Origin of the sequence: Thioclava sp. 'Guangxiensis' (genome assembly GCF_045348365.1) — a bacterium.
In the GTDB taxonomy this organism is placed as follows: domain Bacteria; phylum Pseudomonadota; class Alphaproteobacteria; order Rhodobacterales; family Rhodobacteraceae; genus Thioclava; species Thioclava kandeliae.
The window spans coordinates 732,434-787,451 of the sequence record NZ_CP155822.1; the positions used below are offsets into that span (position 1 = coordinate 732,434).

At 63.5% G+C, this 55,018-nt stretch carries 58 protein-coding genes and 2 riboswitches (2 of these 60 cut by a window edge); of the genes, 31 read left to right on the forward strand and 27 right to left on the reverse strand.

The window, feature by feature from the left end:
• The 5 genes from ABEB22_RS03590 to ABEB22_RS03610 form a co-directional block, all read left to right on the forward strand.
• Positions 1-130, forward strand: the 3' portion of a protein-coding gene (locus tag ABEB22_RS03590; RefSeq protein WP_406870836.1) for a TfoX/Sxy family protein. It extends 227 nt beyond the left edge of the window; only the last 130 of its 357 coding nucleotides appear in the window; the start codon falls outside the window, past its left edge; it ends in the stop codon at positions 128-130.
• 58 nt (positions 131-188) lie between these two features.
• A complete protein-coding gene (locus ABEB22_RS03595) occupies positions 189-854 on the forward strand; it encodes a glutathione S-transferase family protein (protein WP_339114222.1) in 666 nt (221 codons plus the stop codon).
• On the forward strand, positions 835-1,905 hold the full coding sequence (queG, locus tag ABEB22_RS03600; protein WP_406870837.1) for a tRNA epoxyqueuosine(34) reductase QueG: 1,071 nt from the start codon (positions 835-837) through the stop codon (positions 1,903-1,905). The genes ABEB22_RS03595 and queG overlap by 20 nt, the downstream gene beginning before the upstream one ends.
• Positions 1,906-1,934: 29 nt before the next feature.
• Positions 1,935-2,876 (forward strand): DMT family transporter, encoded by a 942-nt coding sequence (locus tag ABEB22_RS03605; RefSeq protein WP_406870838.1) that lies wholly within the window; start codon positions 1,935-1,937, stop codon positions 2,874-2,876.
• A gap of 105 nt (positions 2,877-2,981) precedes the next feature.
• A complete protein-coding gene (locus ABEB22_RS03610) occupies positions 2,982-3,176 on the forward strand; it encodes a hypothetical protein (RefSeq protein ID WP_406870839.1) in 195 nt (64 codons plus the stop codon).
• Between the two features lie 75 nt (positions 3,177-3,251).
• Here ABEB22_RS03610 and ABEB22_RS03615 read toward each other — a convergent pair whose 3' ends face one another.
• Positions 3,252-4,121, reverse strand: coding sequence for a branched-chain amino acid aminotransferase (locus ABEB22_RS03615; protein WP_406870840.1), 870 nt, complete (start codon positions 4,119-4,121; stop codon positions 3,252-3,254).
• Positions 4,122-4,271: 150 nt separating this feature from the next.
• Here ABEB22_RS03615 and ABEB22_RS03620 point away from each other — a divergent pair, with 150 nt between their 5' ends.
• The 6 genes from ABEB22_RS03620 (at position 4,272) to ABEB22_RS03645 (ending at position 9,259) form a co-directional block, all read left to right on the forward strand.
• Positions 4,272-4,772 (forward strand): MarR family transcriptional regulator, encoded by a 501-nt coding sequence (locus ABEB22_RS03620; protein ID WP_339114217.1) that lies wholly within the window; start codon positions 4,272-4,274, stop codon positions 4,770-4,772.
• The gene (locus ABEB22_RS03625; protein WP_339114216.1) at positions 4,772-5,485 is read left to right on the forward strand and encodes a response regulator; all 714 of its coding nucleotides are present in this window, start codon (positions 4,772-4,774) and stop codon (positions 5,483-5,485) included. The genes ABEB22_RS03620 and ABEB22_RS03625 overlap by 1 nt, the downstream gene beginning before the upstream one ends.
• A 248-nt stretch (positions 5,486-5,733) precedes the next feature.
• Positions 5,734-6,294 (forward strand): ubiquinol-cytochrome c reductase iron-sulfur subunit, encoded by a 561-nt coding sequence (gene petA / locus ABEB22_RS03630; RefSeq protein ID WP_406870841.1) that lies wholly within the window; start codon positions 5,734-5,736, stop codon positions 6,292-6,294.
• A gap of 11 nt (positions 6,295-6,305) precedes the next feature.
• Entirely contained in the window at positions 6,306-7,631 is a 1,326-nt protein-coding gene (gene petB / locus ABEB22_RS03635; protein ID WP_406870842.1) for a cytochrome b, read from the forward strand.
• On the forward strand, positions 7,628-8,440 hold the full coding sequence (locus tag ABEB22_RS03640; RefSeq protein WP_406870843.1) for a cytochrome c1: 813 nt from the start codon (positions 7,628-7,630) through the stop codon (positions 8,438-8,440). Before petB ends, ABEB22_RS03640 begins: the two co-directional genes overlap by 4 nt.
• A 72-nt stretch (positions 8,441-8,512) precedes the next feature.
• Positions 8,513-9,259: an NYN domain-containing protein gene (locus ABEB22_RS03645; RefSeq protein WP_339114212.1), complete on the forward strand. Its 747-nt coding sequence runs from the start codon at positions 8,513-8,515 to the stop codon at positions 9,257-9,259.
• On the opposite strand, the gene ABEB22_RS03650 is transcribed toward ABEB22_RS03645, so the two are convergent.
• The gene (locus tag ABEB22_RS03650; protein ID WP_339114211.1) at positions 9,260-9,919 is read right to left on the reverse strand and encodes a TetR/AcrR family transcriptional regulator; all 660 of its coding nucleotides are present in this window, start codon (positions 9,917-9,919) and stop codon (positions 9,260-9,262) included. It lies immediately after the preceding gene.
• A gap of 242 nt (positions 9,920-10,161) precedes the next feature.
• Positions 10,162-11,265, reverse strand: a complete 1,104-nt coding sequence (aroC, locus tag ABEB22_RS03655) for a chorismate synthase (RefSeq protein ID WP_406870844.1) — start codon at positions 11,263-11,265, stop codon at positions 10,162-10,164.
• 214 nt (positions 11,266-11,479) lie between these two features.
• Between aroC and ABEB22_RS03660 the strand changes: the two genes are divergently transcribed.
• The 4 genes from ABEB22_RS03660 (at position 11,480) to ABEB22_RS03675 (ending at position 16,198) form a co-directional block, all read left to right on the forward strand.
• Positions 11,480-12,811: a dicarboxylate/amino acid:cation symporter gene (locus ABEB22_RS03660; protein WP_406870845.1), complete on the forward strand. Its 1,332-nt coding sequence runs from the start codon at positions 11,480-11,482 to the stop codon at positions 12,809-12,811.
• 66 nt (positions 12,812-12,877) lie between these two features.
• Positions 12,878-12,979: riboswitch (TPP riboswitch) on the forward strand.
• Positions 12,980-13,018: 39 nt separating this feature from the next.
• On the forward strand, positions 13,019-14,005 hold the full coding sequence (gene thiB, locus ABEB22_RS03665; RefSeq protein ID WP_406870846.1) for a thiamine ABC transporter substrate binding subunit: 987 nt from the start codon (positions 13,019-13,021) through the stop codon (positions 14,003-14,005).
• A complete protein-coding gene (locus ABEB22_RS03670; protein WP_406870847.1) occupies positions 13,984-15,519 on the forward strand; it encodes a thiamine/thiamine pyrophosphate ABC transporter permease ThiP in 1,536 nt (511 codons plus the stop codon). Before thiB ends, ABEB22_RS03670 begins: the two co-directional genes overlap by 22 nt.
• A complete protein-coding gene (locus ABEB22_RS03675; protein ID WP_406870848.1) occupies positions 15,503-16,198 on the forward strand; it encodes an ATP-binding cassette domain-containing protein in 696 nt (231 codons plus the stop codon). Before ABEB22_RS03670 ends, ABEB22_RS03675 begins: the two co-directional genes overlap by 17 nt.
• A 99-nt stretch (positions 16,199-16,297) precedes the next feature.
• Here ABEB22_RS03675 and ABEB22_RS03680 read toward each other — a convergent pair whose 3' ends face one another.
• Positions 16,298-17,428, reverse strand: a complete 1,131-nt coding sequence (locus ABEB22_RS03680) for an S-(hydroxymethyl)glutathione dehydrogenase/class III alcohol dehydrogenase (RefSeq protein WP_339114205.1) — start codon at positions 17,426-17,428, stop codon at positions 16,298-16,300.
• Positions 17,429-17,501: 73 nt separating this feature from the next.
• Here ABEB22_RS03680 and ABEB22_RS03685 point away from each other — a divergent pair, with 73 nt between their 5' ends.
• Complete coding sequence (locus tag ABEB22_RS03685; RefSeq protein ID WP_339114204.1) at positions 17,502-17,849, forward strand: hypothetical protein; 348 nt, start codon at positions 17,502-17,504, stop codon at positions 17,847-17,849.
• Positions 17,849-18,136, forward strand: coding sequence for an I78 family peptidase inhibitor (locus ABEB22_RS03690; RefSeq protein ID WP_350936355.1), 288 nt, complete (start codon positions 17,849-17,851; stop codon positions 18,134-18,136). Before ABEB22_RS03685 ends, ABEB22_RS03690 begins: the two co-directional genes overlap by 1 nt.
• Before the next feature lie 36 nt (positions 18,137-18,172).
• Here the strand turns inward: ABEB22_RS03690 and ABEB22_RS03695 are convergent, their stop codons facing one another.
• Positions 18,173-18,607: a cytochrome c gene (locus ABEB22_RS03695; RefSeq protein WP_339114202.1), complete on the reverse strand. Its 435-nt coding sequence runs from the start codon at positions 18,605-18,607 to the stop codon at positions 18,173-18,175.
• 387 nt (positions 18,608-18,994) lie between these two features.
• Between ABEB22_RS03695 and ABEB22_RS03700 the strand changes: the two genes are divergently transcribed.
• Entirely contained in the window at positions 18,995-19,333 is a 339-nt protein-coding gene (locus tag ABEB22_RS03700; RefSeq protein ID WP_339114201.1) for a DUF2794 domain-containing protein, read from the forward strand.
• A 1-nt stretch (position 19,334) separates the two neighbouring features.
• Here the strand turns inward: ABEB22_RS03700 and ABEB22_RS03705 are convergent, their stop codons facing one another.
• The 3 genes from ABEB22_RS03705 to ABEB22_RS03715 all read right to left on the reverse strand — a co-directional run bounded on the left by ABEB22_RS03705 (position 19,335) and on the right by ABEB22_RS03715 (position 22,080).
• Positions 19,335-20,192, reverse strand: coding sequence for a C40 family peptidase (locus ABEB22_RS03705; RefSeq protein WP_406870849.1), 858 nt, complete (start codon positions 20,190-20,192; stop codon positions 19,335-19,337).
• Positions 20,189-21,589 carry a leucyl aminopeptidase family protein gene (locus tag ABEB22_RS03710; RefSeq protein ID WP_406870850.1) on the reverse strand — a complete coding sequence of 467 codons (1,401 nt, stop codon included), beginning with the start codon at positions 21,587-21,589 and terminating at the stop codon, positions 20,189-20,191. Before ABEB22_RS03710 ends, ABEB22_RS03705 begins: the two co-directional genes overlap by 4 nt.
• 110 nt (positions 21,590-21,699) lie before the next feature.
• Positions 21,700-22,080 carry a hypothetical protein gene (locus tag ABEB22_RS03715; RefSeq protein ID WP_339114198.1) on the reverse strand — a complete coding sequence of 127 codons (381 nt, stop codon included), beginning with the start codon at positions 22,078-22,080 and terminating at the stop codon, positions 21,700-21,702.
• A 245-nt stretch (positions 22,081-22,325) separates the two neighbouring features.
• Here ABEB22_RS03715 and ABEB22_RS03720 point away from each other — a divergent pair, with 245 nt between their 5' ends.
• Complete coding sequence (locus ABEB22_RS03720; protein ID WP_350936364.1) at positions 22,326-22,976, forward strand: carbonic anhydrase; 651 nt, start codon at positions 22,326-22,328, stop codon at positions 22,974-22,976.
• Positions 22,977-23,044: 68 nt separating this feature from the next.
• Positions 23,045-23,770 (forward strand): hypothetical protein, encoded by a 726-nt coding sequence (locus tag ABEB22_RS03725; protein WP_406870851.1) that lies wholly within the window; start codon positions 23,045-23,047, stop codon positions 23,768-23,770.
• Here ABEB22_RS03725 and ABEB22_RS03730 read toward each other — a convergent pair.
• The 4 genes from ABEB22_RS03730 to ABEB22_RS03745 form a co-directional block, all read right to left on the reverse strand.
• Positions 23,727-25,274: a DUF4139 domain-containing protein gene (locus tag ABEB22_RS03730; protein ID WP_350936369.1), complete on the reverse strand. Its 1,548-nt coding sequence runs from the start codon at positions 25,272-25,274 to the stop codon at positions 23,727-23,729. The genes ABEB22_RS03725 and ABEB22_RS03730 overlap by 44 nt on opposite strands.
• Positions 25,275-25,422: 148 nt before the next feature.
• Complete coding sequence (locus tag ABEB22_RS03735; protein ID WP_350936371.1) at positions 25,423-26,445, reverse strand: aspartate-semialdehyde dehydrogenase; 1,023 nt, start codon at positions 26,443-26,445, stop codon at positions 25,423-25,425.
• 75 nt (positions 26,446-26,520) lie between these two features.
• Positions 26,521-27,135 (reverse strand): glycosyltransferase family 29 protein, encoded by a 615-nt coding sequence (locus ABEB22_RS03740; RefSeq protein WP_406870852.1) that lies wholly within the window; start codon positions 27,133-27,135, stop codon positions 26,521-26,523.
• Entirely contained in the window at positions 27,132-28,157 is a 1,026-nt protein-coding gene (locus ABEB22_RS03745; protein ID WP_406870853.1) for a glycosyltransferase family 4 protein, read from the reverse strand. Before ABEB22_RS03745 ends, ABEB22_RS03740 begins: the two co-directional genes overlap by 4 nt.
• Positions 28,158-28,304: 147 nt before the next feature.
• Here ABEB22_RS03745 and ABEB22_RS03750 point away from each other — a divergent pair, with 147 nt between their 5' ends.
• The 4 genes from ABEB22_RS03750 (at position 28,305) to modC (ending at position 31,251) form a co-directional block, all read left to right on the forward strand.
• Positions 28,305-28,649 (forward strand): LysR family transcriptional regulator, encoded by a 345-nt coding sequence (locus tag ABEB22_RS03750; protein ID WP_350936378.1) that lies wholly within the window; start codon positions 28,305-28,307, stop codon positions 28,647-28,649.
• 65 nt (positions 28,650-28,714) lie between these two features.
• Positions 28,715-29,455 (forward strand): molybdate ABC transporter substrate-binding protein, encoded by a 741-nt coding sequence (gene modA / locus ABEB22_RS03755; RefSeq protein ID WP_350936380.1) that lies wholly within the window; start codon positions 28,715-28,717, stop codon positions 29,453-29,455.
• A gap of 4 nt (positions 29,456-29,459) precedes the next feature.
• Entirely contained in the window at positions 29,460-30,152 is a 693-nt protein-coding gene (gene modB, locus ABEB22_RS03760; RefSeq protein ID WP_339114189.1) for a molybdate ABC transporter permease subunit, read from the forward strand.
• A 1-nt stretch (position 30,153) separates the two neighbouring features.
• On the forward strand, positions 30,154-31,251 hold the full coding sequence (modC, locus tag ABEB22_RS03765; protein WP_406870854.1) for a molybdenum ABC transporter ATP-binding protein: 1,098 nt from the start codon (positions 30,154-30,156) through the stop codon (positions 31,249-31,251).
• Positions 31,252-31,302: 51 nt separating this feature from the next.
• On the opposite strand, the gene ABEB22_RS03770 is transcribed toward modC, so the two are convergent.
• Both ABEB22_RS03770 and ABEB22_RS03775 read right to left on the reverse strand, forming a co-directional pair.
• Complete coding sequence (locus ABEB22_RS03770) at positions 31,303-31,770, reverse strand: Hsp20 family protein (protein ID WP_339114187.1); 468 nt, start codon at positions 31,768-31,770, stop codon at positions 31,303-31,305.
• Positions 31,771-31,937: 167 nt separating this feature from the next.
• Complete coding sequence (locus tag ABEB22_RS03775) at positions 31,938-32,729, reverse strand: trypsin-like serine peptidase (RefSeq protein ID WP_406870855.1); 792 nt, start codon at positions 32,727-32,729, stop codon at positions 31,938-31,940.
• A gap of 177 nt (positions 32,730-32,906) precedes the next feature.
• On the opposite strand from ABEB22_RS03775, the gene ABEB22_RS03780 reads away from it, so the two are divergent.
• Positions 32,907-33,605 (forward strand): DUF599 domain-containing protein, encoded by a 699-nt coding sequence (locus ABEB22_RS03780; protein WP_406870856.1) that lies wholly within the window; start codon positions 32,907-32,909, stop codon positions 33,603-33,605.
• Between the two features lie 71 nt (positions 33,606-33,676).
• Here ABEB22_RS03780 and ABEB22_RS03785 read toward each other — a convergent pair whose 3' ends face one another.
• The 3 genes from ABEB22_RS03785 to ABEB22_RS03795 form a co-directional block, all read right to left on the reverse strand.
• Positions 33,677-35,047 (reverse strand): aspartate aminotransferase family protein, encoded by a 1,371-nt coding sequence (locus ABEB22_RS03785; RefSeq protein ID WP_406870857.1) that lies wholly within the window; start codon positions 35,045-35,047, stop codon positions 33,677-33,679.
• Between the two features lie 21 nt (positions 35,048-35,068).
• Positions 35,069-36,538, reverse strand: coding sequence for an NAD-dependent succinate-semialdehyde dehydrogenase (locus ABEB22_RS03790; RefSeq protein WP_406870858.1), 1,470 nt, complete (start codon positions 36,536-36,538; stop codon positions 35,069-35,071).
• 99 nt (positions 36,539-36,637) lie between these two features.
• A complete protein-coding gene (locus ABEB22_RS03795) occupies positions 36,638-37,117 on the reverse strand; it encodes an Lrp/AsnC family transcriptional regulator (RefSeq protein ID WP_350936538.1) in 480 nt (159 codons plus the stop codon).
• 131 nt (positions 37,118-37,248) lie between these two features.
• Between ABEB22_RS03795 and ABEB22_RS03800 the strand changes: the two genes are divergently transcribed.
• Together ABEB22_RS03800 and ABEB22_RS03805 are read left to right on the forward strand one after the other, a co-directional pair.
• Positions 37,249-38,058, forward strand: coding sequence for a glucose 1-dehydrogenase (locus ABEB22_RS03800; protein ID WP_339114182.1), 810 nt, complete (start codon positions 37,249-37,251; stop codon positions 38,056-38,058).
• 1 nt (position 38,059) lies between these two features.
• Positions 38,060-39,940 carry a glycoside hydrolase family 15 protein gene (locus ABEB22_RS03805; RefSeq protein WP_406870859.1) on the forward strand — a complete coding sequence of 627 codons (1,881 nt, stop codon included), beginning with the start codon at positions 38,060-38,062 and terminating at the stop codon, positions 39,938-39,940.
• Between the two features lie 47 nt (positions 39,941-39,987).
• On the opposite strand, the gene ABEB22_RS03810 is transcribed toward ABEB22_RS03805, so the two are convergent.
• Positions 39,988-41,433: a PLP-dependent aminotransferase family protein gene (locus tag ABEB22_RS03810; protein WP_339114180.1), complete on the reverse strand. Its 1,446-nt coding sequence runs from the start codon at positions 41,431-41,433 to the stop codon at positions 39,988-39,990.
• A 189-nt stretch (positions 41,434-41,622) separates the two neighbouring features.
• Between ABEB22_RS03810 and ABEB22_RS03815 the strand changes: the two genes are divergently transcribed.
• The 4 genes from ABEB22_RS03815 (at position 41,623) to metG (ending at position 45,981) form a co-directional block, all read left to right on the forward strand.
• Positions 41,623-42,996: an aspartate aminotransferase family protein gene (locus ABEB22_RS03815; RefSeq protein WP_406870860.1), complete on the forward strand. Its 1,374-nt coding sequence runs from the start codon at positions 41,623-41,625 to the stop codon at positions 42,994-42,996.
• Positions 42,997-43,093: 97 nt separating this feature from the next.
• Positions 43,094-43,726, forward strand: a complete 633-nt coding sequence (locus ABEB22_RS03820; RefSeq protein WP_406870861.1) for a LysE family translocator — start codon at positions 43,094-43,096, stop codon at positions 43,724-43,726.
• A 22-nt stretch (positions 43,727-43,748) separates the two neighbouring features.
• On the forward strand, positions 43,749-44,186 hold the full coding sequence (locus tag ABEB22_RS03825) for a GNAT family N-acetyltransferase (RefSeq protein ID WP_406870862.1): 438 nt from the start codon (positions 43,749-43,751) through the stop codon (positions 44,184-44,186).
• A gap of 85 nt (positions 44,187-44,271) precedes the next feature.
• Positions 44,272-45,981, forward strand: coding sequence for a methionine--tRNA ligase (gene metG / locus ABEB22_RS03830; RefSeq protein WP_350936408.1), 1,710 nt, complete (start codon positions 44,272-44,274; stop codon positions 45,979-45,981).
• Positions 45,982-46,052: 71 nt separating this feature from the next.
• Here metG and ABEB22_RS03835 read toward each other — a convergent pair whose 3' ends face one another.
• The 9 genes from ABEB22_RS03835 to ABEB22_RS03875 all read right to left on the reverse strand — a co-directional run.
• Positions 46,053-46,943 (reverse strand): LysR family transcriptional regulator, encoded by an 891-nt coding sequence (locus ABEB22_RS03835; RefSeq protein ID WP_339114175.1) that lies wholly within the window; start codon positions 46,941-46,943, stop codon positions 46,053-46,055.
• 93 nt (positions 46,944-47,036) lie between these two features.
• On the reverse strand, positions 47,037-48,518 hold the full coding sequence (locus ABEB22_RS03840) for an MATE family efflux transporter (RefSeq protein WP_339114174.1): 1,482 nt from the start codon (positions 48,516-48,518) through the stop codon (positions 47,037-47,039).
• A 27-nt stretch (positions 48,519-48,545) separates the two neighbouring features.
• Positions 48,546-49,568 (reverse strand): ThiF family adenylyltransferase, encoded by a 1,023-nt coding sequence (locus tag ABEB22_RS03845; protein WP_406870863.1) that lies wholly within the window; start codon positions 49,566-49,568, stop codon positions 48,546-48,548.
• Positions 49,565-50,158, reverse strand: coding sequence for a thiamine phosphate synthase (locus ABEB22_RS03850; RefSeq protein WP_339114172.1), 594 nt, complete (start codon positions 50,156-50,158; stop codon positions 49,565-49,567). The genes ABEB22_RS03845 and ABEB22_RS03850 overlap by 4 nt, the downstream gene beginning before the upstream one ends.
• The gene (locus tag ABEB22_RS03855) at positions 50,155-50,928 is read right to left on the reverse strand and encodes a thiazole synthase (RefSeq protein WP_406870864.1); all 774 of its coding nucleotides are present in this window, start codon (positions 50,926-50,928) and stop codon (positions 50,155-50,157) included. Before ABEB22_RS03855 ends, ABEB22_RS03850 begins: the two co-directional genes overlap by 4 nt.
• Position 50,929: 1 nt before the next feature.
• Positions 50,930-51,127: a sulfur carrier protein ThiS gene (gene thiS, locus ABEB22_RS03860; protein ID WP_350936420.1), complete on the reverse strand. Its 198-nt coding sequence runs from the start codon at positions 51,125-51,127 to the stop codon at positions 50,930-50,932.
• Positions 51,118-52,101, reverse strand: a complete 984-nt coding sequence (locus ABEB22_RS03865) for an FAD-dependent oxidoreductase (RefSeq protein WP_406870865.1) — start codon at positions 52,099-52,101, stop codon at positions 51,118-51,120. Before ABEB22_RS03865 ends, thiS begins: the two co-directional genes overlap by 10 nt.
• Positions 52,098-52,901, reverse strand: coding sequence for a bifunctional hydroxymethylpyrimidine kinase/phosphomethylpyrimidine kinase (gene thiD, locus ABEB22_RS03870; protein WP_406870866.1), 804 nt, complete (start codon positions 52,899-52,901; stop codon positions 52,098-52,100). The genes ABEB22_RS03865 and thiD overlap by 4 nt, the downstream gene beginning before the upstream one ends.
• Positions 52,902-52,968: 67 nt before the next feature.
• Positions 52,969-53,067: riboswitch (TPP riboswitch) on the reverse strand.
• Between the two features lie 64 nt (positions 53,068-53,131).
• A protein-coding gene (locus ABEB22_RS03875; protein WP_406870867.1) for an ABC transporter permease crosses the window boundary here: on the reverse strand, positions 53,132-55,018 show its 3' portion. It continues 621 nt past the right edge of the window; 1,887 of the gene's 2,508 nt are visible here — the last part of the coding sequence; its start codon lies off the right edge, out of view; it ends in the stop codon at positions 53,132-53,134.

Here is a 55,018-nt window from a genome sequence, read left to right on the forward strand (position 1 = left end):
TTACCGGATCGACCCCGATCTGTGGGAGGACGGGGACTGGCTGATGGGGCTGATCCGCACGGCCCATGAGGCGATCCCCGCCCCCAAACCGAAAAAACCGAAAAAACGCCGCGAATCAGGCAAGGATTGAACAGTCCCGCATTCCCGCGTATCACCGGATCTGCCCCCAACCGCCAGAAGAGGTGAAGATGAACCGGCTCTACCATATGACGCTGTCGCCCTATTGCCGTAAAGTGCGCCTGACGCTTGCGGAAAAGCGGATGGAAGTCGAGCTGGTCGAAGAGCGGTATTGGGAGAAATCCAACGATCTGATGCGCCGTAACCCTGCCGGAAAAGTGCCGATCCTGCGCTATGAGGGCATGCTGATGACCGAAAGCCAGGCCATCTGCGAGTTCCTCGACGAGATCGCCCCCGAGCCGCGCCTGCTTCCGCAAGATGCGATGGGCCGCTACGAGGTGCGCCGCCTGTGCAGCTGGTTCGATGACAAGTTCAACGCGGAGGTCTCCGGCCCCATCATGAACGAGCGCGTCTGGAAGAAGGTGCGCAAGGAGGGCTATCCCGACAGCCGCACGGTCAAGGGGGGCCTGGCCGCGATCAAATACCATATCGATTACATGGACTGGCTCCTCAACGAGCGCCGCTGGCTTGCGGGCGATATGATGTCTCTGGCCGATTTCACCGCCGCCGCGCATCTGAGCTGCCTCGATTACATCTCGGATGTGGACTGGAACCGCTCGCGCAATGTGAAGGACTGGTACGCCAAGATCAAATCGCGCCCCGCCTTCCGCTCGCTTCTGGCCGACCAGCTTCCGGGGATGCGGCCCAGCCCGCAATATGCCGAGCTTGACTTCTGATCCCTATGCCCGGCTGAAGGAGCGCCTGAACGCACAGGCGCTGGCCGAAGGGTTCTCCAAGATGGGCATCACCCGCCCCGATGCGATCCCCGAGGCGATGGAGCGCCTGCGCGCCTTTGTCGAGGCGGGCTATCACGGCGATATGGGCTGGATGGAAGAGCGCATGAACTGGCGCGGCGCGCCCGATGCGCTCTGGCCCGAGGCGCAATCAATCATCATGCTGGCCGAGACCTATACGCCGGACCACGACCCGATGGAGGTCCTGAACCACCCCGAACAGGGCGGGATCTCGGTCTATGCGCAGGGCAAGGATTACCATGATCTGGTGAAAAAGCGGCTCAAACGCGTGGGCCGCTGGCTGATGGACGAGGCAGCAACGCTGGGCGATGATCCGCAGATCAAGGTGTTTGTCGATACCGCCCCCGTGATGGAAAAGCCCTTGGCACAGGCGGCAGGGCTCGGCTGGCAGGGCAAACATACCAACCTTCTGGGGCGCGATCTGGGATCGTGGTTCTTTCTGGGGGCGATCTTCACGACGATCCCCTTGACGCCCGATGCGCCCGATACCGGCCATTGCGGCTCGTGCCGCGCCTGTCTGGATGCCTGCCCCACCAATGCCTTCCCCGCACCCTATCGACTGGATGCGCGTCGCTGCATCTCCTATCTGACGATCGAGCATAAGGGCCCCGTGCCCCATGATCTGCGCGCCATGATGGGCAATAGGATCTATGGTTGCGATGACTGTCTGGCCGCCTGTCCATGGAACAAGTTTGCCGCCGAGGCGCGCGAGATGCGCTATCACGGCCCCCACCGCGCGCCCGATCTGGCCGATCTGGCAGCCCTCAATGACACAGCCTTCCGCGAGCGGTTTTCCGGCTCGCCCATCAAGCGCATCGGGCGCAACCGGATGGTGCGCAATGTGCTTTACGCGATGGGCAATTCCGGCAGGCGCGACTTTATCGGGCAGGTGCAGGAGCTTACGCAGGATGCGGATGAAACTGTCAGCGATGCAGCGCATTGGGCCTTGGAACAGCTGAAGAAAGCGTGCTAGCCAAGCTTAGTATTCCAAGGACCGCGCCCATGCCCGACAGTTCCGACGCCCAGCTTTCTCCCCTAACAGGTATCGTCCTCAAGACCGTCTCCGTGTTGGCGTTTATCGTGATGTCCTCGCTGATCAAGGCCACGGCCGATACGGTCCCTGCGGGCGAGACGGTGTTCTTCCGGTCCTTCTTCGCCATTCCGGTGATCGTGGTCTGGCTGGCCATGCGCGGTCAGTTGCGGGTGGGCTTTCAGGTCGCCAGTCCCTTGGGCCATTTCTGGCGCGGGATCGCGGGCACAGCGGCGATGGCACTGAACTTCGCGGCCCTCGGTCTCCTGCCCCTGCCCGAGCTGACCGCGATTACCTATGCCACACCCCTTCTGGTGGTCATCCTTGCCTCGATGTTTCTGGGCGAGGAGGTAAGGGTGTTCCGTCTGACCACCGTGGCCATCGGTCTAGCGGGTGTGCTGATTGTGCTCTACCCCAATCTGGGTGATCTGGGCGAGACCTCGGATGCGCAGGCCTTCGGGGCGATGATGGCGCTGACCGGCGCGCTTTGTGCCGCACTGGCGCAGGTCTTCATCCGCAAGATCGTGGCCACCGAGCGGACCTCGGCCATCGTCTTCTGGTTCACCATCACCTCGACCGTGCTGTCGCTGGTCACCATTCCCTTCGGCTGGGTCCTGCCGAGCCTGCGGGACACAAGCTTCCTGATCCTCGCGGGGCTTCTGGGCGGTGTGGGGCAGATCCTGCTGACTTCGGCCTACCGTTTCGCGCCGGCCTCGATCGTCGCGCCCTTCGATTACGCCTCGATGATCTTCGCGCTTATCATCGGCTTCGTCTTCTTCTCCGAGATCCCCACCAGCATGACACTGATCGGGGCGGCTGTGATCATCTTTGCGGGCATCCTGATCATATGGCGCGAGCGCCAGCTGGGCCTGCAGCGCGACCGCCAGCGCAAGGCCCAGACCCCACAGGGCTGAGCGTTCTTTGCGATCATGGTTTCCCGCCGATCAACCTTCGGGAAAATTAATTCCGATACGGACCTTTTTCGTGCTATGGTCACGGCGGGGAAGGAGGACCCTGCTATGACCAAACATGTTCTGGACCATATCCCGACACGCACCGACAACAGCCGCTGCCGCCGGTTCCTGAAGCTCGATCTTGACGGGCAGATGGCGCGCAATACCCGCGCCCTTCTGCAGCGCCCGCGCAAATCCAACGCACAGCAACAGGTGATGCATTTCATGCGGATCGCCCATCACGGGCTCGGCACTGTGTGACGCAAAGACGGGTTGACGCAAAGATAAAAGGCGCATCGGGGAGGATGCGCCTTTTTTCAATTGCGGGAGTGTCGATCAGCTGCGCACCAGCGCCTCATAGGCATCCGAGAGCGCCCGTGCCACCGGCCCCACCGTGAAGGTGGTCTCGCCGATCTGGGCCACGGGGGTCACCTCGGCGGCCGTGCCGGTCAGGAAGCACTCGTCGAACGAGGGCAGTTCCAGCGGGTTGATCCGGCGCTCATGCACGGTGATCCCCTTCTCGCGCGCCAAGACGATGATGGTCTGGCGGGTCAGCCCGTTCAGGAAGCAATCTGCGAGCGGCGTGTGGATCTCGCCATCCTTGACGAAGAAGATATTGGCGCCGGTGGCCTCAGCCACATTGCCGCGCCAGTCGAGGAACAGCGCATCCGAGCAGCCCTTGGCTTCGGCGGCATGTTTGGACATGGTGCAGATCATATAAAGACCCGAGGCCTTGGCCTGCACCGGAATGGTGCGCGGGTCGGGACGCGCCCATTTCGCGATATCAAGCTTGGCGCCCTCCCATTTGGCATCGCCGTAATAGCTGCCCCATTCCCATGCGATCACCGCCACCTGCACCGGATTGCGCGCAGCCGATACGCCCATATCCAGCCCCGCGCCGCGGAAGGCCACCGCCCGCACATAGGCATCCGACCAGCCATTGGCCTCGAGCACCGCATATTTCGCGGCATCGAGCTCTTCCGGCGTATAGGGGATCTCCATATCGATCAGGCGGCCCGACTCGATCAGACGCTCCGAATGCGCGCGGCATTTGAAGATCTTGCCATTATAACAGCGCTCACCCTCGAAAACGGAGGAGGCATAATGCATGGCATGGCTGAGGATATGGACCTTGGCATCGCGCCAGTCGACCAGCCGGCCATCCATCCAGATCTTTCCATCGCGATCATCATAAGCACCGGCCATTTCAACCTCCTGTCCTAGCTTACTTTTCATTAGTTGCGATATTGTGATCTATAAAATCACAAAATTACGCAAAACATGCCGATCCGCTACCAATCCATCCTTGGAAAGTCAACATCGTTGACGTAAACTTGGTAAAAAATGAGGTGAGACATGGCGGAAATCGGATCACAGGGCGGCGAGACCCTTCTGTTTCTGACCGACGAGCAATTGCGCAAAGGGATCGAGGCGATGTTTTTCGCCTATCGGGCCTTCACATCCGACCCCGACCGGATTCTCGACAAGCATGGCTATGGCCGTGCCCATCACCGCGCGCTGCATTTCATCAACCGTCAGCCAGGGCTCACGGTGACGGCGCTGCTGTCGGTTCTGGGGGTGACGAAACAGTCGCTCAACCGCGTTCTGCGCACCCTGATCGAGGATGGGCTGGTCGACAACCGCGTGGGCCGCAAGGACAAGCGCGAGCGCCATCTGTATCTGACCAATACCGGCCTTGCGCTGGAGCGCGAGATCTCGGATGCACAGCGTGCGCGGATGCGTGCGGCCTACCGTCAGGCGGGGCCGCAGGCAGTGGCGGGCTTCCGTCAGGTGCTGGAGGCGATGATGGACCGCGAGCTGCAAGAGCAATACCAGACGATGAAAGACAACAGCTGATGGCCTATGATCCCGCAGCGCCCCATCTGCTGATCGTCGATGATGATGAGCGTATCCGCTCGCTCTTGCGCAAATTCCTGATGCGTAACGGTTTTATCGTTACTACCGCCCGCGATGCCGCCCATGCGCGCCGCCTGCTGGAGGGGCTCGAATTCAACCTGATCGTGCTCGATGTCATGATGCCCGGCGAGGACGGGATCAGCCTGACCATGGATCTGCACAAGACGCTGCGCACCCCGATCCTGCTACTGACCGCGCGTGGCGAGACCCGCGACCGGATCGAGGGGCTCGAGGCGGGGGCCGATGACTATCTGGCCAAGCCGTTCGAGCCGCGCGAGCTGCTGCTCAGAATCAATGCGATCCTGCGCCGTGTGCCCGCCGAGACCGTCTCGGGGCCGAAATTCCTGCATCTGGGCGATCTGCGCTATGATCAGGACCGGGGGGAGTTGTGGGATGGCGAGGAGATCGTCCGTCTGACCGCGACCGAGATGGCCCTGATGAAGATCTTTGCCGCCCGTCCGGGCGATGTAGTCTCGCGCACCGATCTGATCGAGGAACTGGCCCGCGACCGGCCCGCCTCCGACGAGGCAGCGGGCGACCGCGCCATCGATGTCCAGATCACCCGCCTGCGCCGCAAGCTGGAGCGCGACCCCAAGGAGCCGCGCTATCTGCAGACGGTGCGGGGTCTGGGCTATATGCTCAGCCCCGATTGAGACCTCTTCACATTGTCTTGACCTAAATCAAGGCAGGGCAAAGCCTTGCCTGTGTATCGGATGCTAGAGGCGGAACTTTATGTTCCCGTAAAAGGGCATCGGTCTGTCAGGCCGCTGGCCTGCATCCCGCCCGAAGGCAGAGGCCCGAGGCCGCGTCTCCCGCGCGGCAGAAGTCTTTGGCCTTTCGGTCGGACGGCAGGGCGGGCAAAAGACAGGCACGGCACAGTCTAGGCAAGGGAGAGGAACGCGTGTCCCACTCAGACGATCACAAAGGCACCCGTAGGGACTTCCTTTATTTTGCAACCGCAAGCACCGGCGCCGTCGCCGCAGGGGCGGCCGCTTGGCCTCTGATCAACCAGATGAACCCTTCGGCCGATGTTCAGGCGCTCTCGTCGATCTTCGTCGATATCTCGGGCGTCGAGCAGGGCACGCAGATTACCGTAAAATGGCGGGGCAAGCCCGTCTTCATCCGCCGCCGCACCGCCGCCGAGATCGAGGCGGGCCGCGCCGTGCCCATGAGCGATCTGATCGACACCTCCGCCGAGAACGCCAACAAGCCCGGTGCCGATGCCGAAGACCAGAACCGCACTCTGGACGAGGCGGGCGAGTGGCTGGTGATGATGGGTGTATGCACCCACTTGGGCTGCGTGCCGATCGGCAATGCCTCGGGCGATTTCGGCGGCTGGTACTGCCCCTGCCACGGCTCGCATTACGACACCGCAGGCCGCATCCGCAAAGGCCCTGCCCCGCGCAATCTCGACATTCCGGTGGCGAAATTCACCGATGATACCACCATTCAACTGGGCTGAGGGAGGAACCTATGTCCGGCATTCCCCATGATCGCTACACCCCCAAGACGGGGTTCGGCAAATGGATGCATTCGCGCCTTCCGGTGATCGGCCTCGTCTATGACACCATCATGATCCCCACCCCGAAAAACCTGAACTGGTGGTGGATCTGGGGCATCGTTCTGGCCTTCTGTCTGGTCTTGCAGATCGTGACCGGCATCGTGCTGGCCATGCATTATACGCCCCATGTCAGCCTCGCTTTCGCCTCCGTCGAGCACATCATGCGCGATGTGAATGGCGGCTATTTCATCCGCTACCTGCATGCCAATGGCGCCTCGCTCTTCTTCTTTGCGGTCTATCTCCATATCTTCCGCGGCCTCTATTACGGGTCGTATAAAGCGCCCCGCGAGGTGACTTGGATCATCGGCATGATCATCTATCTGTGCATGATGGGCACGGCCTTCATGGGCTATGTGCTGCCTTGGGGGCAGATGTCCTTCTGGGGTGCCACGGTGATCACCGGCCTGTTTGGCGCGATCCCCGGCATCGGGCCGTCCATTCAGGAATGGCTTCTGGGCGGACCTGCGGTCGATAACGCCACGCTCAATCGCTTCTTCTCGCTGCATTACCTTCTGCCCTTCGTGATTGCGGCGCTGGTCGCGCTGCATATCTGGGCCTTCCACACCACGGGCAATAACAACCCCACCGGTGTCGAGGTCCGCCGGACCTCCAAGGAAGAGGCGCAGAAAGACACCCTGCCCTTCTGGCCCTATTTCGTGATGAAGGACCTCTTCGCGCTGGCGCTGGTGCTGCTGATCTTCTTCGCCGTCGTGGCCTTCATGCCCAACTATCTGGGCCATCCCGACAACTATATCGAGGCGAACCCGCTGGCCACGCCCGCCCATATCGTGCCCGAATGGTATTTCCTGCCCTTCTACGCGATCCTGCGCGCCTTTACGGCAGATGTCTGGGTGGTGAACCTCGTCAACAAGATCACCTTCGGCTTCATCGATGCCAAATTCTTCGGTGTGATCGCGATGTTCGGCTCGATCATCGTAATGGTGCTGGCACCGTGGCTCGACACCTCCAAGACCCGCTCAGGCATGTTCCGTCCGGCCTTCAAGGTCTGGTTCTGGCTTCTGGCAATCGACTTCGTAGTCCTCACATGGGTCGGCGCGATGCCCACCAGCGGCATCTACCCCTATATCTCGCTGATCGGCGCGACCTACTGGTTTGCCTATTTCCTCGTGATCCTGCCGGTGCTGGGCCGTATCGAGAAAACAAAGCCCCTGCCCGCCACCATCGAGGATGATTTCAACGCCCATTACGGCCCCGACGCCGCGGAAAGGGGTCTGTGATGAAAACCCTTCTGATCTCTGCCATTGCCGCTCTCGGGCTGGGCTTTGCGGCCCATGCCAATGAAGGCGGCCATGTCACCGATATCCCCTTCAGCTTCGAGGGCCCTTTCGGCACCTATGACCAGCAACAGCTGCGCCGCGGCTTCCAGGTCTATCGCGAGGTCTGCTCGGCCTGCCACGGGCTGAAATATGTGGCGCTGCGCACGCTCTCGGACAAGGACGGACTGGCCATGAACCCCGATTGGGTCCGCGCCTATGCCGCCGAGATGTCGGTGACAGATGCCGAGACGGGCGAGGAGCGCGCGGGCAAGGAGACCGACCATTTCCCTGCCAACACCTCTGCCGGTGCGCCCGATCTGTCGCTGATGGCCAAATCGCGTGCGGGCTTCCACGGACCCTATGGCACGGGGATCGCGCAGCTTGTGCAGGGCATGGGGGGCCCCGAATATATCTATTCGCTCCTGACCGGCTATACCGGTGAGGAAACCGAAACGGCGGGCAATGTCCTCTACGAGAACCATATCTTCCCGACTGGCGCGCTGCAGATGCCGCCGCCGCTGATGGCGGATATGATCGACTACGAGGATGGCACCCCCGCCACGGTGGACCAGATGGCCCGCGATGTGTCGGCCTTCCTGATGTGGGCGGCAGAGCCCAAGCTGGTGGACCGCAAGCGATGGGGTTTTGTGGCGGTGCTGATCCTCTCGCTTCTGACGATCCTGCTCTATCTTGCCAATAAACGGCTCTGGGCGCCTTACAAGGACCGTTTCCGCGAGGATGATTACCGCGAGCATATACCGGAAGAATAAAGATGCGCGTCCCTCGGGGCGCGCATTTTCCTTTTGGCACGGATGCGATAGGGTAGGTCAAAAGAGGATGCCATGCCCGAGAACCAACGAACCGCCCGCCTGTGTGTCCTGATCGACGCCGATAACATGCCCGCCACCCATGCCGAGGCGATCTTCGAGGAGATCTCGGGGCTGGGTGAGGCCAGCGTCCGCCGTATCTATGGCGACTGGTCCGCCCAGCGTCTGGGCGGCTGGGCCAAGAAGGCCAATACGCTGGGCCTCGTGGCCGACCAGCAATTCGCCAATACCAAGGGCAAGAACGCCTCCGATATCGCGCTGGTGATCGCGGCGATGGATTTCCTGCATTCGGGACGGTTCGATGGCTTTGTGCTGGTCTCGTCCGATAGCGATTTCACCCGCCTTGCACAGCGAATCCGCGAACAGGGGCTCGATGTGTTCGGCATCGGCGAGAAAAAGACGCCCGAAGCCTTCCGCAATGCCTGCAAACGCTTCATCTATGTGGAGAATCTGGGCGAGACCACGCCCGAGCCGGAACAACCCGCAGACCCGCAGGCCGAGGCCGCGCCGCGCCCTGCCCGTCCCGAGAAACCGGGTGCCAAGGAGGCCATTCCGCTGGTGGCTGCCGCCATGAAACGGATCGGGCTGGAAGAGGAGTGGTATTCGCTAGGCCAGATCGGCCAGTTCATCATGCAGGCCAATCCCGATTTCGATACCCGCACCTATGGCGCGGCAAAGCTGTCGGATCTCCTGCGCCAGACGGGGCGCTTCGAGGTGAAAAAGGGCGAGGGCAACAGCCTGCAGGTGCGCGATCGCGCCTGATTACGTCTCGCGGCACCGGCAAGCGGTGCCGTAGCGGGCGAGAAACATCTCGACCGCCTCTTTGATCGTGCGCTGCCGGCCTGCTTCCGAGATCGCCTCGGGGCAGCCGAATACGATCTTGGCATGGAGATTGGCTTTGCACAGTTCCAGAAACTGCTCTGCTGCAAAGTCGAAATCCTCTATCGCCAGCTCGCCCCGCTCGACCCCGCGGCGCATCAGCCCCGCCAGCTTTTCGCACACGACGACATGACCGGTTTCATAAAACCGCCGCCCGACCTCGGGGAAACGGTCCGCCTCGGCAACGCAGACGCGGAAGATATCGCGGCCGAAATCGGAAAACATATAGGCGGTCAACTCCTCCGCTGCACTGGTCAGGACATCGCGGATCGGCGCATCCATCGCCTCTACAGGAGACATGGAGGCTTGTGCCTGCATCGCGCATTCCTGCTGGGCAAACACAAGAAAGAGCAGCCGTTTGTCCGACACGTAACTATAAAGCGTCGCCTTGGAGACGCCCGCCTCGCGCGCGATGTCATCGACCGAAGCCCCCTCGAACCCGTCGCGCAGGAACACCTTGCGCGCGCCTTCCAGCACCTGATCGAACTTGCGTCCGCGGCGGATACATGCGTCCTTAGCTGGCGCTTTACAGGAATTCGACATGGGACACCCTTTTTCCGTCAATATAGACAGAACGGTTTAGAGGGGAAAGGGGATCCATGTGCAAGGTTACTTTCCGTGCACATCCGCAAGACAGACACGAATCGCATGCAGATTCGCCCTGCTTGCGGATAACCGCCTTCTTCTGTGGCACATCCGGTCAGTCGGCCACCCGAAACAGCATGCTCTGCAGCACCTAAAGCCTCGGTTCGCGCGAACCGAGGCGCCCGCGTCCCGGGCAAATGCTAGCGGCCGATCCGACCGCGCAGGCCACCGGTCTGACCGCGATCCATCAGCAGATGGTCGAGAATGACGCACGCGGCCATCGCCTCGGCCACCGGCACCGCGCGGATGCCCACGCAGGGGTCATGGCGGCCTTTGGTCACCACTTCCACGGCCTCGCCATCAAGGTTGATAGACTGGCGCGGTGTCAGGATCGACGAGGTCGGCTTGACCGAGAAGCGCACGATAACCGGCTGTCCGGTGGTGATCCCGCCAAGGATACCGCCCGCATGGTTGGTCAGATATTCCGGCCCGTTCTCGCCCATCACGATCTCGTCGGCATTCTCGATACCGGTCAGATTGGCCGCGTCCATGCCCTCGCCGATCTCGACGCCCTTCACGGCGTTGATCGACATCATCGCCGCTGCCAGATCGGTGTCCATCTTGGCATAGATCGGCGCGCCGAGCCCTGCAGGCACGCCCGTGGCCGTAACCTCGATCTTGGCACCGACCGAGGAATGCTGCTTGCGGATCGCCTGCAGGTAATCCGCCCATTCATCGACCACATCCGCATCGGGGATGAAGAAGGGATTCTTCAGGATCTGGGTCTCGTCGAAACGGGCGCGGTTGATGTGCTTCACCCCCATCTGCACCATGTATCCGGTGATCTTCAGCTCGGGCACCAGCTGGCGCAGCACGGCCTGCGCCACACCGCCTGCCGCGACCCGTGCCGCCGTCTCGCGCGCCGAAGAACGTCCGCCGCCGCGGTAATCACGGATGCCGTATTTCTGGAAATAGGCCAGATCGGCGTGACCGGGACGGAACTGGCGCGCGATCTCGCCATAATCCTTGGAGCGCTGGTCGGTATTCTCGATCATCAGCTGGATCGGTGTGCCGGTGGTTTTCCCCTCGAAAACGCCCGAAAGGATGCGCACGGCATCGGCTTCCTTGCGCTGGGTGGTCTCTTTCGACTGCCCCGGACGGCGACGGTCGAGAAAGACCTGAATGAATTCTTCCGAAATCTCGATACCCGGGGGGCAGCCATCGACGGTGGCCCCGAGCGCGGGACCGTGGCTCTCGCCCCAAGTGGTGACGCGGAACAGATGTCCGAAAGTATTATACGACATGGGGCAGCTCCCTGATTACGCGCCAGATCCGGTTTGGGGGCATCAAAGCCCGATTCCAGCCTGCATAAAAGGCTGGCACCGATGTAGCAACTGCTTCCCCTCTAGGCAATCTGTGCGTTACCCCGCATGATAGGCAGGCTCACGGGTCACTCGGCGCTCGCGGAACGGGAGCCGCGCGCCACACTGGACCCATCACAACAGGGAGATCAGGCGCATGGCCAGCAAACGCATGTCGCTGACGACACAGATTATGACCGCTATGGGAGCGGGCATCGTATTGGGTGTGATTTTCAACCAGATCGGCTCGGATTTTATCTCGACCTATATTACCGGCGGCCTTCTGGCGATGATCGGCAAGATGTTCGTCAATGCGCTGAAGATGCTTGTCGTGCCTCTGGTGTTCTTCTCGCTGATCTGCGGGGTCACGGGGATCGGCGATATCCGCGTGCTGGGCCGCGTGGGGGGCAAGAGTTTCGGGCTCTATATCATGACCACCGCCATCGCGATCGCCATCGCGATCCTCATCGCCAAACTCGTGGGGCCGGGCAACGGGTTCACCATGGAGGGCGTGGACACGTCGGGCGTCACCGCCAAGGAAGCCCCCTCGGTCTGGGATGTATTCGCAGGGATCGTGCCGACCAATCCGGTGCAGGCCTTCGCCAGCGGCGAGATGCTGCAGATCATCTTCTATACGATCATCCTTGGCGTGGCCGTCCTCATGCTGGGCGAGAAATCCAAGGCCTTCGTCGCGGGTTGTGAATATATGAACGAGGTGATGATGAAGATCGTCTCCATCGTCATGGCCTTCGCCCCCATCGGCGTTTTCTGCCTGATCACCAAAACCTTCGCCGAACAGGGGATCGACCTGTTCCTGCCGGTGCTGACCTATGTGTTGACCCTGACGGGGGCGCTGTTCCTGCATCTGTTTGTCACGCTGATGATCATCCTCAAGGTCTTCTCGGGGCTTAATCCCATCACCTTCATGAAGAAGATCCGCCCCGCGCAGATCTTCGCCTTCTCGACCGCCTCCTCCAATGCCACCATCCCCGTGACGCTACGCTGCGTGACGGAACGCATGGGCGCCAAGAACTCGGTCGCCTCCTTCTGCATTCCCTTCGGCGCCACCATCAACATGGACGGCACCGCGATCATGCAGGGGGTGGCCACGGTGTTCCTTGCCAATGTCTATGGCATCGATCTGGGGCTCGGCGGCTATCTGACGGTGATCGCCATGGCCGTTCTGGCCTCCATCGGCACCGCCGGTGTGCCGGGTGTGGGTCTGGTGATGCTGACCATGGTGCTGGGTCAGGTCGGCCTGCCGATCGAGGGCATCGCGCTGATCTTGGGCGTCGACCGCCTGATGGATATGATCCGCACTGCGGTGAACATCACAGGTGATGCTGTGGTCACCACAATCGTGGCCAAGACCGAGGGGCAGCTGGATATGGCGACCTACGAGAACCCGCTTGCCGGCACCGCCGATGACGATCTGGGCATCGACCCCGCCGCCGAGGCAGAGCTGGCCGAATACGCCCGCCCGCACTGACACCGCGGCACGGGGGGCGCGCCCGCGACACCTTGTCTGAGAACGCGCCCCGTGCAATATATCTGGCCCATAACCTCGGGGTGCCGGTGATCCGGCTGAGATGCCTTTGGCGAACCCGTCGAACCTGAACCGGTTAGCACCGGCGGAGGGAAGGTCACGGGACGCACCCATTGCGCCCTCCTTTCCTGCGGATCTGGAGGAGCACAGATGAGAAGATCCCTTATTGGCTTGGCCTTTCTGGCAGGCATGGCAACCACCGCACAGGCCGAGGACACACCCGTCCTGACCGTCTATGCGCCCGATTATTTCACCTCGGAATGGGGCCCCGGCCCGCAGATCGAAAAAGGCTTCGAGGCGCAATGCGGCTGCGATCTGCAATTCGTGGCGGGCGATGTGCTCTCGCGCATCATGCTGGAGGGCAAGAACACCAAGGCGGATGTGGTGATCGGGCTCAATACCGACCAGACCGCCCGCGCCCGCAAGACCGGCCTCTTTGCGCCCTCGAACGAGGATAATTCGCGCCTGACCCTGCCGATCAAATGGACCGATGATACCTTCGTCCCCTTCAACTGGTCGGAAACCGCCTTCATCTACGACAAGACCAAGCTGAAGACCCCGCCGAAATCATTCGATGATCTGCTCAACGCCCCCGATGATCTGAAAATCGCCATTCAGGACCCGCGCTCCTCCGTGTCGGGGCTCGCGCTGCTGCTATGGGTGAAGGCCGTCTATGGCGATAAGGCCCCCGAGGCTTGGGCCAAGCTGAAGCCCAAGGTGCTGACCGTGACGCCCGGCTGGTCGGAGAGCTATGGTCTCTTTACCGATGGCGAGGTGGATATGGTGCTGAGCTACACCACCTCCCCCGCCTATCACATCATCGCCGAGAATGATGATACCAAGGCCGCCGCCATCTTCCCCGAGGGCCATTATTTCATGGCCGAGCTGGTGGCCCAGCTGAAAAGCTCGAAACATCCCGAACTGGCGCAGGATTTCATGGATTATGTGCTCTCGGATGATTTCCAGGGAATGATCGCCACCGCGAACTGGTCCTATCCCGCCATCATCAAGGACGGCTTCCTGCCCAAGGAATTCGCGGACCTGCCCCGCCCTGCAAAGACCATCTTCTACAGCGAAGACGAGGCCGAGGCCCTGCGCCAGCCCGCGCTTGACGAATGGCTCGCCGCCTTCCGCTGATCGCCCTTTGCGCGGCTCTGGTGCCAGTGCTTCTGGTGCTCGGGCCAATCCTTGCGACCGCCCTCCATGGGGGCGGTCTCACTGCTTTGCGCGGATCGGACCTGCAAGCGCTCTGGTTCACCCTCTGGCAGGCGGCGCTCTCGGCGCTGATCTCCTGTGCGCTGGCCGTGCCGCTGGCGCGGGCGCTGGCGCGACGGCGGTTTGTCGGGCGCACTGTGCTGATCACCGCGCTCGGCGCGCCCTTCATCCTGCCGGTGATCGCGGCCATTCTGGGGCTGCTGGCGGTCTTCGGCCGCAGCGGGCTCCTCAATCAGGCGCTCGGAGGGATTGGCCTGCCCACGCTCACCATCTATGGCCCGCATGGGGTCATTCTGGCCCATGTGTTCTTCAACCTGCCGCTTGCGACCCGCATGGTGCTGCAGGGCTGGCAATCGATCCCCGCCGAGCGCCTGCGCCTTGCCGCCACGCTCGATTTCGACGGGGCCGCGATGTGGCGCCATCTCGAACGCCCGATGCTGCGCGCCACCCTGCCCGGCGCGTTCGTGGCGATCTTCCTCGTCTGTCTGGGCAGTTTTGCGGTGGCACTGACTTTGGGCGGTGGCCCCTCGGCCACGACGGTCGAACTGGCCATCTATCAGGCTTTCCGTTTCGACTATGACACAGGCCGCGCCGCCAGCCTCGCGCTGGTGCAGGTGGCCCTGTGCCTGATGGCCGTGGGCATAGGGGCAAAGCTCTCGGCCCCCGCGGCCTTCGGCGCAGGGCTCGACCGGCCCGCCCTCTTCGCCCCCTCGACCCGGCTGGCGCAATGGGCCGATGCGGCCATCATCGCGGCCTCGGCCCTGTTCCTTCTCCTGCCCATCGCGCTGATCCTCTGGCGCGGGCTGCCCGCGCTGGCCACGATGCCGCCCATGGTCTGGCAGGCCGCGCTGACCTCGCTCACCATCGCGCTGGGGTCCACGGCACTGACGCTGACGCTCGCAATGACGCTCGCCCTTCACGCACCACGCCACCGCTGGACGGAAGGTGCTGCCATGCTGCCGCTTGCGGCCTCCGGTCTGGTGCTGGGCACGGGGCTGTTCCTGATGATCCAGCCCTTTGCCGCCCCCACCAGCCTCCTGATCCCCGTCACGCTGGTGGTCAACGCAACCCTGTCGCTGCCTTTCGTCACACGCCTCCTCCTGCCCGAGATCCACGCGCTTCAGGCCGATTACGACCGACTCGCCACATCGCTCGATATGGGCGGCGCAGCCAAGCTGCGGTTCCTTACCCTGCCGCGCCTCGCCCGCCCTCTGGGCTTTTCGGCGGGGCTTGCCTGTGCTTTCTCGATGGGGGATCTCGGCGTGATCACGCTGTTTTCCGATGGCCAGACCCGCACCCTGCCCTTGGCCATCTTCCAGCTGATGGGCAGCTACCGCCTCGATCAGGCCGCCGCCGCCGCGACCCTGCTTCTTACCCTCACCTTCGGGCTTTTCGCCCTTTTCGACCGGATCGGACATCATGCTGGCCCTCGATAACATCACCCTGCATCAGGACGACTGGAGCCTGTGCGCCGACCTCACCATCGGGGCAGGCCAGCATACGGCGCTGATCGGACCGTCGGGGGCGGGCAAATCCACCCTGCTGGCCGCCATCGCGGGGCTATTCCCTCTCGAAAGCGGGCGTATCCTCTGGCAGGGGCAGGATCTGGTCGCCCAGCCCACGGGCAAACGCCCGCTCTCGATCCTCTTTCAGGACCAGAACCTCTTTCCCCATCTCACCATCGCGCAAAATCTCGGTCTCGGCATCTCCCCGCGGCTGAACCTCTCGGCCGCAGACCGGGCGCGGATCGAAACCGTGCTCGAGGCCACGGGGCTTGCGGGGCTCGGTCCGCGCAGGCCCGCCGAGCTGTCAGGCGGCCAGCAAAGCCGCGCAGCGCTGGCCCGTGCACTCTTGCGCAACCGCCCGCTCCTGCTGCTCGACGAGGCCTTCTCGGCCTTGGGTCCTGCCCTGAAATCCGAAATGCTGGCCCTGACCCGCACCCTTGCGGCAGAGCACCGCTTCACCCTTCTTATGGTTACCCATGACCCCGAGGATGCCAAAGCGATCTGCCCGCAGACCATCCTTGTGGCCGATGGCCGCGCCGAAGCCCCGCAAGACACGGGCGCGCTGCTGGCCGACCCTCCTGCCGCCTTGCGCGCCTATCTGGGCGGCTGATCCTTCCAGCGTCCCCAAAATATCCTCAGGGGGTGAATTTGCGTGAAACGCAAAGAGGGGGCGCGAGCGCCCCCTCCCCGTCTGCCAGATAGACCGGCGTCAATATTTCACGACCGCGCGGATCGATTTGCCCTCATGCATCAGGTCGAAGCCGTGATTGATCTCCTCGAGCGCCAGCTCATGGGTGATCATCGGATCGATCTCGATCTTGCCATCCATATACCAGTCGACGAATTTCGGGACATCGGTCCGGCCCTTGGCGCCCCCGAAGGCGGTGCCCTTCCAGACGCGGCCCGTGACCAGCTGGAACGGACGGGTCGAGATCTCGGCGCCTGCCGGTGCCACGCCGATGATCACCGACACCCCCCAGCCGCGATGCGAGCATTCCAGAGCATCACGCATGACCTTCACGTTGCCCGTCGCATCGAAGGAGTAATCCACGCCGCCGATCTGGTCATCGCCCTTCTTGGTGAGGTTCACGATCTCTTGCACCACGCTGCCTTCGATCTTCGAGGGGTTCACGAAATGGGTCATGCCGAATTTCTTCGCCATCTCGGCTTTGTCGTCATTCAGATCGACACCGATGATCATATCGGCCCCGGCCATCCGCAGACCCTGAATGACGTTCAGACCGATCCCGCCCAAGCCAAATACCGCCGCGGTCGAGCCGATCTCGACGCCCGCGGTATTGATCACGGCACCGATGCCGGTGGTCACGCCGCAGCCGATATAGCAGATCTTCTCGAAAGGCGCGTCCTCACGCACCTTGGCCAGCGCGATCTCGGGCATCACGGTGTGGTTGGCGAAGGTCGAGCAGCCCATATAGTGATAGATCGGCGTGCCATCGAGCATATGGAAGCGCGTGGTGCCATCGGGCATCAGGCCCTGACCCTGGGTGTTGCGGATCGCGGTGCACAGGTTGGTCTTGCCCGAGCGGCAGGAGGGGCATTCACGGCATTCGGGCGTGTAGAGCGGGATCACATGATCGCCGGGTTTCAGCGTGGTGACACCCTCGCCCACCTCGATCACGACCCCTGCACCCTCATGGCCGAGAATCGACGGGAAAAGCCCCTCGGGGTCCGCGCCCGACAGCGTGAAGGCATCCGTGTGACAAAGCCCCGTGGCCTTGATTTCGATCAGCACCTCGCCCTTCTTCGGAGCGTCGAGTTCGACCTCCATGATTTCCAAGGGCTTACCTGCTTCTAGTGCAACTGCAGCACGGGTTCTCATCGGACTTCTCCGTCATATGGAATTTTGTCCGAACCTGAGGCACAATGCGATCAAACACAAGCAAGAGAGCGACATGTTGACCCGAGTTTACGCCTTCGCAGCCATTGCCCTACTGGCTGCCTGCCAGCCTTCGCAGCAAGAGCTGGCCCCGACCCCCATTCTGCCCGAATCAGCACAAGCGATGATTGGCGCAGCCGATACCGCAGACGGCCTGAACGAGCGCGAGCCCGACCTGTGCGGAGCCAAGGAATATTCCTATATTCTGGGCCAGCCCGAAAGCGCCATCGCCGGCCTGCCGCTGGGCGACAAGAAATATCGCGTCGTCCGCTGGCGCGGGGTCGAGGACCAGATCTACCAGCCCCACCGGATAGTGTTCCGCCTCGACGAGATGGGCAATGTCTATAACGTGGATTGCGGCTGATGCGCCGCAATACCCTCTGGGGGATCGCAGGGCTTCTGGCGCTGACGGCCTGTCAGAGCCCCGCGCCACAGCCAGAGGCGCCCGGTGATCTGCCGCCCGCGCAATGCGGGGCGGACCGGTTGCAGGACCGCATCGGTGCGCCGCTTGCGCGCTTCGATCAGGCCGACTGGCCTGAATCGCACCGCGTCGAGGCTCCCGGCAGTCTGCAGACGATGGATTTCCGTCCCGAGCGGCTAAGGATCCAAACGGATGCGGCGGGCACCATCACCGCACTGCTTTGCGGCTAGAAAAGCGGCCCCGGACCTCCGGGGCCGTTTCGCGTTTCAGTCCTTGAATTCCTTGTGGCAGGCCGCACAGGCGCCGCCTACGGCTTTCATGCCCGCCTGCACGCCCGCGAGGCTGGACGTATCCATATCGGCGGCGGCCATCTCCAGATCCTTGGCGTGCGAGGTAAATTCCTCCCAATTGTCCCAAATACCGGATTTGGCATCCGATTCGGGATCCTCGGCCTTAGTCTTGAACAGCTCCGGCAGCTTCTTGGCCTCTTCCTGCATCGCCTGCGCGGCCGAGCCCGCGATATCGGCATTGAAATCGGATTTCTTCTTGGCCATGTCCCCGAGGATATTGCTGGACTGGCGCAGCTCGTGCATGCCGTCCTGCCACGCTTTCACGGTGGGGTCGGCCGCATCGGCATTGGCAATCGCAACCGATCCGATCACTGTAAGAATGGCGACAGGGGCTTTGATGTAATGGTGCATATCCGCTCCTTTGCTGAAATCCCGTGAGATCAAGATAGCTCACCCCTGCGCGAGGGCGACATCACAATCGGTCCATCACCCACGCAAAAGCTGAGAGCTTTCATCGCATCCGGTGTCATCGCTATGGGGAAAACTGCTCCGGCATCGCCGACTGGGTGGGGGCTGTTGCGTGCGACACCGGAGCAGAGCGTTTGCTTTCGCTATCGCTATTTCTGACAGCAGATCAGGGCGGCATGTGGGGAGGATTAAGGTCATTTCACGTTTGGATCACGGCTAAACCGTGAATTGATTAAGGCCGTTTAGGGCCTGTTCACGATGCTGTTCGCAGCTCGCGTTCCTTTTGGCGTGACGATTGCGTAAAATTCAAACTAGTGGCAGGCTGGGTCCATGACAGTGCAGAATATGCCGCCTCTTCCGGGAGGCACGCCCCAAATCGCCTTTGACCGCCGCGAGCTTTCGGTGATCCTGTCCGTCTACGGGCGCATGGTCGCCGCGGGCGAATGGCGCGATTACGGGATGAGCTTCCTCAGGGATGTCGCGATTTTCTCGGTGTTCCGGCGGGCGGCGGAATTTCCGATCTACCGGATAGAGAAACGTCCCGCCCTGCGCAACAAACAGGGGATGTATTCGGTTATCGGGATGGACGGGCGGATCCTCAAGCGCGGTCACGACCTTGCGCAGGTGCTGCAAGTGCTTGAGCGCAAGCTGATCCGCCCGATCGACTGAATTACAGGCGCCGCTTGCGCCCGAGATAGGCCCCCTCGCCCGCAGCTTCGATCCGCGCCATCGTCTCCCGGATCGGCTCGTGGCTTACCGCCATCGCATGGCCGTTGGCATGGACCAGCTGCGTCTCGCTCACCGCCATCGCCACATGCCCCTTCCAGAAGAGCAGATCGCCACGCTGGATCGGAGTCTCGTCCAGAAGCTCCTGACCGAAGCTTTTCCATTGCAGGTCGCTATCGCCCGGACAGGCAATCCCGCAGCCCGCAAACGCCGCCTGCACCAACCCCGAACAATCGATCCCGTCATAACCGTTGCCGCCCCAGAGATAGGGCGCCCCCAGCAGGCGCTCGGCCACAGTGGCAGGGTCGCTTTCCGGTTGGTCCAGCGGGCGCAGATGCGGTCGGGGCACGAACCCCTCCTCGGTCACCGCAAACGGTCCCTCCTCGCGCAGAACCGTCAGCGTCGCCCCCATCGACAGCGCCATGACCTCGCCACGCTTGATGGAGGCCTCGCAATAGATATGGGTCGCGGGCGCCCGCACGATATGGGTGGCGGCCCTGGCCTCCCCCAGAGCAGGCAGCCCGACCCAGCCGCAATAGCCATCGGCCTCGGCCTGCACGAAGGCCCAACCGGCACGCTCGTCGACCACGGTCACCGAAGCTCCGAACAGAAGCTGCCGGTCGCGCGCGCCCTCGGGCGCATCGCACAGATCGACCACCGGCACGACCACCCGCGCGGGCCGCCCGTCGGTAAAGCTGATCGCCTCGACCTCCCCCGTAAGGCTGCGCAGGGCGACCGATCCCGAATAGGGCGTCAGCCGCCGGTCACGCCCCGCCAGCGGGTCACATCCGGCAGGGGTCATGCGCCGAGCCCCAGCACATCCGGCAAGCTGGCCAGAATGGCGCGCGCGCCCTGACCCACCCCGCCCTTCGGACGGCCCGGCATCGCGGAGGGCTGCCAGCCATAGATATCGAAATGGGCAAACCGCTCGGTTTCGGTCACGAAGCGCCGCAGGAATAGCGCCGCCGTGATCGAGCCTGCCATGCCGCCTGCGGGCGCATTGTCGATATCGGCGATCCCCGGTTCGATCTTCTCCTCGTAGGGTTCCCAGAACGGCATCCGCCAAAGCGGATCGGCGACCTGCTTGGCCGCTCCCGCCAGTGCCGCGGCCAGCGCCTCGTCATCGGTATAGAAGGGCGGCACATCCGGCCCCAGCGCCACACGGGCCGCACCGGTCAGCGTGGCCATGCACAGGATCAGATCGGGGCTTTCCTCATCGGCATAGGCCAGCGCATCGGCCAGAACCAGACGCCCCTCGGCATCGGTATTATTGATCTCGACCGTCAGCCCCTTGCGGGAGGTATAGATATCCTGCGGACGGAACGCATCCCCCGACACCGCATTCTCGACCGCAGGCACCAGCACCCGCAAGCGCAGCGGCAGTTTCAGCGCCATAATCATATGCGCAAGCCCCAGCACGGTGGCCGCGCCGCCCATATCCTTCTTCATCAACCCCATCGAGCTACCGGGTTTGAGGTTCAGACCACCGGTATCAAAGCAGACGCCCTTGCCGACAAGCGTCAGCTCCGGCCCCTCGCTGCCCCAGCGCATTTCCACCAGACGCGGCGCGCGCGGACTGGCCTGACCTACCGTGTAGACGAGCGGGAACCCCTTCTCGAGAAGCTTCTCGCCCACGATGGAGTTGATCTCGGCACCGTGGCAATCGGCGAGATCCTTGATCGCGCGCTCGAGCTCGGCTGGCCCCATATCATTGGCGGGCGTGTTGATCAGATCACGGGTCAGCGCCTCGCCTGCGGCAATCGCCTCGAGGCGCGCCGCATCCACCCCTGCGGGACAGACGAGCCGCGCCTTGGGAACCGGGGCTTTGGCATAGAGATCATAGGCATAGCTCGCCAGAAGCCAGCCGAGGGCCGCCTCTTCCAGCTGGTCCTCCGCAAGCCCCGTGATGGACCAGACCCCTTCGGGCAGCGCATGAGCGGCGCGCGCCAGAGGGAACCGGCTACGGGCCCGCGTGGCATTACTGCCCCAACCAAAGAGCGCCGCAGCGATACCGCCCTCTGCGGAGGGCAGCACACAGACCTGCCCCAGCGCCCCGCTGAAACCCTGCGCCCTGGCCCAAGCGGCCTGTGCCGGCGTCAGCGCCTCGGGCAGCGGCCCTTCGGTCACATAAAGCGGCAATGGCGCATCGGCTGTGGCAAAACGCATGGCAGGGCGGTCGGGCAAGATAGGCAAGGACATCTGACTTTCCGGATCATTTGAGTTGATCCCTAGCCTAGTCTGCTGCACGCCACCCGCAAGGGGTAGCCCGCATGCACCACCACCCGATCACGCGGCTTTGCGAAAGCATCTCAGATGCTCATATCTTCCAGATCCCAGACCTCGCTCAGGGAGCGGTCACCGATCCGCATCAGCCGCGACAGGACAGCCCGCGTGGCCACCATATCCTTCCGGCGCATACAGTCGCGCAGATCGCGCGTGACCTGTTCGAGCTTGGTCATCCCCACCTGACGAGCCAGCGGAATCAGCGCGGTCACGGCCTCGTCGAAGGCGTCCAGCTCGTTTTTCTGGACAGCAGCATCAATCGCGACCATGTGCATCGCGAGATCCTCGATTGCGCTGGCCATCAACCGTTCTGCCGCCTGCTGTCCCAACTGGGCATAGAGCGCGACGATCCGGGCCTGTTCAATCCGCACCGACTCATTGCAGCGCAACTTCATAACATTTGCCAAACTGGCACCCTCCGCATTGCGTCGGGTCACATCGTAACGGCCATGCAAACACACGCATGGCTCCCATGACCCCTTCACGGCAGGTAAAGCCTGCCCCCAACGACCCCCACGGTCGCGTTCACCTTGGCGCATAGGTCTCAAGAAATGATTTCATAAATAGGAAAAACTCTGCCTAATTACGGGAATTTTGCTCGAACTCCGGTTTTTTCAGGTCTAAGTAGGTGCAAATCATATAGGGGATGATCATGAGGGAACGTGTAAAACTGTTGCCGCCTACACTGGTTCAACGCTTCCACGGCTGGAAAGCCACCACCTATTCCGAGAATTCGGTCTGGTACAAGAAGCTCGCGGACGAGGGTCAGCGCCCGCGTGCGATGGTGATCTCGTGCTGTGATTCGCGCGTGCATGTCACCTCGATCTTCGGCGCGGATTCGGGCGAGTTCTTCATCCACCGCAATATCGCCAATCTCGTGCCGCCCTACGAGCTCGATGGCGAACATCACGGCACCTCGGCGGCGGTAGAATATGCCGTGCAGGCGCTCAAAGTCTCGCATCTGATCGTGCTGGGTCACTCCAAATGCGGCGGTGTCGCAGGCTGCAATTCCATGTGCACGGGGCATGCCCCCGAACTCGAGGAGAAGACCTCCTTCGTCGGCGCGTGGCTGAACCTGCTGCGTCCGGGTTTCGAGCGGGTCAAGGATCTGCCCGAAGAGGAACGAATCACGGCGCTCGAAAAGGAAGCCGTCATGGTCAGCCTCGAGAACCTGATGACGTTCCCCTTCGTCACCTCGGCCGTCGAATCGGGTCAGATGACGCTGCACGGACTGTGGCATGACATCGGCAGCGGCAATCTGTGCCAATACAACCCCAACACGAATGGCTTCGAGAACGTTTGAAGCGATTTTAATAAAAAAGACTAAGCGCGCTTAACTCGCGATTAAGGATAGGGATGCAATCTGGCGACATGACCCAGATTGCATCACACCTCGTCACCCTTCGCCTGCCCGCCGAGATGATCCGTCAGATCGAACTCTCTGCGCGCGCTCAGGCTAAAGCCCCCGCGGATATCATCCGTGGCGCGCTCTTGGCTTCTCTTTCGCAAGAGGCCGCATCAGTGACCGAACGCCTGCGCAAGCAGGCGTCGCTTACCCAGTGTTTTGATCTTGCAGACGGTTGGCTCGACCTTCAGGCGCAATTGCGCAGTCTGGGCTATGTGTTACGTCATGATGGCGAAGGCCGCGTGGCACTGCATGAGTTCCCGTCCAACGATTTCCTGTGCACGCTTCATGACATTGGCCAGAATCAGGGCGAGCTGACGCGCCGCTACCAGTCGCCCTTCCCCGGCCTGGTGCCGGAAAAGGCGCCGGAGCCTGTTGCCGCAACGGTGAAGGCGCCCCTGCAAAAGGCCGCAGCACCCATGCCGGAGATCGAGACGGAGGCGGCCGAGCCCGTATCTGCGCCTGCAACCGAAACCGTGGAAGAGGACGAAAGCCACGCTCTGGTCTTCCATTCTCTGCGCAAGAAACCTCGCGCAGAGATTGAAAAGCCTAAACTGGTCTCCGTGCCAGAAGCCCCCCCGAAATCATCTGTCGATGAGCTCAGGGAGGTTCTGAGCGGCGCCATGTTCCGCTCGCGGCGTAAACCGGTCAGCGAAGAACCTGATCTTCTGGCCACTCGAATCGCGTCGTGACCGTGATCTCCCGACTTGCCTTCGCGGGCAAGTCGAACCGCCAGCCAAGCACTCCCGTCCGGTCATCGAGATCGGTTTCAGAAGGCGCAGGCTCCGCCGTCCAGTCGATCTTGAGATCGTCCTGCTCGGAATAGGGGACCTGCCCCACGACCCGCAGCGGCCAGTCCTGACCGGTATGGTTCTCGACCGTCATCCGCGTGATCTCCTCGCGCGCGTTCCGGCGCGAGATGACACCCCGATCACCGGTCTGGCGGGTGACGTCATTCGAGAGCGTGACGCCATCGAGCGCGCCGAAGCCTGTGGTGATCTTCTCACCCGGCATCGTCATCGGCAGATCACTCTGCCCCACCAGCGCACCATCGACATAGAGCGTGGCCCGACCCGGCAGAATCGGCTCCTCGCCGTTATTCGTCGCCTCCGCGACCAGATAGGCGGTCTCGTCACGCGAGGGTACGGCCTCGGCCCAGATATCGGAGGCGAGGCGCTCATCCTGCATCCGCAGACGCAGGGCCTCGGCGCCGTCACGGATATCCACCGCCTCGGGCAGGTGATAGACCAGAGACACCCCTTCCATCTGCGGATCGAGCTGGTCGCTCTTCAGCATCGCGGCACTTTCCGCCATCGGCGCAGCCGCCCCCATCGAGCGCAGGACAGGCCCTTCAGTGCCGATCTGTCGCAAATCCGGCCAGAGTTCGGTCGGATCCATCCGGTCATTCGGACGCGCTGTCGAAAGCGTCAGGTCGACACCGCTCCAGTCCTCGCCGCTGGATTGATGCACCGAAACGAGCCGCGTCAGATCGATCTGCTTCGCCTCGCGATCAAGCCGCATATCATAAACCGGCGCCCAGCCCGCATCCTCGACAAAGCTCGTGAGCGTCAGCACGCCTTCGCCGGTTGCGGTCGCCTCCAGATGCTTCTCGGTCTGTGATTTTGCCTCCAGATCAGAGAGATCGGCTCTGGCTTCTGCCAGCGCGCGACGGTCGGGATCGAGCGCCGCTTCGGCCTGACGGGCGCGGGCCTGCGCCTCGACCGCATTGCGGCGCGCCACCAGCGCCCGTGCCTCGATTTGCTCGCCCAGATCCAGCGCCTGTTGGGCATCCCCCTGCGGGTTCAGCCCCCGCAGATAGGCCACCCGATCCAGCGCGGCCTCGGCCTCGGCCTGCAGCAGCTTGACCCCGTCTTCCTTCTGCGCCAACGCCTCGGTCAGCTGCGTGACCCGCACCCGCGCCTCGCCAAGCGCCGGACTATCGGCACCGTTGCCGGCCACCAGACGCACCCCGCTCAGGCGCGCCTGATCCGCCGAAATACTCAAACGGTCCAGTGTCATGCTCTGCGGCAGACCGGCAATCACCACCTGCCCCGCGCCTTGCGGAATACGCACCTGCCGGACCACTTCCGCGCCTTGCGGATAAAGCGTCACAGCGCTCACCTTGCCATAAAGCACATCCTGCGCCCATACCGCCTGCGGCAGAGCCACGACCATTCCGGCCATCATCAATCGCATGTGTTTCCCTCCCTCACTATACGGTGAAACGTGGGGGGCAAGGCACCGCCTGGCAAGTCCGCGGCCTGCCTGACCGATGACGTTTCCGTCAGAATGCAGAACGCCCGGGGTTTCCCCCGGGCGCTCTGACACCTCAATCGAAGCTGGGTCAGCCTTTCTTCAGGCAGCGTTTACCCAGCGTTTCGGCGATCTGAACGGCATTGAGCGCCGCACCCTTACGCAGGTTATCGGACACGCACCATAGGTTCAGACCGTTCTCGATCGTGCTGTCCTGACGGATGCGCGAGATGAAGGTCGCGTAATCGCCCACGCATTCCACGGGCGTGACATAGCCGCCATCCTCGCGCTTATCGACCACCAGAATACCGGGGGCCTCGCGCAGGATGTCACGGGCTTCATCCTCGTCGAGGAATTCCTCGAACTCGATATTCAGCGATTCCGAGTGGCCCACGAAGACCGGCACACGCACGCAGGTTGCAGTAACCTTGATCGACGGATCGACGATCTTCTTGGTCTCGGCGACCATCTTCCACTCTTCCTTGGTCGAACCGTCTTCCATGAAGACGTCGATATGCGGAATCACGTTGAAGGCGATCTGCTTGGTGAATTTCTTCGGCTCTTTTTCCTGACCGGGGACGTAGAGGCCCTTGGTCTGGTCCCACAGCTCGTCGATGCCTTCCTTGCCCGAGCCGGACACCGACTGGTAGGTCGAGACGACAACGCGCTTGATCTTGGCGCGGTCATGCAGCGGCTTGAGCGCCACGACCATCTGTGCAGTCGAGCAATTCGGGTTCGCGATGATGTTCTTCTTGGTGTAGCCGTCAACCGCCTCGGGGTTCACTTCCGGCACGACCAGCGGGATCTCCGGATCATAGCGGTAGAGCGAGGAGTTATCGATGACAACACAACCGGCTTTCGCCGCGATCGGCGCATATTGCTTGGTTGCATCCGAGCCGATGGCGAAGAGCGCAATGTCATAACCCGAGAAGTCGAACCCCTCGATGTCCTTACATTTGAGTGTCTTGTCGCCATAGCTGACTTCAGTACCAAGGCTCCGGCGCGACGCCAGAGCAACAACCTCATCGGCAGGGAACTCGCGCTCGGCGAGAATATTCAGCATTTCGCGGCCCACATTACCCGTGGCGCCAGCAACGACGACTTTATAGCCCAATTTAGGCCCTCCTTGTATCTCGGACGAGGTGCGACATAGCCCGAACGCCTGTAAATTTAAAGGGTTTTCGCGAAATTAGCGGCGAATAAGGCGGTTATCTTGCGCCATCAGCCCTGCCACAAAATCCGCCTCGGAGGTAAAATCATGCGGCACATCGTGGGCCGTCCGGCGGCCCGAAAGCGACAAAGACGCAAAGAAATCAAATCCGTAGAGCGTGAGCCCCGCCAATTCCGAACGCAGGAGAAGATCGATCATCATCGCCCCCGTCGTCGGTTGTGCGCCAAGCCGGCTTTGCAGATCCGCATAATCGGCCTGCGGGTGCAGATAGAACCCGTCGCTTGTGGCGGTCGTCCAGTCCAGCCTCTTGCGCTTGTGGCTCATCCACAGATACCGCCCCGCCCCGATCCGCGCGCGGTCCTGCGGGGCCAGTCGCACCGCCAGCGCCAGCCAGTCGGTCCGTGTGCCGTGGCTTTCCGCCTGCGGCATCGGGGCGCGATTGATCCGCACCACCACGTCATGCGCATCGATAGCCGCGCCGTGGTTGTTTTCGGCCAGCGAGCGCGCATTCCCGACCAGCGCCACGGATTTCCCCGCAAGCGCCCCCAGCAGTCCGCTCTGCGGCACGGACATGGCGGCAAGCGGCCCCTCCTGCCGCAGCAACCGCGCCAGATAGAACCCCGCCCGTGTCATGCCAGCAGGTCCCGATAGACCTCGATCAGCGCATCAGCCTCATCATCGATCTGGAAGCGCTCTTCCACATTGCGCCGCGCCGCCTCGCCTGCCGCAGCCATCGCCTGAGGATCATCGAGATAGGCCGCCACAGCCTCGGCCATGCCCGCCACATCGCCCGGATCGACGAGTTTGCCGCTCTCGGGCGTCACGATCTCCTCGAAGGCGCCCACGCGAGTCGCCACCACCGGCACATGGCAGGCCATGGCCTCAATCGGCGTCAGGCCGAAACCTTCCCAGCGCTGCGGCGCGACATACAGATCCAGCACCCGATACCAGTCGGCCATGCTATCGACCGAGACCTCGGGCATGAACAGGATGCGGTGCTCCAGCCCCGCCTGCCCGACCTTGCGCTTCAGTTTGGTCAGGAACTCCGAATGCCCCTCGGTCGCACGCCCCATCACCAGCGCCGACACCTTGGGCCGCGACGGAAGAACCTCGATCATCGCATCGACAAAGGCGTCGGTGCCCTTCTGATGGCGCACCCGCCCGTAACAGCCGATCACCACACCTCTGGGCAGGTTCATCGAGGCGCGCAAGGCCGTGCGGTTTTCGGCGCGGTCAAAGCCCGAGATATCGATCCCGTGATGGATCACCCGATTCGGCACGCTCAGATACTCCGCCGTGCGCGCCGAGGTAGCCACGACCGCATCCATCCGGCCGATCAGCCACTTGGTATAGCCCGAATGTTTCCGCTGGCTGGCCGAGGTGAACAGCAGCTTCAGATCCATGAAACACAGATATTTCAGAGCCAGCCCCAGCAACATCTCCACATTACGCCGCGCATGCCAGACGCGGCGACGGCGGCTCAGGAATGGCACACGCCACAGGGGCACATGCGGGAGGGTATCGGGCAGGCCCGGCCCCGTTGTCACTATCCCGATCTTGCGCGCCTGCGCGGGCACAAGCCGCACAATAGTGGCCGTCACACCGGACAAACGGCGCTTGAGGTTCGGGGCGATAACATCGATCTCTTTATCCATGCTTTCTCTTAACCTGTCCCGCGCCTATTGTCTTTGGCGAATTGCTGCATGAAAAACCGCAATTAACGGGCCGTGACGGCCCTTGCCGGAAACTGTCTTTCCGGACGGGGCCTCCTGCAAGCCTGCCGTAACGAAAGGACTACCCCGATGTCGCTCAACCGTCTGGCTTTGCGCCTTTACTGGGATCCGGTGATGATGGGGCCAGGCAAGGCCGACCTCCTGCAGGCCATCACCGAGGAAGGCTCGATCTCGGCAGCAGGGCGGCGCATGGGGATGAGCTATCGCCGCGCATGGGCGCTGGTCGAGGAACTTAACGCGGGCTTCCGCGAGCCGCTGGTGCTCTCTGCGCGGGGCGGAGCCAAGGGTGGCGGAGCGCAACTCAGCCCCACCGGCGAGGAGGTGTTGCGCCTGTATCGCCAGATCGAGACCCGTCTGCGCGAGACCTGCGCCGAAGATATCGCCCGGATCGAGGCTCTGACCAAGGGTCACTGACAACCGCATACTGGACCTGTCTGCCGAAAGGGTTATGTTTGTCGAAACATAACGGAGACCCGAACATGCGCGCCCTTCCCCTTCTGGCCCTCGTGGCTTGCCTCACCCCTATGGCCGCCTCGGCAGAGCCGGTCATTTTTGCCGCTGCCTCGATGAAGACCGCGCTCGACGAGATCGCGCGGGATTGGGCCGAGGATCATGATCCGGTGACCATTTCCTATGCCGGCTCCTCCAAACTCGCCCGCCAGATCGAGGCAGGGGCGCCTGCCGATATGTTTATCTCCGCCTCGACCGACTGGATGGATCAGGTCGAGACATCCGGCACTATCAAGGATGGCAGCCGCCATGACCTTCTGGGCAACGCTTTGGTCCTGGTGGCCCATGACAATGTGAAGACCGCCCCGCAAGACCTGCCCGAAGCCTTGGGCAAGGACGGGTTTCTGGCGATGGCGCTGGTCGATAGCGTGCCTGCGGGCATCTATGGCAAACAGGCGCTGACCCATCTGGGGCTTTGGGACCAGCTCTCCTCCCATGTGGCGCAGGCCGATAACGTGCGCGCGGCGCTCGCGCTGGTGGCCACGGGCGAGAGCCCTTATGGCGTGGTCTATGCCACCGATGCCCATGCCGAAAAGCGCGTCCATATCGCCGCTACCTTTCCCGAAGACAGCCATGATGCCATCACCTATCCGGTGGCCCTGCTGACCACCGGCTCGGATACCGAGGGTGCCAAGGCATTCCTCGATTATCTGAGCAGCCCCACCGCCGTCGGCGTCTTCGAGGCGCAGGGCTTTAGCGTCAAACACTGACACAATGATGCTCTCTCCCGAAGAATGGGCGGCGATCGCGCTCTCGCTTAAAGTGTCCTCGGTGGCGGTGCTCTGCGCATTGCCACTGGCCATTATCGTGGCGCTCGTTCTGGCACGGGGGCGCGGGCCGCTGGTCTGGGGACTGAATGCGCTGGTGCATCTGCCACTGATCCTGCCGCCGGTGGTCACGGGTTATATCCTGCTGCTGGCCTTTGGCCGTAACGGCCCCATTGGCGCCTTTCTCGATCGCGCGATCGGGCTGGTCTTCGCCTTCCAGTGGACGGGGGCGGCGCTGGCGGCGGCCGTCATGGGCTTTCCGCTCATGGTCCGCGCGATCTGGCTGGCCATCGAGGCCGTCGATCCGGGGCTGGAACAGGCCGCCCGCACCCTTGGCGCACGGCCTTTAGGCGTGTTCTTCTCCATTACCCTGCCGCTCATCGCGCCGGGGGTCATCGCGGGGCTGATCCTCGCTTTTGCCAAGGCGATGGGCGAGTTCGGCGCCACGATCACCTTTGTCTCCAATATTCCGGGACGGACACAGACCCTGCCCTCGGCCATCTACGCGCTCCTGCAGGTGCCCGGCGCCGAAGGCTCGGTGGCCAAACTCGCAGGCATCTCCATCGGAATTGCGGTCACCGCGATGCTTCTGTCGGAATCCGTGTCGCGGATGATTGCCAAGCGGATCAGGGGGAGCTGATATGCACAACACACCGATGCTGGATGTGTCTCTGCGCCACCGCGCGGGCCAGCTGGATCTGGCCGTCGCGTTCACCGCCCCCACCGGCGTGACCGCCCTCTTCGGCCCTTCGGGCGCGGGAAAATCCACCGTCATCAGCGCGATCTCGGGGCTTTTGCGCCCGGATCAGGGCCGGATCACGCTGGGCGGCACTCCGCTCTTCGACCGCGCAAACCGTATCGATATGCCAGCCCATCGCCGCCGCATCGGCTATGTCTTTCAGGACCCGCGGCTCTTCCCGCATCTGGGCGTGCGCGGCAATCTGGACTATGGCGCCAAACGCGCGCCGAAAGGGGCACAGGGGCCCGCCTTCGATCAGGTGATCGAGATGCTGGGGATTGCGCCCTTGCTTGACCGCCGTGTGGCCGCCCTGTCGGGCGGCGAGAAGGCGCGAGTTTCCATCGGGCGGGCGCTGCTATCGAAGCCGCAGATCCTGTTGATGGACGAACCGCTGGCCGCCCTCGATACGCCAAGGCGCGCCGAGATCCTGCCATTTCTGGAGCGCTTACGCGATACCGGCCTGCCCATTGTCTATGTCAGCCATTCGGTGGCCGAGATCGCGCGACTGGCCGATACGCTCGTGCTGATCGATCAGGGCAAAACCCGCGCCTCCGGCCCCCTGCGGAGCCTGTTGGCCGATCCCGATCTGGCCCATCTCTTCGGACAGGACGAAGCGGGTGCCGTCATCGAAGCCCGAGTCACGGGTCAGGACCCCGATGGCATGACGCTTGTTCAAGGCGCGGGCGGCACACTCTATCTGAGCGACCCGCATGCCGCAGGCACCGATCTACGCCTGCGCATTCAGGCCAGTGATGTGATCCTCGCACGCCAGCGCCCTGAAGGGCTCTCGGCGCTCAACATTCTTGCGGGCGAGGTGCGCAAGATCACCCCGACCTCCGCCGATCGCGCCCGTGTCTGGGTGCAGATCCGCTGTGGCGGCGAGGATATCCTCGCCAAGATCACCGCGCGCTCGGCACAGGCACTGGAACTGCGTGAGGGCACCCCCTGCCATGCGATCCTGAAAACCGTGGCTGTGGAGCGGCGCACCCCGAAGGCATAAACGCAAGAAGGCGCGGGTCTCCCCGCGCCTCCGTAGAGCCTGTCACGCAGATTATTGCGCGTTATCGATCACCTCACGGGACACGCGCCCCGAGCCGGTATTGGTGATCTCGATGCGGCGGGGCTTGAGCGCCTCGGGCACCTCATGCACCAGATCGATATGCAGCATGCCATCCTCGTTGCTGGCGCCCGTCACGCGGACATGGTCGGCCAAGCCAAAACGGCGCTCGAAGGCGCGGGTGGCGATCCCGCGATGCAGATAGGTCTTCTGCCCCGCTTCCTCGGATTTGCGGCCCGCAACGATCAGCGCGCCATCCCGCATCTCGACACTCAGCTCGTCGGCGGCAAAGCCAGCGACAGCGATGGTGATGCGATAGGCATTCTCATCGGTTTTTTCGATATTGTAGGGCGGGTAGCTGGGCTGGGCGACATCCTTGGACATCACGCTATCCATCAGGTCGGCCATCCGGTCGAACCCGACGGTGGCACGGTAAAGCGGCGAAAGATCGAAACTACGCATTATGGTCATCCTCATTGAGCGATGTAGGGCCCACCCCGTGCGGGCATGGGCGGTTAAGGGAGCGCGGGACCCTGTTGCGGCATCCCGACACATTCAATCTGGGAAGGCCGAAATGCGGTTTCAAGCCTCCCACCCGCAAGATTTTTCCACCGCCTGCGCGTAACCGGTTAGGGCTTCACGCGCGGGGCTACCGAAATGAATTTGGCGCCCCCAACCATCTGCGCGCGCTGGCCACCCGACTGGCGCAAATCGGTCAGCATACGGTGCATCTCACCGGCATCGCCGAGCAGAGCCACTTTCCTGTCGCCGAGCTTTCCCTTGGCCGAGACGATACCTACAATCCGTGGCCTGCCATTCTTCATAACGAAAACCGGCGCCCCGGAGGCCCCGAAATCCACATCGCAATCCGTCACCATCCGCTCCCCGATGACCTGCAAAAGCGTGCAGCTCTGCTGGAGCGAGGGCAGGTTCTCGCGCCCTTCGGCATAGGAGACAACCTGAAGAGCGGCCCCGATCGCGGGCCGGTCCCCTAGCTGGAACGGTTCGATCGGCGAGATCCTTACCGGCTGCATGAGCCGCAACAAGGCCATATCCTCGGCTGCACGGTCGAACTGGTGCGGGCCCCGATAGGCATAGTCGGGATGAGGATAGGCCTCTTTGATACGGCGCACAACGATCGCGCGGTCATTGCGCAGGCCCATGCGGAACTGCGCGCTACTCATATCGACCTTCTGACGCGTCTCACTGTCATAAAGACAATGCGCCGCCGTCAGGATCAGGTCCGCCCCCACAAGGCTTGCCGTGCAAAAACCGCCATCGTCGAAATCGAGGCGCCCCACGGCCTCCCAGCCGCGTCCTGCGTCCCCCGTGGTGAGCGCCCGCAATGTTGTCTGCGCCGCCACGCCCGCAGGCAGCGCGAGCGCCAGAAGCAGCGCGACCCTGACGGCCAGTCGTGTCATATGCCGGATCATCGCGTTCCATCCGCGGCCAGTTTCCTCGGCCCTAGAAGACACAGTTAATGCGGCGATTTTGCGACCCCTGTGCGAAAAGCTTCCGGCCGGTCGCGGGCACGGTTTACCGCCCGAGCGCCCCCCGATAGAATGAATCGTCTGTTGCTTATGGCGGAAAGACCATTCATGACTTCCTTCTCGATCGGCCCGCTCGGCCTTGCGGACCTGTTTGCGCTGACGCTTCTCGTGCTGTGCTGGGCCCTTATCGGCTGGTTCTGCGAGAACCCGCCCGAGAACCGGATCTCGGTTGGCAAGTTGATGGAACGCTACCGCCACGAATGGATGCGACAGATGGTCGGGCGGCAGAACCGGATCTTTGATAGCCAGATGGTGGACGGGCTGCGGCAATCCACGACGTTTTTCGCCTCGACCGCGCTGATCGCGATTGGCGGCGGGCTGGCGCTGATCGGCAATCCCGACCCGCTGACCACGCTGGCCTCGGATCTCGAGCTGGATCAGGCCCCCGCGCTGCTCTGGGAGGTGCGGATCCTGACCGCCGTCCTGTTCGGGGCACTGGCCTTCCAGAAATTCGTGTGGTCACACAGGCTGTTTTCCTATGCCGCGCTCGCAATGGCCGCGATTCCTAACGACCCGAACGATCCCGATGCCTTTCCGCGCGCGGAACAGGCCGCCAAGGTGAATATCTCGGCGGCCAAGAGCTTCAATCGGGGCCTGCGCAACGTCTATTTCGCCCTGGCCTCCCTGGCATGGCTCCTCGGACCCGAGACCCTGATTGCGGCAGCGGTAATCACGACCGTGACGCTCTGGCGCAGGGAATTCGCCTCGGCCTCGCGCGAGGCGCTGCTGGAAAATCCGCCCCGCTAAAGAAACCGATCCGGGCGGGGCCATCGAGACCCCGCCCAGATCGCGAACCGGCCCCGGGGGCCGTTTCGGGGTCAGCCCAGCACCTGGGTGACTGCTTTCTTCGTGGCGGCGACGATGAGATCGGCCTCCGCCTCGCTGAGGCAGAGCGGCGGGGCGAAACCAAGAATATCCCCCTGCGGCATGGCGCGCCCGATCACCCCTTCGGAGGCCAGCGCGGCGGCGATCTGCGGGCCGGTCTTGGCGCTCGCATCGAAGAACCGGCGGCTGTCACGGTCCTCGACAAACTCGACCGCACAGAGCATGCCCTCGCCACGGATATCGCCGACATTGGGGTGGTCGCCCAGAGCCGCTTTCATCGCCCTGTTCAGATAGGCCCCCGTTTTACCTGCATTTTCCACCAAACCGAGGCTGTCGATCAGCTTGAGGTTTGCCACGCCAGCCGCAGCCCCGATGGGGTGGGCCGAATAGGTCCAGCCATGACCGATCGGGCCGTTCTCGTCGGTGCCCTGTTCCAGCACCTTCCACATCTTCTCGCCCACGATCGAGCCCGAAAGCGGCGCATAGGCCGAGGTCAGCCCTTTGGCGATGGTGATCAGATCGGGTTTCATCCCGTAGTGATCCGAGCCGAACATGGTGCCCAGCCGCCCGAAGCCCGTAACGACCTCATCGGCCACCAAAAGGATGTCATGCTTGGCCAGCACTTTCTGGATGGCGCCCCAGTAACCTGCAGGTGGCGGCACGATACCGCCGGTGCCCAGAACCGGCTCGCCGATGAAGGCCGCGATGGTGTCGGCGCCCTCGCGTTCGATCAGCGCCTCCAGTTCGGCCACGCAATGGGCGGTGAAGGCCTCCTCGGTGTCGATCCCCTCGGGGCGGCGGAAATAGTAGGGTGCCTCGGTATGCAGGATCGGCGCGCGCGGCAGATCGAATTTGTTATGGAACCCCGACAGTCCCGTCAACGAGCCGGTCATCACCCCCGAACCATGATAGCCCCGCCAGCGCGAAATGATCTTCTTCTTCTCGGGACGGTTCAGGATGTTGTTGTAATACCAGATCAGCTTGATATTGGTCTCGTTCGCATCCGAGCCGGACAGCCCGAAATAGACTTTGGACATGCCCTTGGGGGCGCGTTCCATGACCATCTGTGCCAGCGTGATCGAGGCCTCGGTCCCGTGCCCCACATAGGCATGGTAATAGGCCAGCTCGCGCGCCTGATCGGCAATCGCATCGGCGATCTCGGGGCGGCCATAGCCCACATTCACGCAATAGAGCCCCGCGAACGCATCGAGCATCTGGCGGCCGTCACGGTCCTCGATATAGACCCCCTTCGCAGTGCGGATCACACGGGTCGGCGTCTCGCCACGGGCATGCTGTGCCAGATGGGTCGAGGGATGGAAGAAGTTCTCGCGGTCCCAGCGGGCAAGTTGGTCATTGGTCAGCATAATGCCTCCTTTCGTCTTCAGTTAGATACCCCAGTCGCGGCAGAGGTATTTGATTTCCATGAATTCCTGCATGCCCGTGCGCGCGCCCTCGCGGCCAAGACCGGATTGCTTCATGCCGCCAAAGGGAATGGGCGCGCCGGTGACCTTGGTGCGGTTCACCGCCACCATGCCGAATTGCAGCGCGCGGCTTGCGCGATAGATGCGTTTGGGATTGAGGCTGTGGATATAGGCCACAAGCCCGTATTCGCCTGTGTTGGCCCGCGCGATCACCTCGTCCTCGGTGTCGAACGGGGTGATCGGTGCGATGGGGCCGAAAGTTTCCTCGCGCATGATCTTGGCGTCATCGGGCACATCGGTCAGCACGGTCGGCTGGAAGAACAGCCCCTCATGCGTGCCCCCCGTGGCCAGTGTCGCGCCTTTGGCCAGCGCGTCCTCCAGATGCTCGACCTGCTTGGCGATGGCGCCCGCGTTCATCAGCGGGCCGATATCGGGGTCGTCGATCCCGCGCCCTACGGTCAACGCCTGGACGGCCTCGGTGAATTTCGCGCAGAAGGCATCATAAATCGGGCGCTCCACATAGATGCGGTTGGCGGCCAGACAGTCCTGCCCCGAAGTGGCGAATTTGGCCTTCAGCGTCTCGGCCACGGCGCGGTCGAGATCGGCACCCTTGAAGACGATCACCGGTGCATGGCCACCCAGTTCCAGCACCAGCCGTTTTACCGTTTGTGCCGATTGCGCATAAAGCAACTTGCCGATGGCGGTGGAGCCGGTGAAGCTGAGCGCGCGCACACGGGTGTCCTCGCACCAGGGCGTGACGATTTCGGGCGCATGGCCCGTAACCACGTTGAAAACCCCTGCCGGAAAGCCCGCCCGCTCGACCAGCTCCGCCAAGGCCAGCGCCGAATAGGGCGTCTCGGCCGAAGGGTGCGCCACCACGGTGCAGCCGGCCGCCAAGGCCGCTGCCGCCTTGCGCGTCAGCATGGCCGAGGGGAAATTCCACGGGGTGATCAGCGCCGCCACCCCCACGGGTTCCAGCCACAGCTCCATTTCGGCATCGGGCAGATGCGAGGTCACGCTTTCCACATTGGGGCGCTTGGCCTCCTCGGCGTAGAATTCCACGAAACTCGCGGCATAGTCGATCTCGCCGCGCGCTTCCGAGATGGGCTTGCCCTGCTCGGCCACCATGAGGCGCGCGAGATCTTCGCGGGCCGCGACGATCAGCTCGAACCAGCGGCGGAGAAGCCCGGCTCTCTCCTGCGGCAAGGTCTGCGACCAGGACCCGAAGGCACGATCTGCCGCCTCCACCGCGGCCTGTGCCTGCGCGCCTGACAAGCGGGCAACATGGCCCAGTTCGACCCCGTCGGCAGGATCGGTGACCGCAAAAGAGGCGTTCTCCGCGCCGGCCTGCCATTTGCCGTCGACATAGGCGAAACTTCGCAGCAGTCGGCGGTCTTTCAGGGACGCACGGTCGGAAATCGTAGCATCAAGCATGGGCGGGTCTCCTTTCCCGTCCAGTGTGCCTGACCCCCGCCGCAAAAGAGACCGAAGATCGGCCATCCGCAGCCCGTGCGGACTGCGGCACCGGCCCTCTCAGTCCGAATGGCCTGCCAGCAGATCGAAAGGCGGCAGCCCCTGCTTCACCGGCTTGGTCACGATATAGGTGAAATAGCGCGCAATCCCGATGCGCCCGTCCAGAAGCATGTCGATCAGGCGCTGGTAGCTGTCGATATCGCGGGTGACGATCTGCATCAGATAATCGAACCCGCCGCCCAGCGCCCAGACATTCACGATCTCGGGGATGGGCTGCACCGCATCCTCGAAAATGCGGAAGGTCGCGGCCTTGTGGTCGGCCAGTTCGGCGGCCACGAACACCGTCACATGCGGCCCCAGTTTCTTCAGCGCGATCCTCGCGCCATAGCCCTCGATCAGCCCTGCGGCCTCCAGCTTTTTCAGCCGGTCCCAGGCAGGAGTGGGCGAGAGGTTGATACGCTCGGCCAGAACCGCCTTGGTGATGCGGCCTTCACGGGCGAGTGTCGTCAGAATGGCAAGATCACGGTCATCAAGTTTCAGCATGGTGCCATGCTAGCGCAGGCCGGAGCCAACCGCATCCGGCAAAAACATCATAGTGATGGAAACTTGGCGCGGGTCTCGCCCGTTACTCCTGCAAGCAACCCGAGGATAGCCCGAGGAAAGGATCTTCCATGTCTCCTGCAGCGCCGCAACCCACCAAAGCCGCCAACCGCCTGAAAGGCAGGGTCGCCATCGTCACCGGTGGCTCTTCGGGGATCGGAGCGGCGATCGCCGAGAGCTTCGCGCTCGAAGGGGCCGATCTGGTGATTACCTACCGCTCGGATGAGGCCGGCGCCAAAAAAACCGCCGATCATGCCGCAGCCCATGGCAGCCTTGTGGAGATTGTTAAATGCGATCTCTCGAAGCAGGACGATATTGACGCGCTTTTTGCCAAGGCGGAGGACCGGTTCGGGGCGGCGGATATTCTTGTCAACAATGGCGGCATGGACCCCGACCCCGCCGATCTGGACGAGATGGCCCCCGAGGACTGGTCCAAGGTGATCGCCGTTAACCTGACCGGCCCTGCCATGGCATCGGCCGCCTTCATCCGCATGCGCAAGGCGGCGGGCGGCGGCGGGCGCATCGTCACCGTGTCCTCGGTGCACGAGAATGTGCCGCGCGGTGGCACCTCGGCCTATGATGCCTCCAAGGGCGGGCTGCGGATGCTGACCCGCACACTGGCACTGGAACTGGCGCCGCACCGCATCACCGCCAATAACATCCTGCCCGGCATGATCCTTACCCCTATCAATCAGGAAGCGATGGATGACCCCGAACTGCTGAAAGAGATGGAAAGCAATATCCCCTGGGGCCGTGCGGGCCAGCCATGGGAAGTAGCAAAGATGGCAGTCTATCTGGCCTCCGATGATGCGGACTATGTCACAGGGCAGAGTTTCGCCATTGATGGCGGGCTGTCGATCAACCTCGGTCAGGGGGCGTAAAATGGAGGGCCGCTTCACCCGCCCGCTCTCGTCCGATCCGCGCCATGTGGCGCTTGCCGACCTCCCCGAACGCGAGACCGCCTACCCGCCGATCCGCGATTTCGCCCTGATCGGCGATACGCTCAGCGCCGCGCTGGTGGCGCGTGACGGGGCGATCGAGTTCCTCTGCCTGCCAGATTTCGATGGCGATGCGGTGTTTACCGGCATGCTCGATGCCCGTCGTGGCGGGCGCTTCTTTGTGGGGCCGCTAACCTGTGGCGAAGTCACCCGCAGCTATATCGGCGAGAGCGCAGTGCTGCGCACGCTGCACCACACGCCGCAGGGCGTGCTGGAAGTGACAGATCTCATGCCAATCGGCAAACGCGGGGATGGGTCAGTTGGCGGGGAACGACAGGTGCTGCGGATGGTCAAGGCGCTGGAGGGCCAGCCCGAGCTGGGCGTGCTGATCAACCCGATGCTCGACTGGGGCACCACCCTGCCCGATTTCCGGCAGGACGAGGATGGTAGCTGGCAGATGGAGTTCGGTTCCGACGGGCTGCGTTTTGTCTCGGATGTCGATCTGGCCCCGGTGGCGCCCGGCGCATTGGCAGGCAGCTGCACGCTCGAGACGGGAGAGACGCGCTTTGTCATGCTGACAAGCGCCAGCCCCGACGCCCGCCCCGTCACCCCCGACACGCCTGCCCGCGAGTTGGACCGAACACTCGCCTATTGGACACAGGTCAATACCGGCTGCAAACCCGATGGCCCGTTCCGTGAGGCGATCATGCGCAGCGCGGTCACTTTGCATCTTTTGCACTACAACAATTCAGGCGCGCTACTGGCCGCACCCACAGCGGGTCTGCCCGAGGTCATGGGCGGGGCGCGCAACTATGATTACCGCTTCTGCTGGATCAGGGATGCAACCTTTGTTCTACATGCCTTTTTCTCGCTGGATCTACCGGAATGCGCACAGAATTTCTTCCGCTGGCTCATGCAGGCCGCTCGCCATTCGGCGCCGCGTCTGGGGGTCTTCTACTCTATCGGAAAAGAACATGATCCGGGCACGCGCGAGTTAACGGCGCTCGAAGGCTATCGCGGCTCGGCGCCCCTTATCATTGGCAATGACGCGCAGGGCCAGCTGCAACTGGATGGCTATGGCGCTGTTCTGGACTGTGCACGGATGTATGTGCGCCATGGGGGCACACTCTCGGAGGAGGAACAGACCCGCCTGCAGGGCTATGCTCAGGCCGCGATGCTGGACTGGACCCTGCCCGATAACGGGCTGTGGGAAATTCCGGGCTCGCGCCAGCATCACACCTATTCCAAGGCGATGTGCTGGCAGGCGCTCGACGCGTGGCTCGACCTGATCGAGATGGGAGCGGTGCAGGATGACCCGACCGGATACCGCAGTGAGCATAGCCGCATTCGCGAGCATGTCCTGTCACAAGCATGGAATGCGGAAATCGGCGCCTTTACCGGCGCGATCGGGCGGGACTGGCTGGATGCCTCGGTGCTGCTTCTGCCACGGATCGGGATCGTCGAAGCCGATGATCCGAAGATGGTTGCCACTTTCAAGACGCTCAAACGCGAACTGTCCGAAGGACCACATTTCAGGCGCTACCCCACGGGGCTCGACGGCCTGCCCGGCGATGAGGGGCATTTCATGGCCTGTGGTTTCTGGGCCGCCGATTACCTGACCCGTGCGGGCCGCCTCGAGGAGGCGGAAGCGCAGATCGCGGGCCTTCTGGCCTCGGCCAATGATCTGGGTCTGATGCCCGAGGAGATCGATGCGGCCACCGGTGAACATCTGGGTAATTTCCCGCAAGCCTTCTCCCATGCGGGGCTGATCGCGGCTTCCGTCGCGCTCGAGGAAGCGCGTGGGGCCCGTCGCGACTGCGACTAACATATAGTTGCGCGACTGCGACGGATGCAGGGGGCCACGACCGGCGGCTAGCGCAGACCGTCGGCCACCGCCCCCAGAGCCGCCAGGCCGGGGCGCACAGCCTCGGTCCGGATACAGCTAAGGCCCAAACGGATAAACCGCCCCGCCCCTTCGGGGCCGGTGAACGGATCGCCCAGCTCGAAGGCTACCCCACGCGCCAGCGCGCCTTTCAGGAGTGCGGCATTGTCCATGCCCTTGGGCAGTCCCAGCCAGAGGCTCGAGCCCCCATGGCAGGGATCGGGCGCGCTGAAACCGCCCAGATCCTTGGGCAGGCGCTCCATCACCTGATACCAGCGCTCGGAATGCGCCTCACGCAGGCGCCGCATCAGCGCAAGATAATGCCCCTCGGCCAGAAAGATCGCCGCAGTGCGCTGGTTGTTCAGTGGCGCCGAGCGGTGCAAAAGCCTGCGCATCCAGCGCGCCTCATGCACGAACCCCTCGGGCGCCACCATGAACCCGAGCCGCACACCGGGCGCGAGGATTTTGGACATGGTGCCCAGATAGATCACCCTTCCTGCGCGGTCTTGCGATTTCAGCGAGGGACCACGGGCCAGAGCCAGCTCGCCCTCGTAATCATCCTCGAGGATCAGGAAATCCTCGGTTGATGCACGGTCCAGCCAGTCGGCGCGGCGGGCCTCAGACATCACGGCCATCGTCGGGCAATGCGAGGCGGGCGTCAGCACCGCCAGATCGAGGCGCGGCGCAGGCGCGGCCCCCTCGGCATCGACACCGAGATCCACTTCCTCCGCCCCTGTCAGCCCGAAGATGAACCGCGCATCGGGATAGCCGGGCCGCTCGAGCCCGACCCGCGTGCCCTCCCCCGCCAGAAGACGGGCCGCCAGATAGAGCCCCTCCTGCGCGCCGAGCGTGATCAGGATTTCCTCCGGCTTGGCAAAGATCCCGCGCGCCGGCAGGATACGGGTGCGGATCTGCTCGATCAGCATCGGATCATCCTCGATGGCCCGATCCGCCGACCACCAGTCAAGCGCCGAGCGCCCCATCATATCGCGCGAGCAGGACCGCCATGCCTGAATCGGAAACAGCGTCGGGTCCACCTGACCGTAGATGAACGGATAGGGATACTCGGCCCAACCCGTCATCTTGCGGATCTGCTCGAACGCCGAAGGCCTTGCCCGCAGCCTGCCCGGCCAGTGGATCGCCCCCTGCGCGGGAGATTGCGCCACGGGCTGCGATCGGGCGGCCACAAAGGCACCGCGACGGGGATGATTGTCCAGATAGCCCCGCGCCACCAGCTCGTCATAGACCAGCGTCACCGTGTTCCGCGCGATCCCCAGCGCCTGCGCAAGGCTGCGCGAGCCGGGCATCTTCTGGCCCGGACGCATGCGGCCCTGCTCGATCCCCGCAATGATCCCCTGCCGCAGCTGGCGTTGCAAAGGGTCCGGACCCGCCCGATCCAGTATGATCCCCAATGACGCTTTCAGCCCATCACCCATCGCGGTCTCCGCACAAAAAACAGACGCTTGCCCTGCAGAGTGCAAAAGCGCGTGCCGAACTCTGTATCACATCTCGGAAACTGGCACCATTCCTTGCAGAAAACTGGCCCTATCAGCCGCGACCGGAAAGATATTGGGTGAACCCGACGCAGATCAAAGCCAAACTAAACCAAAGAAGGACGGACCCTGATGGACGGTCACGCACTCAACGACATTCAGGCCACTGTCGATGCCGATAAAGCCCATGTCTTCCACCACCTGTTCCAGCATGCCAAGCTGCATACCAATGACCCGCGTATCATCGTCGAGGGCAAGGGCATGTCGGTCTGGGACCAGAACGGGCGCGAATATCTGGATTCCGTCTCGGGCGGCGTCTGGACGGTAAATGTGGGCTATGGCCGCGAGAGCATCGCCAATGCGGTCCGTGACCAGCTCATCAAGATCAACTATTTCGCAGGCTCCGTGGGCTCCATCCCCGGCGCGCAATTCGCGCAGCGCCTCACCGAGAAAACCCCCGGCCTCAACCGTCTCTACTATGTCAACTCGGGCACCGAAGCCAACGAGAAGGCGTGGAAGATGGTCCGCCAGATCGCCCACAAGCATCACGGCGGCAAGAAATGGAAGATCCTCTACCGCGAGCGCGATTACCATGGCTCGTCGCTGGCGGCCTTGGCGGCCTGTGGTCAGCACCAGCGCGCCGATCAGTATGGCCCCTTCCCCGAGGGGTTCATCCCCGTGCCGCATTGCCTTGAATACCGCGCGCAATGGGATGTGGAGAATTACGGCGAACGGGCCGCGGATGCGATCGAAGAGGTCATCCTGCGCGAGGGCCCCGACACCGTGGGCGCGCTCTGCCTCGAGCCGGTCACCGCAGGCGGTGGTGTCATCGTGCCGCCCAAGGGCTATTGGGAGCGCGTGCAGGCGATCTGCAAGAAATATGACATCTTGCTGCATATCGACGAGGTCGTCTGTGGCATGGGCCGCACCGGCGAGTGGTTCGGCTATCAGAACTACGGCATCACCCCCGATTTCGTGACCTGCGCCAAAGGTGTCGCCTCGGGCTATGCGGCGATTGCCTGCATGCTGACCACCGATGAAGTCTTCGAGAAATTCCGCACCGACCCCGATGACGAGATGAGCTATTTCCGCGACATCTCGACATTCGGCGGCTGCACGGCGGGCCCTGCTGCGGCGCTGGAAAACATGCGCATCATCGAGGACGAAGGCCTTCTGGCCAATACCAAAGCGATGGGCGACTATCTGATGAGCCGCCTGCACGAGCTGAAGGAAAAGCACAAGGTCATCGGCGATGTGCGCGGCAAGGGCCTGTTCTGTGGGGCAGAGCTGGTGGCCGACCGCGCCACCAAGGAACCGCTGGCCGAGAAGCTGGTGCAATCGGTCGTGGCCTCGGCCGATGCCGATGGCGTGCTGATCGGCGCGACCTCGCGGTCCTTCAAAGGCATGAACAACACGCTCTGCTTCAGCCCCGCGCTGATCGTGGACGAGCCCAAGATCGACCGCATCATCGACGCCGTCGACCGCGGTCTGGCCAAGCTCGCCTGATCCCTGCGTGACCATCCGGAAAGAGGCAGGGGCACGCTCCTGCCTCTTTTCTATAGCGCCCTTCGCAGGCATACTCGCGCCATCTCAGGAGCGCCCGATGACCCTCGCAACCCTACTGACCTTCGCCCTTGTCACATCGCTTCTGGTGATCTCGCCCGGACCGAACGGCATGCTGATCGCACGGATCGTGCCGCTTTCGGGGCGACGGGCGGGGCTTGCGGCGGTCTGCGGCTTTGTCGCCGCCTTCTACCTGCATGGGACGCTGTCGGTGCTGGGGATCTCGGCGCTGCTGATGCAATCGGCATGGGCCTATAGCATTTTCAAGCTGCTGGGTGCGGGCTATCTGGTCTGGCTCGGGGTCAGATCGCTGATCGCTGCGGCCCGTGGGGCCACACCCTCGCCCCATACCCCCGAACTGCGCCGGACCCGCAAGCGCCGCGCCTTCATCGAAGGCTTCCTGACCAACGCGCTCAATCCCAAGGTTTCGCTTTTCTATCTTGCGGCCTTCCCGCAGTTCCTGCCTGTCGATCATGGCCTCGCCCAGCCCTTCGCGCTGGTCACGCTCCATGCCACGATCAATGCGCTGTGGTTCTCGGCCATGGTGATGGCGCTTGGCGGGCTTAGGGCCGCCACCCGCCGCCCCGCATTCCAGCGCGCCCTGAAAGCCGTGACCGGCGTGGTCTTTATCGGCTTCGGCCTGAAACTGGCGCAGAGCCGCCTCACCCCGTAAGACCGCACCCCGAGGACCCTCCATGATCCGCCTTGCCACCCCCCATGACGAAGCCGCGATCCGTGCCTGCGCCATCGAGGCCTATACCCCCTATATCGCCCGTATGGGCCGCGAGCCTGCGCCGATGGGGGCCGATTATGCGGCCCAGATCGCCCGTGGCGTGGTCTATGTGGAGGAGGAGGAGAGCCTTCTGGGGTTCATCACCTTCTATGACGAGGGTGAGCATATCCTGCTGGAGAATGTCGCGGTCACACAGGCCGCGCGCGGGCGTGGCACGGGTCGCAAGCTGATCGGGCTTTGCGAGGCGGCGGCGCAGGCCTTGGGCAAGCCGGTGCGGCTCTATACCAATGCCACGATGGTCGAGAACCTCGAGATCTATCCCCGCCTTGGCTATGCCAAGATCGACGAGCGCGAGGAAAACGGCTTCCATCGCGTCTATTTCGAGAAAAATCCGGCGTGAAGCCCGCCTGCGGCTTCTGTATCCCTCTGGCCATACGCCCCGCCCCGCGTTAAACCCTGCGCAAACTCATCTGAAAGGCGGATATATGGCACGTCATCTCGTCACATCGGCGATTCCCTATATCAACGGTATCAAACACCTCGGGAATCTCGTCGGCTCGCAGCTTCCGGCGGATCTGTTCGCCCGCTACCAGCGCGCGCGCGGCAATGAGGTCATGTTCATCTGCGCCACCGACGAGCATGGCACACCCGCAGAGCTGGCCGCGCAGAAGGCCGGAAAGCCCGTGGCAGACTATTGCGCGGAAATGCACGAGGTGCAGGCCCGTATCGCCGAAGGCTTCCGCCTGAGCTTCGACCATTTCGGCCGCTCTTCCAGCCCGCAGAACCGCCATCTGACCCAGGCCTTCGCCAAGCGCCTCCATGAGATGGGGCTGATCCGCGAAGTGTCGGAAAAGCAGATGTATTCCAACGCCGATGGCCGCTTCCTGCCGGACCGCTATATCGAGGGCACCTGCCCCAATTGCGGCTATGACAGCGCACGCGGCGACCAGTGCGACAATTGCACCAAGCAGCTTGATCCGGTCGATCTGATCAACCCGCGCTCGGTGATCTCGGGCTCGACCGATCTGGAGATGCGCGAGACCAAACACCTCTTCCTGTGCCAGTCCAAGATGAAGGACAAGCTCGAAGCGTGGATCGACAGCAAATCCGACTGGCCGGTGCTGACCACCTCGATTGCCAAGAAATGGCTCAACGATGGCGACGGATTGCAGGACCGCGGCATCACCCGGGATCTCAACTGGGGTGTTCCCGCACAATTCGAGGGCGCTCCGTGGGGCGGCATGGAGGGCAAGGTCTTCTATGTCTGGTTCGACGCACCGATCGAATATATCGCGGGCACGCAGGAATGGGCCGATGCGAATGGCGGCGACTGGGAGCGCTGGTGGCGCACCGACAAGGGCGCGGATGATGTGACCTATACCCAGTTCATGGGCAAAGATAACGTCCCCTTCCACACCATCGGCTTCCCCGCTACGATCCTCGGCTCGGACGAGCCGTGGAAGCTTGTGGATTACATCAAGTCCTTCAACTACCTCAATTACGATGGCGGCCAATTCTCGACTTCGCGCGGGCGTGGTGTCTTCATGGATCAGGCGCTCGAGATCCTGCCCTCGGATTACTGGCGCTGGTGGCTGCTCTCGCACGCCCCCGAGTCAGCAGATGCCGAATTCACTTGGGAGAATTTCCAGGTATCGGTGAACAAGGATCTGGCCGATGTTCTGGGCAACTTCGTCTCGCGCATCACCAAATTCACCCGCTCCAAGTTTGGCGAGGCGATCCCCGAGGGCGGCGATTGGGGAGAGGCAGGCGAGGCACTGATTGCCGAACTGACCACCCGCATCCGTGATTACGAGAAGTTCATGGAGGCCAAGGAGGTCCGCAAGGCGGCAGCGGAACTGCGCGCGATCTGGGTTGCGGGCAACGAATATCTGCAATCCTCGGCACCCTGGACGGTATTTAAGACCGATCCGGTGCAGGCGGGCGCCATCGCGCGTCTCGCGCTCAACCTCGTTCCGCTTTACGCGGTGCTCTCGGCGCCCTTCATCCCCGATGCGGCGAAATCCATGCTGGAAGGCATGCATGCGACCGACCAAGGCTGGCCCGATGATGTGGCCGCTGCGGTGCGCGCCCTGCCCGAAGGCCATGCCTTCACCACGCCCGAAGTGCTGTTCGGCAAGATCTCGGACGAGCAACGCGAGGACTGGCAGAGCCGGTTCGCGGGCATCCGCACCTGAGCCCCACGCTCCGGACATGAAAAAACGGCGGGCCGATCAGCCCGCCGTTTCTATTTGTGCATTCGGCCCGATCAGGCGTTCGCCTGATGGATCGTGGCCAGACATTCCGCCATGAATTTTACCGGCTCGCTAGCGCGATCGACATCGCGATACACCAGATCCAGCGCCACCTTGCGACGGCTGACACCACCCGCATTCAGCGTGACCAGCTCACCGCTTTCGAGCTTCGAGGCGATGGGCTCCATCGGCAACCAGCCAAAGCACATGCCACGCTCGACCGCAGCCACTGCGCTTTCAAGCGAGGACACGGTCCAGATCCGGCCATGCGGGCGATCCACCTCGGTCCCGTCCAGACGGTTCTCGCGGATGAACACGCGCAGATGACGGGCCATCTCGGCCTGCGTGAGGTTATGATGGGCCTGCGCCAGCGGGTGCTCCTTGCGCGCCACCAGCGCGAAATCCATCTCGCAGATGCGCTGACCGGGCACGGGGCACAACTCGGGCAGGACCACCGCGAGATCGAAGGGAAGGCTCATGAATTCCGACATTTCCAGACGCACGGTCTCGTGCACATCCACCAGAACGTCGGGATATCGGGTCTGTAGCTTCAAAAGCGCCTCGCCCAGCCATTCGCGGGGGAATAGCGCATCCACCAGCAGACGCACCTGAAGCGGGCCGGTGCCCGATTCCGCGCGCGCTGCGGTTTCCACCGAGACCAGCTCGTCGATCAGTGGCGAGACCTCGGCGAGGAGCAGTTTGCCATGTTCGGTCAGCACCGCACGGCGCCCCTGCATCTCCATGATCGCGAAGCCCAGCGATTCCTGCAGCTTCGAGACAGAGTAACTGATGGCGGACTGGCTGCGTTCGAGGCTCACAGCCGCTTCGGCAAAACTCCCGCATTCGACCACGCGACGCAGGATCGCCCAGTGTTCGAGGTTTGTCTTCGGAATGCTCGACGGCATGTAGTCCTCATCTGTTTTATTTTTCTTCACACTGGACGTGTGGAACGGCCAGCGCAAGGTCAAGTCTTCGTGAATCCGCCCCCGTTGCGCGGTTCAGGTGCGATGCGCTCCTATGTCGCGCGAAAGCGTGCAGGACGCAGGGTCAGGCTGGGTGTCGCTAGGGGAGGCAATAGGCGGCTTTTGCGGGTCTTGCAATCTGTCCGAATGTGCAGGGCGCCAATGACCGAAGCGATAATACAACAGTCCCATGACCATGGTCGCGCTGAAGGCCACCGGGAAGCTCCACCAGATCGCATCCGCCCCGAGGCTCGGGCCGAGCGCCCAGACAAAGCCCAGTCGCACCGGATAGAGCGCGACCGCCAGAATGATCAGCGGCGGAATCACCTTGCCATTGGCGCGCACCGTGCCGAACACCACCTGCGACACGCCAAACGCCACATAGCCCCATGTCGCCACCAGCAGCACATGCCGACCGATCTCCAGAGCGTCCCCTCCGCCCGTCAGGAAGATCGAGAGCGCATAGCGGTCGGCCAGAAGAAGCAGGACGATCAGACCGCCCGTCAGCGCGATATTGAACACGACACCGATGCCGGTGATCCGCGCCACACGGTCGAACCGTCCCGCCCCGATATTCTGCGCGGCCATCGCCGAGACAGCGGCCCCGAGCGCCATGGCAGGCATCTGGACATAGGTCCAGATCTGCTGCACCGCGCCATAGGCGGCGGTCGTATCGACCCCCTCGTTATTGATCAGCCGCAGCACCGTCAACGCGGCGGTGGTCACCACCACCATCTGCAAGCCGATGGGCAGGCCCTTGGCCACGATCTGCCGCAGGAGCGCGCCATCGGGGATCAGGAAGCGCAGCTCCGCCCCGCGCAGCCGCAGCGGTAGATCGCGCAGATAGATATAGGCCAGCATCGCCACCAGCGAGACATAGTTCGCCAGCCCGAGGCTAATGGCCGAGCCGCCGATGCCCAGCTCGGGCAATGGCCCCAGCCCGAGGATCAGGCACGGGTTCAGCACCGCCGCCAGCACCACCGCCATGATCATGAAATAGAGCGGCGTGAGCGAGTCGCCCGACCCGCGCAGCACCATCATCAGCATGGTCTGCATCAGGATGCCGGGCATGGCGACAAAGGTCAGCTGCAGATAGCTGCGCGCCAGTTCCTCGATCTGCGGATCGGTGCCCAGAAGCGCCAACAGATGCGGTGCCGTCACATAGCCCGCGCCGGCCACCACCACCGCCAATGGCAGGAAACATCCAACCGCGGTGCCCACAATCCGCCGCGCCTCGCCCAAGGCTCCCCGCCCGATGGCCTGCCCGATCAGGATCGTCGCGGCCATGCCGAAACCGAACACAAAGCTGACCAGCAGGAACATGATCAGGTTGCCATTGGTCGTGGCCGCCAGCGCCGCCTCGCCGATTAGATTGCCGACCCAGGCCGAGTCGATCGAGCCGCCCGCCGATTGCAGCACCGACGAACCCAGCGTCGGCAGCGCGAAGAGCGCCAGTTGCCACGGGATCGACCCCGTTGTCAGCCGGTTCGGGGCATCTGGTCTGTGGCTCTGTGGCATGCGGGGCTCCGTCATATCGTCAGGCCGCTAGATAGCGCCCGGCACCTCCATGTCACCGGCTGCAACCCGAGAATTATTATAAGCCTCTTCACCATTCCGAGCGCCCATCGCGACCAGCACGATCTCGCCCTGCCAATATGGCCGCACGGCCTCCGCCGCGGCCCAAGCCCGCTGGCCCGAACGGCAGACCAGCACCAGACGTTCATGCCTCGCCTGCCGCGCCATCTCCGGTAGGTCCGCGGCCTGCAGGCGATGCGCTTGAGGATGCGCCAGCGGGCCTTCCTCGGGCCGCCGCAGATCGACAACCAGATCCGCATCGCTCAGTGCCTCGGGCGCAATGAAGCGCGGTGCGAAATCGGGTTCGGGTGCGTCGTGGAAGGCAAAGCCACCAAAGCGCCAATGGGTGGCGTCAAAGCTGGTGACCCGCCCCAGAGGGCTCTCGCCATGACCGGTCAGAACCGCCAGCGCCATCTGCGCCTGCAGGCTCCCGATAATCCCCACGACCGGCCCCAGCACCCCGTCCTCGGCGCAGCTGCCCATGCGCTGCGGCAGATCGGGGAACACCGCCCTGAGCGAAGGCGCCCCCGCACAAAAGCCCCCCACATAGCCTGCACTTTCGACCACAGAGGCCGAAATCAGCGGGATGCGCCGCGCAAGACACTGATCCGAGAGGATATAGCTGACCGCAAAACTATCGGCGCAATCAAGCACCAGATCGCAGCCTTCCACCGCCTGCGCCACATTGGCGGGGCTCAGCGCCTCAGCCTGCGGCGCGATCCGCACCTCCCCATTGAGCGCAGCCATATGGCGGGCAGCGGCCTCCACCTTGAGCGCACCCAGATCCCCCTCACGGAACAGCGTCTGGCGGTGCAGGTTCGACAGGCTCACCCGATCCGCATCCATCAGACGGATATGGCCCACGCCCGCCCCGACCAGATATTGCAGCACGGGGGCTGCCAATCCACCGGCCCCCACAGCCAGCACCCGCGCCTTTTGCAAACGGTCCGAGGCCGCACCCAGAATAGCGCTCTGGCGGGCATAGCGGGTCATGCGGTGGCCTCCAGCCATTGTCCGATCCGCGCCTCGGGGTCAGCGTTCAGCGTGATATCGGTCACCACCGACACGCAATCGGCCCCTGCCGCAAGGGCCAAGGGCGCGCGTTCCACCGACAACCCGCCAATCGCCACCAAGGGCACCCCTGCGCAGAGCCGCTTCCACTCGGTCAGCTTCTCCACGCCCTGCTGATGCCATTTCATCTTCTTCAGGATCGTCGGCCAGACAGGCCCCAGCGCGATATAATCGGGGATCACCGTCAGGGCACGATCCAGCTCGGCCTCGTCATGGGTAGAGACGCCCAGCTTCAGCCCCGCGCCACGGATCGCCATCAGATCGGCACTCTCCAGATCCTCCTGCCCCAGATGCAGCCAGTCACAACCCAGCTCGATCGCCAACTGCCAATGGTCATTCACCACCAGCTGCGCCCCATGCGCACGGCACAGATCGCGGCCCTCAGCCAGCATCTCGCGCAGGCGGTCCTGCGGCTGGTCCTTGATCCGCAGCTGGACGAATTTCACCCCCAAGGGCAGCGCGCGGCGCAGCCAGTCGGGATGGTCGAAGATCGGATAGAACCGCGGGATCATGCCAGCACCGCCATGCCGATCACCGGCGTCGAGGGCTGGGCCATATCGCGCGGCTCCATCGGGTCGGCCTCATAGGCCAGCCGCCCTGCCTCGAGCGCGCGGGCAAAGCCTTCGGCCATGGCTGCAGGGTCTCCGGCCTTGGCCACTGCCGTATTCAGAAGCACCGCATCAAAGCCCATCTCCATCGCCTGCGCGGCATGGCTGGGCAGCCCCAGCCCCGCATCGATCACCATCGGCACCTCGGGAAACTGCGCACGCAGGGTCCGCAGCCCGTAGGGATTGTTCACCCCGAGCCCCGTGCCGATAGGCGCCCCCCATGGCATCAGGACCTCGGCCCCCGCCTCCAGAAGCCGCCCCCCCAGGACACCATCCTCGGTGGTATAGGGAAACACCTTGAACCCGTCCTCCGCCAGAATGCGCGTGGCTTCCACGAGGCCGAAAGGATCGGGCTGGAGCGTATCGGGATGGCCGATCACCTCCAGCTTGATCCAGTCGGTGTCAAAGACCTCGCGCGCCATATGGGCGGTGGTCACCGCCTCCTTCACCGAATGGCAGCCAGCGGTGTTGGGCAGGACCGGCACCGCCAGCCCGCGGATCAGATCCCAGAAGCCCGCGCCCGTGCCACTGCCCGCGCTCTCGCGGCGCAGGGAGACGGTCGCCACCCCCGCCCCCGAGCGTTCGAAGGCCTGCGACAGATCCACGGGGCTGGGATATTGCGAGGTGCCCAGCATCAGCCGCGATGTGATTTCGGTGCCATAGAAAACAGGCATGTTACCCTCCCTGACGGGGTGCGAGAATTTCCAGACGGTCGCCCTCGCGCAGCGCGTGGCCCGCGCGGGCGGCAGAGGCCACAAAGACCTCGTTGACGGCTGTGGCGACTTTCGCCTCGCCATAGCCCAGAGCCATCAGGGCCTCGGCCAGAGTAGCTGCTTCCGCCTCGGTTGGCGTTCCGTTGACGATCAGGCGCATGCGGCCTCCTTGCACAGTTCGGATATGGTGCCTTCCATCAGGTAATCGGCCGCCGTCACCGCCAAAGCGGGCGACATCAGATAGCCATGACGGTAGAGCCCGTTGACATGGGTGCGCTCTCGCGCGGCCACCACGCGGGGGATGTTATCGGCAAATGCAGGGCGGGCATCGGCACCCAGTTCCAGCACCTCGGCCTCGGCAAAACCGGGATGCAGCGCGAAGGCCGCATTCAGCAGCTCCACGGTGGAGCGCAGGGTCGAGGGCCCACGGCTGTCGCCCTCGAGTTGAGAGGCGCCGAGCATGAAAACCCCGTCGCCGCGCGGCACGATATAGAGCGGATAACGCGGATGCAGCAGCCGTACCGGTCGGCTGAGCGTGATCTGCGGACAGCGCAGCACCACCATCTCGCCCCGCACGCCCCGCAGATCGGGCAGAAGATCCCGCGCCACCAGACCGCGACAATCCACGAGCCGCCCCAGATGCGGGGCCTCGGGCAGGATCTCGACCCCCTTCGCCGCCAGCCCGTCGCGCAGACCGCGCAATGCGATACGCGGATCGATATGGGCCTCGGTGTCAAAAAACAGCGCGCGGGCGTGGCGTTCCGCTAGATCGGGCTCCAGCGCGGCGATCTCCGCGCCTCCCAGCCAGCGGTGCCCGTCGGTGCGCCGCGCGAAACGGTCCAGCTCGCGCCGGTCGCGCGCAAGCGTCACCACCAGCGTCCCGCGACGGATCACCGGCACGCCCGCCCGCGCCCACCAATCCGCCGCCGCCAGACCATGGCGCACGATCACCTCCTCGCTGATCTCGCTCTCGCAATACGGCGCCAGCATGCCGCCCGCCCACCAGCTGCAGCCATGCGGACCAGCCGCGCCATTGGGGTCGATGACCTGCACCCGCGCACCACGCGCGACCAGCTCATGCGCGGTGGCAAGCCCCGCAACCCCCGCGCCAAGAATGGTGAAATCAACGCTCATACCAGTGCCTCCTCGGACCAGATCCCGTGGAAATGATGCACCGGCCCATGGCCCTGCCCGATCTGCAGGCTGTCGGCCGCACGGATCGCGCCCTGCAGCCAGTCATGGGCGCGCGCCACCGCCTCAGGCAGCGGCCTCCCCGAGGCCAGCCCCGCCGCCACCGCAGAGGCCAGCGAACAGCCCGTGCCATGGGTATTGCGGGTGGCGATGCGCGGCGCGGTGAAACGATAGGCCGCATCCGCCAGCAGCAGGTCGGTACAGACCTCGCCCGCCGCATGACCACCCTTCAGGAGAACGGCCCCGGGCCCCAGCGCCTGAAGCGCGCGGGCCTGTGCCTCATCGGCCTCCTGCGCTTCGGGCAGGCCCAAGAGACAAGCGGCTTCGGGCAGGTTGGGGGTCAGGAGCGTCGCCCTTGGCAGGAGCTGGGTGGTCAGCGCGGCCACCGCCTCCTCTGCCAGAAGCGCATCACCGGATTTGGCGATCATCACCGGATCAAGCACCACAGGGCCTGCAAAGCCCGCAAGTTCCTCGGCCACCACCCGCACCAGATCCGCCGAGCCGAGCATGCCGATTTTCACCGCATCCGCGCCGATATCCTCCAGACAGGCACGGATCTGGGCGCGCAGCATCTCGGGCGTCATCAGCGCCACGGCGCTCACACCGCGCGTGTTCTGCGCGGTGACAGCCGTGACCGCAGTCATCGCATAGACCCCGAGCGCCGAAGCCGCCTTCATATCGGCTTGAAGCCCCGCACCGCCGCCCGAATCGGAGCCTGCAATAATCAGAAGTCTTGCGACCATATCCCCTCCTCCAAAGCCACCGGCACAAGGGCGCGGGCGGAGAAAGGGGGCGCAGAGAGACTGCACCCATCGCTTCGGTTCCGTTTCCTACGCCGGTATGAGCCGGATCAGGTTCGATGAGTTAGCTATCGCCTCTCAGCCCTTGCGGGCACCCCAACGGATTGGTGTCAGGCTAGACCTCTGGCCGGTCCAGCACAAGGGGGATCGATGCGCCCCTTCGGTTAGCCCGTTCAGTCAGCCTGCCGCAGGATACGCGCGGGGCGCACCCGCAGCGGGCGGATCACAAAGAACAGATCCGACAGGAGCGCCGCCAGCATACCCGTGAACAGGACTGCCAGCGCAGGCCCCCAAGCGATTGCATAGCCCAGATCCATAACGCGTGTGAGCACCGCCCATCCGGCCAAGGCCCCTGCCCCCACGGCCACCAGCCCCGCGACGCCGCCAAGGATGAGCGCGCGCAAAAGGAACGCCGTCAGGATACGGGTCCGGCTGGCGCCCAGTGTCTTCAGCAATGCGGCTTCCCATGCGCGGCGCGCCTCGCCCGAGGCCGAGGCCCCGATCAGCACGATCACCCCCGTCACCAGCGTCACACTTGCCGCCAGAGAGGTGGCCCGCGCAATCGCCTGCAGCGCCTCGGTCAGGCGCCCGATCGCCTCGCGCACGGGCACAGCAGTGACATTGGGGAAGGCCTGCGCAAGCGTGCGCAGGATCTCGGGCTCGGCTGTCTCGGGGGCATAGAGTGTGGCCAGATGGGTATGCGGTGCGCCTGCCAGCGCCGAAGGGTTGAAGGTGATCACGAACCCGATCCCCGCCGTCGAGAAATCGACATTGCGGAAGGAGGTGATCGGCGCGGTGATATCGCGGCCAAGGATATTCACCGTGAGCGTATCTCCCAGCTTCAGCCCGATCTCCTTCGCCTCCTCGGCGGCAAAGCTGATCTGCGGAGCGCCGGTGTAATCTTCGGGCCAGAACTGTCCTTCGGTGATCGCCTCGCGCGGGGTCGCGGCATAGGTCACGCCACGGTCACCGCGCAGAACCCAGTGATCGGGGCGTCCTTCACGCGCGGGCTTGCCGTTGATCTGCGTGATCACACCGCGCAGCATGGGTGTGGTCTCGACCCGCTCGACCTGCGGATCGGTCTGCATCTGCGCCTTGAAGGGCGCGAGCTGGTCGGGCTGGATGTCCAGCAGGAAGAAAGCCGGTGCCTGTTTCGGCAGATCGGTGGCGATCGCGTTGCGCAGCCCCGCATCCACCTGCCCGATGGCCGACAGCACTGACAACCCCAGCCCCAGCGACAGCACCACCGGCAGCGCCTCCGAGCCCGGCCCCGAAATCCCCGCCAGCGCCACGCGCAGCGCCGGCGCGCCGCGCAACACGCGCTGCACCCGCGCCGCTAAGCGTTTGGTCAGCCAGCCCATCAGCGCCAGCAGGCCCAGCGCCCCAGCCACACCACCCAAAGCGCCAAGCGCCAGCCAAGGCAGACCAGAGAGCGCCATCGACGCCCCCACCAGAACCGCCAGCAGCACGGCGATCAGCGCCAGCATCCCCAAGGGTGGCAGCCCCCGCGAACGCGAGCGATAGAGGCGCGCCACCCGCGTCTGCGACAGGCGCGAGAGCGGCCAGAGCGAGAAGATCGCGGTGACAAGTGCGCCATACATCGCGGCCTCGGCCATCGGGCCAAGCGCCAGCCGCAGATCTACGGGGATCGGCATGACCCGCCCGATCAGCCCGCCAAAGCCCAGCACCAGAAGGCTCGCCAGCGCAAGCCCCGCCACGATGCCAAGCACCGTCAACCCGATCAGCTGCCAGTAGAACACCCAACGGATCGTGCGCCCCGTAGCCCCGATGGCGCGCAGGGTGGCCACCGTCGCGGCCTTGCGTTCGAGCCAGCTCGAGACCGAGGACGAGATCCCGACCCCGCCCACGGTCAGCCCCGCAAGCCCGACAAGCACAAGGAAACTCCCCAACCGCGTCGCAAAACGGTCCGCCCCCGGAGAGGCGCGTCTGCGATCGCTCCAGCTCATACCCGCATCCTTGAACCGGATGCGGGCCTCGGCCTTCAGCGCATCGAGATCGGTGCCTTGGGGCAGCGCCACGCGGTATTCGCTCTCGAAAAG

What these genes read in the sequence shown, in the direction of transcription:
- ABEB22_RS03825 (WP_406870862.1), top strand. Translation starts at nt 43,749, where the DNA reads ATGATCCGCCTTGCCACCCCCCATGACGAAGCCGCGATCCGTGCCTGC.
- ABEB22_RS03775 (WP_406870855.1), bottom strand. Translation starts at nt 32,729, where the DNA reads ATGACACGACTGGCCGTCAGGGTCGCGCTGCTTCTGGCGCTCGCGCTG.
- ABEB22_RS03595 (WP_339114222.1), top strand. Translation starts at nt 189, where the DNA reads ATGAACCGGCTCTACCATATGACGCTGTCGCCCTATTGCCGTAAAGTG.
- ABEB22_RS03680 (WP_339114205.1), bottom strand. Translation starts at nt 17,428, where the DNA reads ATGAGAACCCGTGCTGCAGTTGCACTAGAAGCAGGTAAGCCCTTGGAA.
- ABEB22_RS03675 (WP_406870848.1), top strand. Translation starts at nt 15,503, where the DNA reads ATGCTGGCCCTCGATAACATCACCCTGCATCAGGACGACTGGAGCCTG.
- ABEB22_RS03820 (WP_406870861.1), top strand. Translation starts at nt 43,094, where the DNA reads ATGACCCTCGCAACCCTACTGACCTTCGCCCTTGTCACATCGCTTCTG.
- ABEB22_RS03855 (WP_406870864.1), bottom strand. Translation starts at nt 50,928, where the DNA reads ATGCCTGTTTTCTATGGCACCGAAATCACATCGCGGCTGATGCTGGGC.
- ABEB22_RS03750 (WP_350936378.1), top strand. Translation starts at nt 28,305, where the DNA reads ATGTCGCTCAACCGTCTGGCTTTGCGCCTTTACTGGGATCCGGTGATG.
- ABEB22_RS03650 (WP_339114211.1), bottom strand. Translation starts at nt 9,919, where the DNA reads ATGTCGAATTCCTGTAAAGCGCCAGCTAAGGACGCATGTATCCGCCGC.
- ABEB22_RS03810 (WP_339114180.1), bottom strand. Translation starts at nt 41,433, where the DNA reads ATGGGTGATGGGCTGAAAGCGTCATTGGGGATCATACTGGATCGGGCG.
- ABEB22_RS03800 (WP_339114182.1), top strand. Translation starts at nt 37,249, where the DNA reads ATGTCTCCTGCAGCGCCGCAACCCACCAAAGCCGCCAACCGCCTGAAA.
- ABEB22_RS03610 (WP_406870839.1), top strand. Translation starts at nt 2,982, where the DNA reads ATGACCAAACATGTTCTGGACCATATCCCGACACGCACCGACAACAGC.
- metG (WP_350936408.1), top strand. Translation starts at nt 44,272, where the DNA reads ATGGCACGTCATCTCGTCACATCGGCGATTCCCTATATCAACGGTATC.
- ABEB22_RS03720 (WP_350936364.1), top strand. Translation starts at nt 22,326, where the DNA reads ATGAGGGAACGTGTAAAACTGTTGCCGCCTACACTGGTTCAACGCTTC.
- ABEB22_RS03705 (WP_406870849.1), bottom strand. Translation starts at nt 20,192, where the DNA reads ATGACCCCTGCCGGATGTGACCCGCTGGCGGGGCGTGACCGGCGGCTG.
- petB (WP_406870842.1), top strand. Translation starts at nt 6,306, where the DNA reads ATGTCCGGCATTCCCCATGATCGCTACACCCCCAAGACGGGGTTCGGC.
- modA (WP_350936380.1), top strand. Translation starts at nt 28,715, where the DNA reads ATGCGCGCCCTTCCCCTTCTGGCCCTCGTGGCTTGCCTCACCCCTATG.
- ABEB22_RS03685 (WP_339114204.1), top strand. Translation starts at nt 17,502, where the DNA reads ATGTTGACCCGAGTTTACGCCTTCGCAGCCATTGCCCTACTGGCTGCC.
- ABEB22_RS03745 (WP_406870853.1), bottom strand. Translation starts at nt 28,157, where the DNA reads ATGGATAAAGAGATCGATGTTATCGCCCCGAACCTCAAGCGCCGTTTG.
- ABEB22_RS03780 (WP_406870856.1), top strand. Translation starts at nt 32,907, where the DNA reads ATGACTTCCTTCTCGATCGGCCCGCTCGGCCTTGCGGACCTGTTTGCG.
- queG (WP_406870837.1), top strand. Translation starts at nt 835, where the DNA reads ATGCCGAGCTTGACTTCTGATCCCTATGCCCGGCTGAAGGAGCGCCTG.
- ABEB22_RS03790 (WP_406870858.1), bottom strand. Translation starts at nt 36,538, where the DNA reads ATGCTTGATGCTACGATTTCCGACCGTGCGTCCCTGAAAGACCGCCGA.
- ABEB22_RS03645 (WP_339114212.1), top strand. Translation starts at nt 8,513, where the DNA reads ATGCCCGAGAACCAACGAACCGCCCGCCTGTGTGTCCTGATCGACGCC.
- ABEB22_RS03620 (WP_339114217.1), top strand. Translation starts at nt 4,272, where the DNA reads ATGGCGGAAATCGGATCACAGGGCGGCGAGACCCTTCTGTTTCTGACC.
- ABEB22_RS03700 (WP_339114201.1), top strand. Translation starts at nt 18,995, where the DNA reads ATGACAGTGCAGAATATGCCGCCTCTTCCGGGAGGCACGCCCCAAATC.
- ABEB22_RS03615 (WP_406870840.1), bottom strand. Translation starts at nt 4,121, where the DNA reads ATGGCCGGTGCTTATGATGATCGCGATGGAAAGATCTGGATGGATGGC.
- ABEB22_RS03865 (WP_406870865.1), bottom strand. Translation starts at nt 52,101, where the DNA reads ATGAGCGTTGATTTCACCATTCTTGGCGCGGGGGTTGCGGGGCTTGCC.
- ABEB22_RS03625 (WP_339114216.1), top strand. Translation starts at nt 4,772, where the DNA reads ATGGCCTATGATCCCGCAGCGCCCCATCTGCTGATCGTCGATGATGAT.
- ABEB22_RS03740 (WP_406870852.1), bottom strand. Translation starts at nt 27,135, where the DNA reads ATGACACGGGCGGGGTTCTATCTGGCGCGGTTGCTGCGGCAGGAGGGG.
- ABEB22_RS03695 (WP_339114202.1), bottom strand. Translation starts at nt 18,607, where the DNA reads ATGCACCATTACATCAAAGCCCCTGTCGCCATTCTTACAGTGATCGGA.
- ABEB22_RS03725 (WP_406870851.1), top strand. Translation starts at nt 23,045, where the DNA reads ATGACCCAGATTGCATCACACCTCGTCACCCTTCGCCTGCCCGCCGAG.
- ABEB22_RS03690 (WP_350936355.1), top strand. Translation starts at nt 17,849, where the DNA reads ATGCGCCGCAATACCCTCTGGGGGATCGCAGGGCTTCTGGCGCTGACG.
- ABEB22_RS03845 (WP_406870863.1), bottom strand. Translation starts at nt 49,568, where the DNA reads ATGACCCGCTATGCCCGCCAGAGCGCTATTCTGGGTGCGGCCTCGGAC.
- ABEB22_RS03660 (WP_406870845.1), top strand. Translation starts at nt 11,480, where the DNA reads ATGGCCAGCAAACGCATGTCGCTGACGACACAGATTATGACCGCTATG.
- ABEB22_RS03670 (WP_406870847.1), top strand. Translation starts at nt 13,984, where the DNA reads ATGGCTCGCCGCCTTCCGCTGATCGCCCTTTGCGCGGCTCTGGTGCCA.
- ABEB22_RS03850 (WP_339114172.1), bottom strand. Translation starts at nt 50,158, where the DNA reads ATGATCCCGCGGTTCTATCCGATCTTCGACCATCCCGACTGGCTGCGC.
- thiB (WP_406870846.1), top strand. Translation starts at nt 13,019, where the DNA reads ATGAGAAGATCCCTTATTGGCTTGGCCTTTCTGGCAGGCATGGCAACC.
- thiS (WP_350936420.1), bottom strand. Translation starts at nt 51,127, where the DNA reads ATGCGCCTGATCGTCAACGGAACGCCAACCGAGGCGGAAGCAGCTACT.
- ABEB22_RS03840 (WP_339114174.1), bottom strand. Translation starts at nt 48,518, where the DNA reads ATGCCACAGAGCCACAGACCAGATGCCCCGAACCGGCTGACAACGGGG.
- ABEB22_RS03815 (WP_406870860.1), top strand. Translation starts at nt 41,623, where the DNA reads ATGGACGGTCACGCACTCAACGACATTCAGGCCACTGTCGATGCCGAT.
- ABEB22_RS03805 (WP_406870859.1), top strand. Translation starts at nt 38,060, where the DNA reads ATGGAGGGCCGCTTCACCCGCCCGCTCTCGTCCGATCCGCGCCATGTG.
- thiD (WP_406870866.1), bottom strand. Translation starts at nt 52,901, where the DNA reads ATGGTCGCAAGACTTCTGATTATTGCAGGCTCCGATTCGGGCGGCGGT.
- ABEB22_RS03730 (WP_350936369.1), bottom strand. Translation starts at nt 25,274, where the DNA reads ATGCGATTGATGATGGCCGGAATGGTCGTGGCTCTGCCGCAGGCGGTA.
- modC (WP_406870854.1), top strand. Translation starts at nt 30,154, where the DNA reads ATGCACAACACACCGATGCTGGATGTGTCTCTGCGCCACCGCGCGGGC.
- ABEB22_RS03835 (WP_339114175.1), bottom strand. Translation starts at nt 46,943, where the DNA reads ATGCCGTCGAGCATTCCGAAGACAAACCTCGAACACTGGGCGATCCTG.
- ABEB22_RS03785 (WP_406870857.1), bottom strand. Translation starts at nt 35,047, where the DNA reads ATGCTGACCAATGACCAACTTGCCCGCTGGGACCGCGAGAACTTCTTC.
- ABEB22_RS03710 (WP_406870850.1), bottom strand. Translation starts at nt 21,589, where the DNA reads ATGTCCTTGCCTATCTTGCCCGACCGCCCTGCCATGCGTTTTGCCACA.
- modB (WP_339114189.1), top strand. Translation starts at nt 29,460, where the DNA reads ATGATGCTCTCTCCCGAAGAATGGGCGGCGATCGCGCTCTCGCTTAAA.
- aroC (WP_406870844.1), bottom strand. Translation starts at nt 11,265, where the DNA reads ATGTCGTATAATACTTTCGGACATCTGTTCCGCGTCACCACTTGGGGC.
- ABEB22_RS03605 (WP_406870838.1), top strand. Translation starts at nt 1,935, where the DNA reads ATGCCCGACAGTTCCGACGCCCAGCTTTCTCCCCTAACAGGTATCGTC.
- ABEB22_RS03770 (WP_339114187.1), bottom strand. Translation starts at nt 31,770, where the DNA reads ATGCGTAGTTTCGATCTTTCGCCGCTTTACCGTGCCACCGTCGGGTTC.